Genomic DNA, 57671 nt, shown 5'->3' with positions numbered 1-57671 from the left:
ATGACAAACGTGATGGCATTGCGTAAACGTAAACTAGAGCAATTTGTGAAAGATAATGATATTAAACTAGGTTTTATGTCATTCTTCACAAAAGCAGTAGTAGCAGCATTGAAAAAATATCCATATGTAAATGCACAAATTCAAGGTGATGAAATTCACTTAAATAACTTCTTCGATATCGGTATTGCTGTATCGACAGAAGAAGGTCTAGTTGTGCCTGTAGTTCGTGATGCAAATAGCAAAAACTTTGCAGAAATTGAGAAAAATATTGCAGAGCTAGCTGGTAAAGCGCGCGATAAAAAACTAGGTCTAAATGATATGGCAGGTGGCTCATTCACTATCACAAATGGTGGTGTGTTCGGTTCACTTATGTCTACACCAATCATGAATGGTACACAAGCAGGAATTTTAGGTATGCACTCGATCGTTCAACGCCCAGTAGCAATTAACGGTGAAGTAGAAATCCGCCCAATGATGTATGTGGCTCTGTCTTATGACCACCGAATTATTGATGGGAAAGATTCTGTTGGTTTCTTAAAAACGGTGAAAGAACTAATTGAGAACCCAGAAGATTTATTATTAAACTCTTAATAGATAAAGGCTCTCTTGCTTAGGCAAGGGAGCTTTTTCGTATTTTTGTGGTAAAGTGATAGATAGGCTCTTTAAAGCTGGTTGATGAAGGGGATAGGATATGCATAAAATTCGTGAAAAATTTATATTTTATAATAATTTGTATGCCGATTACTAAGCTAATGAATGTGACCATTTTACGTAGCCAGTATGACAGTATATTTTTATTCCCAGCGTTTATTTTATTTATTATTGTTACGGTTATATATATGAATAGCAAAATAGAACAGCCACAAAAATAAATCTTATGCGCCATTGTCAGAAAAATGCTAAAATACGCTTGACGGATGCAGAATAATTATAGTAGTATCTATGTATCAATTAAATATATAAACCTCACTTTAGACATGGGTGAGGTAGAGGCGCGATATTTATTAGTTTATTGTTGAGTTACAAGCAAGCGAAGACGCAATGAAGAAGGAACTATCGCCGAAGTGTAAAAGGAGCTCGTACTTTTATGCTGGGTCTGTATTGAATAAGTACAGAACTGTCCTAGTGAATATTTTTCCAATTTTACTAGGTTGTGCTATCTCGGAAACATGGGAATATAAGTGAGGATTTGGGCAACTGTCGATAAAAGTAAGACCTAGGTTCATAGCTTAGGTCTTTTTTGGTACAGTTGTCTTATTTTTTTGGAGGCAGCGAGTTATTTTCTCGACTGTCTATACTTTTAAAAAAAGAAATTACGTAAAAGGAGTGTTTGACATGAAAAAATTATGGATGGTCATCACATTGATGCTAGTACTAGTATTAGCGGCGTGTGGGACAGGGGACAAAAAAAGTGGATCAGAGGATATTGGCCGTGATGAAGAAACAAGCGGTGGTGAATTCCGTGTTGGGATGGAAGCAGGCTATGCACCATTTAACTGGACACAGCAAGACGATGCGAATGGTGCAGTGAAAATCGCAGATAATGCTGAATATGCAGGTGGCTATGATGTACAAATGGCGAAAAAAATCGCTGAAGGCCTAGGTAAAGAATTAGTCATTGTGAAAATGGAGTGGGACGGCTTAGTGCCAGCACTACAATCTAACAAAATTGATGCGATTGTGGCAGGTATGTCACCTACAGAGGAACGTAAGCAAACAATTGACTTTACCGAAAATTACTACACTTCCGATTTTGTTATGGTTATTAAAAAAGGTAGTAAGTACGAAGAAGCAAAATCAATCCAGGATTTTGCAGGTGCAAAAGTGACATCTCAATTGAACACATCGAATTACACAGTCATTGATCAAATTAAAGGGGTAGAGAAGCAAACAGCAATGGATAGCTTCCCAGCAATGCGTGTAGCATTAGAGGCGGGTAAAATCGATGGTTATGTAGCAGAACGTCCAGAAGGTATTTCAGCACAGCAAGCGAATGATAAGTTTACATTTGTGTCATTTGAAGAAGGTTTTGATACAGACATTTCGAATACATCGATTGCAGTAGGTATGCGTAAAGGTGATGCCGATTTAGATAAAATCAACGAAATTTTAAAAGGCATTTCTGAAGACGAGCGTCAAAAAATAATGGAAGAAGCAATTTCACAACAACCAGCAGCACAATAAGGCTTAGAACGGGCTGTGATATACAGCCCGTACTAGCTATTAAAAAGGCATAAATGTCCCGTGTAAGCTCCAGCTATTGAGGAGCAGCCCGAGACGGAATGGATTTTGCAGCGAGAAAAGAGGGACAACATGAGTCTTGAATGGATTATTTCAATTGTTCAAAACAACTGGCAAATGTTTTTACGTGGTGCCTATTATACATTACTGATTTCTGTTATTGGTACAATTATTGGTGCATTAATAGGGTTTTTCATCGGAATTATGCATACGATTAAAATTCGTAAAAAGGGTATCAAATTTTATAGTTTGAAGCTCGTTAATTTTATTTTGACATGCTATGTGGAATTTTTCCGTGGTACACCAATGATTGTACAAGCAATGGTTATGTATTACGGTTTAGATATAGCATTTGGTATTGATATGCATTTTATTACGGCTGGAATTTTAGTCGTATCCTTAAATACAGGAGCATATATGGCTGAAATTGTGCGCGGTGGTATTGTATCCATTGATAGAGGGCAATATGAGGCAGCATCAGCGATTGGTATGAATCATTTACAAATTATGCTGAATGTTGTGTTACCACAGGTGGCACGTAATGTTTTACCTGCAACAGGCAATCAATTAATTATGAACATTAAAGATACAGCTGTACTGAATGTTATTAGTGTAACAGAGCTATTCTTCCAAACAAAATCGATAGCAGGTAATAACTTCCGCTATTTTGAATCATTTTTTGTGGCGTGTGTACTCTATTTCATTATGACATTTACAGCATCAAGAATTTTACTATATGTTGAAAAACGTTTAGATGGGCCAGATGCCTATCAAAAACAATCGAAAGAAACGTTATAGGGGGACGAACAAATGACAGTCATTAAAATCGAGCATTTAAGTAAATCATTTGGGCGTAACCAAGTGTTAAAGGATGTTAATTTTCAAGTAGAAAAAGGCGAGGTTGTCTGTTTAATCGGCTCATCTGGCTCAGGAAAATCTACCTTACTACGCTGTATTAATTTGTTAGAAATACCGAGCGGTGGGCAAATTATTTACCAAGGTGAAAATATTTTAGATGAAAAGCATAATATTCAAGAATATCGTACACATTTAGGAATGGTGTTCCAGCAATTTAATTTATTTAATAATCATAATGTCCTAACGAATTGTACGGTTGGCCAAATTAAAGTATTGAAGCGTTCAAAGGCAGAAGCAGAAAAGATTGCCTTAAACTACTTACAAATTGTTGGCATGGATCAATATGTTCATGCGAAGCCCCGTCAGCTTTCAGGTGGTCAAAAACAACGTGTAGCGATTGCGCGTGCGTTGTCGATGAATCCTGATGTGATGTTATTCGATGAACCGACTTCTGCATTAGATCCAGAGATGGTAGGAGAAGTGTTAAAAGTCATGCGTCGATTGGCAGACGAGGGGAATACGATGCTCATTGTGACACATGAAATGGAGTTTGCTAAAGAAGTAGCAGACCGTGTCGTATTTATGGACAAAGGTGTGATTGTAGAAGAGGGACCGCCTGCGCAGGTACTTGTCAATCCAAAGCACGAACGTACCAAGGAATTTTTAAAACGAACATTAAAATAAGTGAGCATATAAAAAGCTCACTTATTTTCTCGAATTCCACTCAGCATATAATACGAAGCAAATCGCAAATGCTACAGCAATGATGAAAAACCATTGTGGTAGACCGCCAAAGCTCATAAATAGAACACCTCACAATGAATGATATTTGTCCAAATATGGCATGAAGCTTAGAACCATTACTGAACGGTGATAAAATACTTTTTTCTCCACAAAGACTTGAGAATAGTATAAAATAAATAGTAGACGATAGCGTAATGCTAGTAAAGAGAGGTAGAGAAACAATGTTACATTTAAAATGGAAAGATGCGCCTACAATTCGTACAGTGACATGTAAGCATACAAATGCATCTAAATATTTAGTATCCAACGTTTTAACAGTCGGCAAAGAATATGAAGTGAAAAATGAAACAGAGGAATTCGTATTCATTATCGACAATACAGGTCTTATCGGTGGCTATTATAAAGACTACTTCGCTTAAAACAAAAGGATGGTTCAGTATGATGACTGAATCATCCTTTTTTTAGTAACTGCTGTTTTTCCTGCTCTGTTCGTTGATGCAATGTCGCAACATCTTGAATAGCCGCTTGTAATTCAAGCTGTGTGGCTTTAAAAGTTGCAACCTGTTGCTGGAAGGCGGGGTTCGTTAAGCGCTCATTTGCTTGTGAGAGCCGTTCCTCTAGCTGTGTATAGTGATGATCCATTTGCATAGAGAGCATCATAGCTAATTGGCTTTTCCATAAAGGAATCAATGTAACAATCGAAAATTGAATTTTCTCTGCCAATGTTTGATTGGCTTGCTGAATCATGCGAATTTGTGGTGCACTTTGCAGGGCAACTTGCTGTGAAATTTGCAGGTCATAAATACGCTGATCTAAACGCTCCAATTGTGCTACAAAATCATTTAATTGCTGAACGGCTAAAGCTTGCTGTGCTGTTTGGGCGTGTGTAATTTTCGCAGGAAGCTCTGCTTCAATTACTTGGTGCTTCTTCATTTGTCCTGCTGCAATCGCTGTCGCTAATTCCTCAAAGAAAGCATGATTTTGTGTATACAACTCCTCTAGAAATTCAATATCTTGAAGCAGTTGCAGTTGAGCACGTTCTAATTGCACACCGATACGCTCTACTTGAATACTTATGCGTTCAAATTCCGTCAATGTTTGCTTGATAGTGGGAGCCGTTTTTGAGCCAAACCATTTTTGCATCAATGTTTGTTTTTTAGGCTCTAATACGGTTGGATCTACACGATCAAGTGTCTGCATTAGAGAGTCCAGCATTTGTCCAATTTTCGTGACGTCTTTTTGTTTGACTTGCGCAAGCATACGATCCGCAAATTGAGAAAGCCCTCGCTGTGTATGTTGTCCTAATGTTAAAATCGAGTCAAAACTATCCATTTGTAACTGACCTGCATACACTAAAGCTTGACTTTGCGCAAAAGGCGATAGCGTGTTATAGGTCGCCATCGCCTCTGTTTTATCTGCTGTTAAATACATTTGTACAAGTGGGGAAACACCTTGCAATGTTTGCAATTGCCATCCATAATCATTCGTCGTCATTTATCCTCGCCTCGCCATTCTAATTGCTCTCTACGTCTATTATTGGAACGATTCGCAAATTCAATTTCCATTTGTAGATGGTCGATATCGTCAGCAAGCGCATCCTTTAAATCACCTTTAATCGTGTCATTTAAGTCTGTCAATGTATCACGTGTTTTAGACAAGGTTAATTGAATTTCAGCATCTTTGACAGGTTGTTTAGAGAGTAAAGAATATTTTTCTGTTAGTTCCACTGCAGAGGGAAGGTGGGCATAAAAAAATGACTCTACTTGATAAAATTTACGTGGCTCTGTTTTCACGATTTTCATAATATTTTTGGAGACACGTGTAATTTCTAGTAATTGTTTAAAGGCAGAAATCGAACGCACACGTAAATAATTTTGATTTAATGTTTGAAGTTGCTTATTAGCGGTTGTAAGCAATGCACTAATATGTTGATATTCTTCTTTTGTAATACCTGTAAGTTGCATAAATTTGCGCCTTTGTCTATATTTTAGCAGCGTTGTGCTCGCTGTATAGGTCCCAGCAAATAATAAACTACCAAGGAAGAGTCCTGGGTTGGTCGCAATGGCTGTAATGGAAACAGTCGTCAATGATAGTAAAAAGCTCGCAGTATGTCTAGAAAAAAAATGTCCAACAGTGAGCATGATTCTTCCTCCTTGTCTCAGTGTATCTATAGTTGTATTACGAAATATTCGACAAAAAGTTTCACAAAGTCTTATATAAAGTTTACAGCGAATTGCTCTTTTTCTCAATGAAAATACTTGTCGGTATAATGGTGAATCATCAAGTGAGATAGGCACATGTCAATGTTGTCATAAAAAAGAGCCAAACATTAAACAATGTCTGACTCCATGCGTACATAGCCTTTAAGATCATCGTATATTTCCAATGTAAAGGAATTAGAATCCGCTTGTAAGCTTACACCTTTTTGTACAAAGTGAAGGAATTCATCAATTGCTTTTTGAGGGCCTTCGACTTCTACTTCAATTTGTTCTTGTTGATTCAGCTTGCAATAGCCCTTTAACCCTAATTCCATCGCTTTTTGTTTGATGAAAAAACGATAGCCTGTGCCATAGACATCTCCAAAAAATTTAATCAATGCTCGTTTATACACGTCATATCCTCCTTCGTTAATGTCCAGCTCGCTCATTTTCTAAATAGGCAATTAAATGATTGATATGGTAGAGAACTTGCTCAGACGCTTGCTCGATATCTTTTAAATGTATCTCAGCTTGTTGAATATTTCCAGCTTTATAGGCTTCAACAGCGAGTTTAGCTGATTGATGTACATGTGCATGATGAATGTCTAAATCACGATAGTCCTGCAAATGTCCAAAGCGTTTGATAGATCGTTCAGATGTATACCATTTACCAAGACGGCAATCTTTATGGGAGGAAATGTCGTTCACTTCAATATGTTCAAGCTTCAAGAACATATTATAAATGCGCCATTTCCATAAAATATGGTCAGCTTTGGATAATTGCAATAGAGCAATAGATGATAACTGAATATTATTATTGGCAATAATATCATTGCGGAAGCGGTTCAATTCTTTTCCTAGCAAATGAATATCACTGGACGTATTTTGACTATAGCGGCGAATATCTTCCTGTAAATCTGCAATAGCTAGCATCCTTGCTGATACTTCATCGATAGCAGCTGCTTGTTCTTCAGAGATGGCTGCCGTATTTGTCACATCGACATTAATATCTTCAATAATTTGCACAATGACATTCAATAACGGCAGGGAGTCTTTTGCTTCTACAACTGCCTCTTTAATGATCGTTGTTGTATCTGTAATAGAGGTAGAGACATCATTGGAATAATGTTTTAAATGCTGCACATTTGCTGACACATCACTCAATGCAGATACTGTATTTTCAGCTAGCTTGCGAACTTCCTGTGCGACAACAGCAAAACCTTTACCATGCTCACCAGCACGTGCAGCTTCAATGGATGCATTTAATGCTAATAAATTGGTTTGGTCAGCTATTTGATTGATAAGTGTCACGACATTTTCGATATCATTGACACGTTTTTGTAATTCTGTAAAGGATGCGACAATTGTTGTAAACGTTTGCTCTGTTTTGAAAATATCAGCGAGTGCATGTTCAATGGCATTTTTCCCATTCACTGCATGAGCGACAGATTCCGTTGTTTTTTCTGAAATATGAGAAGCCATACGTGCCACTTCGTTAATAGAGGCAGCAATTTCCTCTGTTGCTGCGGTAGATGATTGAATTTCATCATTTTGTTTATCTAAGCTAAATACTAAGTCTTTCATATACATGATTTTTGCATTGGTATCCATTAAAGAAGAAATTTCACTCACAACGTTTTCAAGCACTCGCTCTGTTAATACTTCCACAAGCAATTCCTGATCTACATTGACAGCAGCTTGGAAGGATTTTAATAATTCAAATGCTTTTTGTGGCTTCAAGCCGAAATTATGTAAAATATAAGTTGTAATATAAAAGGCGAATTGATTGAAGATAACAATTAATTTGCCTGGTTCATAGTTATTTTTTCTGAATAAATTGAAAAATGTCACGACACGATCGACATATGTATCATCACGAGTAGCTAAGAAAAATTGTGTCAAGTACTCCTGAATATCTTCTTCACGAATAGCTAGCTGAGAAGAAGGGGATAGCTCCTGTAAGTATGTCTTAAAAATCGTATTCATAGAAGGAGTAATGTTCGTTAATTTATGGTATAGCGTTTGTAAATTTTGTTCATCTTGTGATCGAAAATGGTTAAATGCTAACGTTTGATGAAATCTACCTGTTGCTTGTAAATCAGTACCTCGCTGTAGTAGTTCATCAATTTCTGCCTTAGGGCGAATAGCTGAAAACATATCGTATACCTACCTCCAAAATAATGAATATCAAGAATATGATAGCATATTCCAAGTGCTTTTAATAGACATTTCAATGGTGTTTGTGAATAATGAAACTATCTTATGAGGATAGGAATGGTCATTTGTATACAATTGTTTATATGAAAGCAGATTATGAACCGTGGTGGCAATTTGAAGGGTGGCAGCAATGGATTCAAACAGAGGAAACCTTTGAGACGAAAGAACAATTTGAAGCAGTGTTGCAACAAAAGCTCCAACATTTTCGTTCAATCTATCAGCATGAAGCAGTAAAAGAGGACAAATATTGGGCATTTTGGTCTGATAATGAAATGTGTTACTGTGATTCCTGTGATGATGATGTACAAATTTATCACGGGATTATCGCCATGCAAACGACTGATTTGAAGGAATTTTAAAATAAATCAAAAAACATTTTTTCTTTATTTGACAAATTTATGAATGAGAGTTATACTGAATGTAACAATTTAATTGCTTCACCGGAAACATGAATTCACATATTACAAAAAGTGATCGCGTTAGTTCGGTACTCTTTGTAATATGTGAATTTTTTTCATTCGTTGAAGAAATTACATATTGTTTACTTTTATTTTTGGAGGTTTTCTTAAATGAAACAAGGTACAGTAAAATGGTTTAACTCAGAAAAAGGTTTTGGATTCATCGAAGTTGAAGGCGAAAACGATGTATTCGTACACTTCTCAGCTATCCAAGGCGAAGGTTTCAAAACTCTTGACGAAGGTCAAAAAGTTGAGTTCGAAGTTGTAGATGGCAACCGCGGACCACAAGCTGCTAACGTAACTAAACTTTAATTCTCGGTAATTAAAATTACTTTCGTTAAATTAAGGCGCCCTATACACATAGGGTGCCTTTTTTGTATGCACAGATGATTGTTGTTATTCGATTTTAGTTAAAGTGGATGTAACGACAAAAGCGTCTTCCTGCATTTCATATTCTGTACGTAATAAGCCGATATGTGGAGCAAAATATTTCCGTGTCGTTGTCGTATCTTCCTTGCGCACGACTAACAAGACATCTTGGGAGATTGTGTCACCAATGGTAAGTGTTTCAGTCGTGGAAACAATCGTCCAACCATGAAATTGCTGACCTGCTTGTAATGGTGACTGCAATACCGTTTCCAAAATAGGGAGGGAAGCAACTTGCTGTGCGGTTGGAATCGCTGGAGACTCTTCTACGACTTCTTGTAATACAAGCTCAATGGCTTTCTCTGTGATACGATAAACTTTTAATAACGTGACACCACCATTATCCTCTATTTGAGCAATATGCTGGGTGTCGATATAAGTGGTGTGCACCGTATAGCTAGCAAACTCATTGCCTTCTCCTTGGAAATAAGCTGTTGAGCCATCAGGTGGGAAAAGGGATAGCAATGTTGGTGTCACTGGCAAATCAGCTGTTATATCACTAGGCTGCTGGGTACAACCAATCAGTAAAAGAGGTAAGGATAGGATAAATAAGAGGTATCTCATCTTCAAAACTCCTTCCGCTGTTTTCTTTTATTATATACACAATATAGGAATGATACATTTATATCAAATAATAATATTATGTAAACTTAAATCAGAACTTGTAAATAGTTCACTTTTTTTTGTATGATAGAAAAGAAGTAAACATTGTAGGAGGTCTGTTCGATGTATCGACAAGTAGATGATTTTTTAAAAGAATGGTCACACGCTTCAAAAGGTACTTTGCAAGTATTACAAGCTGTAACAGATGAAAAGCTAGGACAAAGTATTGTAGAAGGACATAGTACACTTGGCTGGTTGGGCTGGCATTTAGTAGGCGCAATTGGTTATTTTGGCTATTTAGCAGGCTTGACTGTGCCAATGCTTGGTAAAGATGATCCGATTCCTGCAACAGCAGCAGAAATTGTCACTGCCTATGAAAATGCAACAGAGGCGATAAAAGAAGAAGTAGCTAAGCTAACAAATGAAGATATGCTAGTGGAAGTGAAAGGCCTGATGGGACCTACAGAACGTGGTGCCATATTGCGCATTTTCATTGACCATCAAACACACCATCGTGGACAAATGACCGTATTATTACGTCAAGCAGGCTTACCAGTGCCAGCTGTGATGGGCCCAACAAAAGAAATGCAATAATAACAAATGCTCTCCTGATAGTGTTAGGAGAGCATTTTATTTCATATAAAAGGTTGGTAATTGGTTATGAAAAAAATACTAATCTATCAGCTTGTAATGTTATTTATTTTAGTAGGATGTTCATCTGCTGTAAAGACAAACCCGACAGCTCGCTCTATTCTTGCTGATAATCCACAAGCTGATATTTTACAATACAAAGATGTCGTCTATCGTAATGTTACAGAGGAAGAGTGGCTAGATAGCTCGACCTACATAAAGGGCGAAAAGCTTGGAGAAATTGCTAAGAGGACAACTTCTACGCTATTCTTTAAAAATTGCTATGCCACAAAATTGAAGGCTGGCACGTCATTTTTCGCTACCAATAACAACTCTTTCTCTATGATTATCGTAGAAATCGGTGATAAACAGCTACTGTATCAGGCGCTTTTAGAAGGGTAAACACTATGTCAGCATGATAGCAAAGTCCGTATACTCGAAATTTTGTTATCATGCTGGTACTGTATAGCATCACTATTTTCTTGCTTGAATTAAAGTAAACCAATCCTTGCCATTAAATGTTCCAGACACTCTGTATATAGGTTGGTAGAAGCCTTTCGTGTCATACATATATGAAAGTTCTATAGCATCTACATTAATTTGGTCACCTTTTTTGATAATCAACTCATCTTCCTGTACAAGTGCATTATATTTGATTTGAGGAAATTCACCATTTTTTATTCGCTCATATACCTCAAAAGGAGAAAGGATATTCACTTCTCGTACCAATTGGTTTTGATGAAAATCATTCGCTAATGAATAAATTTGACCGTCTGGTTTAAGACCAAGACGTACTTCACCACTCCAATAATTCATATTGACATCGGGACGATCTAAAAGTTGCCATTCAAACAAGCCATTTTCCGATACAGTCAATTCAGCATCTTGAGGTAGTAGAGCAAGCTCTTCCATTAATGCCGTTGCCTCCTCCATCATTGGTTTGTTTGATGAAGCCTGCTCGGCTGTGTAATGATTCTCCGTTAATGACCATTGTCCCTCCGAACTAATAAATAGCGTATATTGATTTCCTGTTGGACTTTCTAAGAGAAGCTCACGATCATCACGAAAAGTTCGTGTACGTAGCTCTGATAAGCCTAATTTCTCTTGCAATAGAGCTTCAACATCGTCATTTTTTTTCATTTTTTTGTAAACAGGAGCTACTGTAGGTGATGGACTTAGTTCCAATGAAGTCGATACATCAACCTCTGACATATTGGATTTTGTATAGGCATTAATGGCTAGATGACCAAACTCTTGTTGAGCATAGACAATGTTCATACCGATAAAAATCAATCCCATTAAAAGTGGTATAGCAAGGTTGCCAATTAAACTTTTCACTTTCACTTTTTTATGATGGACAATGGAAGCACCAAGCATGTATAGTTGGTAGCCTATAATACCACCAAGTGAATTATTGATTAAATCATCCAGCTCAAAAATACCTGCTCCTGAAAGAGTCTGATACGTTTCGATGGCTAGCGTTGCGCTAAAAATAATAAGAAATGACCATTTAAAAGCCTTCCATTTTGCGTTAATAAAAGGTAAAAATAAACCTAATGGAATAAACATTGCGATATTAAAAAGGCAATTTTGCAGCTCACGTAAAGAATATTTTTTCCATGCGTCTATATAGCCACTGAATGGCTGAAGATTCATCTGCATATAATGCGAGGTGCCACGACCAATAACCGTTAGCTCAAGTACAAAAACAATATATCCAATGAAGATGGCACCAACAATGAGGCGCTTGATTTGATTTGAAGGCTGCTTTCTAGCATATAAGAAATAATAAAGTGTAATCAGTAAAAACTCTATACCTATAATGACGATAACTGGCAACATTAAAATTTGAATATTATTGAGAATTTCTGTAAAATCCAAGATGAGATACTCCTAACTATTTTAAAATAAATTACATGTAAAAGATTTTGAATAAATGTGTATGAGGCTCTTTGTCGACCTTTATCATTATAAATGGAATTTATTAATAATTAGACGGGATATTTATGAAGATTTCTTAAGAATTTGCATCTTTTTGAAATCGGGGTGTCTTTGCCCATGACATTGTTTGAATGAATGGTTATAGAGAGAAAATGGGATGGTGAAATCTTTATGAAAATAGTGATTGGAGCAGGGGAGACGAAGTTTGAGGGGTGGCTTAGTACCCAAGAAGAGGAACTGAATTTATTGTCTTTAGAAAGTTGGCATCAATTATCTGCGCCAGCATGTATAGATGCACTTTTAGCTGAACATGTATGGGAGCATTTAAGCCTTGAGGATGGAATAAAAGCTGCTAAGCATTGTTATCAATTTTTAAAACCAGGTGGATACATTCGTTGTGCGGTTCCTGATAAAAATTTTCGTCATGATGGCTATCAACAGATGGTTCAAGTTGGTGGCCCTGGACCAGCAGACCATCCAGCAGCCACACATAAAATCGTCTATGATGCAAAAACGTTTGTGTCTATATTTGAAATGGCTGGATTTGAGGTGACTTTGTTGGAGTATTGTGATGACAACGGAGATTTTCACTATACATACTGGAATGAAGCAGATGGAAAGATAGGCAGGTCATTGCGATTCGACACAAGAAATTCGATTCAGAAATTAGGAATGGTGTCCATTATTATAGATGCCAAAAAACCTTTATCTTGATTCGGCAAATGCTTTTTGTATCGAAAGCGGAGCGTCAGATACAGAAGAGCCCTTCCTCTACAGGGAGGGGATGAATGCCTATTTTTACTTCCATTCAGTGGGTGTCCAAACGCCTGTATCTGTTGCTGACGCTGCGCTTTCGCACAAAAAAGATTGCACTGCGCTTTCGATACAAATGTTTTCTGCGCGAAAGTGAAACGTCAGCAGCAAATAAAAAGACATTCACTGAATCAAGATAAAGCCCCGGCGGATGTTGTACCTGACGCTAACGCTTTCGGTACAGAAAAACATGTGCTGACGCTGCGTTTCACTCCGCTTTCGCACAGAAAAACCGTGTGTCATGGATTTTGAGGGCCTACACGATGTAGGTCAGTTAATGTTTTCTGTACGAAAGCGTAGTACAACGCAGCGACAGTAACAAGCCGTTGTCACAGGATGTGATGTTTTTAGGCTAACTTCCTTTATACGAGCGAACTCGGAAAAATCCAGACGCAATTACGCTGGGGCGTAATTGATTAATTAAAAATAACCATTCGGATGACTGAAGAATAAAAGGTTTGTTATGGAGTCATAGAAAAACGGCACCTCGTCAAATAGAGTGTGCCGTTTTATTTAGTAGAAGATTAGTTCAACCCTTGACTATCCTTCCACTCAAGGAATTCATCATATGTTAATTGCTTATCTAAAATGGAGCCGTCTTCACGGATTTCAATCACGCGGTTGGCAATTGTTTGGATAAATTGATGGTCATGAGATGTAAAAATCATTGCGCCTTTGAAGCGGATTAACCCTTCGTTCAAAGCTTGAATCGATTCAAGGTCAAGATGGTTCGTTGGTTCATCTAATAAAATAACATTGGCTGTTGCTAACATCATTTTTGATAACATACAACGTACCTTTTCGCCTCCTGACAACACAGAAGGGGATTTTTTCACTTCCTCACCAGAGAACAGCATACGACCTAGGAAGCCACGTAAGAAGCTTTCTGTTTCATCATCTGGTGAATATTGACGTAGCCATTCCACTAATGTTTTTTCAGAGCCTTGGAAGTATTTATCATGGTCATTTTCAAAGTAGCTTTGTGATGTTGTTACGCCCCATTTGAACGTACCCGCATCCGCTTCTTTTTCTTCCATTAAAATATCAAGAAGTGCTGTTTTTGCCATTGGGCTACCAAGCAAGATGATTTTGTCTTCTTTATTCATGGCAAAACGAATATCTTTAAATAGCGTTTCACCATCTTGTGTTGCTGTTAAACCGTCTACTGTTAATACGTCATTACCAATTTCACGACCAATTTGGAAATTGATGAATGGATATTTACGACTAGAAGGCTTAATATCATCTAATTCAATTTTATCTAGCATTTTTTTACGTGAAGTTGCTTGCTTCGATTTAGAAGCATTCGCAGAGAAACGTGCGATAAAGGCTTGTAGCTCTTTAATTTTCTCTTCTTTTTTCGAGTTTTGATCTTGTGCCATTTTTTGTGCTAGTTGAGAAGACTCATACCAAAAATCGTAGTTTCCTACATATAATTGGATTTTAGAGAAGTCTAAATCTGCAATATGTGTACATACTTTATTTAAGAAGTGACGGTCATGGGATACAACGATAACTGTATGTTCAAAGTTAATGAGGAATTCCTCTAACCATTGGATTGCCTTTAAGTCAAGGTGGTTGGTCGGTTCATCTAGTAATAGTACGTCTGGTTGACCAAATAAGGCTTGTGCCAATAATACTTTGACTTTATCAGAACCTTCTAAATCACCCATTAACATATAATGAAGATCATCGGAAATACCTAAACCATTTAATAATGTGGCAGCTTCAGAGTCTGCTTCCCAGCCGTTTAGCTCCGCAAATTCTCCTTCAAGCTCTGCTGCACGCATACCATCCTCATCAGAGAAATCTTCTTTTGCATAAATCGCATCTTTTTCTGTTTTCACATCATAAAGACGCTTATTGCCCATAATCACGGTATCTAATACAGTATGTTCATCGTATTCAAAGTGATTTTGTTTGAGGACAGATAAACGCTCGTCCTTGCCCATCGATACATGGCCTTCTTGTGGCTCAATATCCCCAGCTAAAATTTTTAAAAATGTAGATTTCCCCGCACCATTTGCACCAATTAAGCCGTAGCAGTTCCCTGGTGTGAATTTTATATTGACGTCTTCAAATAGTTTACGATCACCATAACGAAGACCTACGTTACTTACTTGAATCATGAACGTTCCTCCTTTTTTTCACAATGCTTTTAGTATAGCATGAAAGCTATTCTACAGTCTATAAAGGGAAGTTTCATCAGCAGTATTTTACAAGAACATACAGCAAAAAGTATTTTTATGCAAAACGCAAAATTTTATTACAAAAATCAGTAATAGATAGCTAGTCAGTATGTTCAAGTAATGGTACGCTAAAGTGACTAGGGTATTAGAAGGATAGAGGAATTTGTTGGGGGTGTACATAATGCGAAGGGGTATTCAGCAAAAAATGGTAATCTATTTTTCCGCAATACTATTAGTGACATGTTTAACGATTTCGTGGATGAGTTATCAGTCCTCCCGTCAATTAATTGAACAATCATTAAGTAGCATTGCGGAAACGATTGCCGAACAAGCGTTAATGAAAATTGATACAACAACATATGAACAAGAAGTATCAATGGATGAAGCAACAAGTAATACATCCTATTACTTTGCACTACGAGAAACATTAAATGAGTTTAGACAATCTACAGGTTTATCTTATCTGTACACGATGGCTAGGCAGGAAGTAGCAGATGGTTATAGCTATCATTATATGGTGGATGGTATGCCTGTTGGGGATGAAGATGAATCTTTATTGGGTGATGTCGAAGATAATCCAGATTTAGTGCCTGTGATGAAAGCGGCTTATCAAACAGGAGAAACACATTCTACCATGGCGGTCGATCCAGAATATGGTGCGCTCATTTCGGTTTTTGTACCAATGTTGTCCCAAAAAGGAGAGGTCATTGGTCTTGTAGGGGCTGATTTGGATGCAACCGATATTTATGAAAAGATGGCACAGCAAAAGCGAAACTTAGTGATTTTAATAGCAGTTGCTTTACTAGTGAGCTTTTTAATGGTGTACCGTTTATCGTCTCGTTTAGTCAAACCGTTAAAATTACTGGCTACACAAGTGCATCGTATTGGAGAAGGCGATTTATCAGTCCAAATTGACACGCGTTCAAAAGATGAAATTGGCACGATTATGCAGGCTGTGCAGTTGATGACTAATAATTTAAAGCTTGTCATTCGTAGTATGAATCAAAATGCATCACAGCTTTTAACGATGTCCAATCAACAGCTTCGTTATGCGGAGGAAATTAAACAGAGCAATGGTGTGATTGAGCAAACGATGGAGGAGCTGGCTTCAGGTTCAGTGGAGCAAACGATTTCTACGACAACGATGAATGAAACGATGGAGCATTTTGCCCATCAAATCCAGCAAACCGCTCAAAAGGGAGAAGTTTTAACAAAGGAATCCATGGCCATTATTGATTTAACAGAGACAGGTGTAGAGCAAATTACATCCTCGGAGCAGCAGATGCAAATTTTGCACGAAGAAGTTCGTCAATCGGTTGAACAGGTAGGCAAATTGGATAGGCAAACACGAGAAATTTCAAACTTTGTAACGAGTATTCAAGAAATTGCTGAGCAGACCAATTTATTGGCTTTAAATGCAGCTATTGAAGCGGCACGTGCAGGCGAACATGGCAAAGGCTTTGCTGTAGTAGCAGATGAGGTGCGTAAATTAGCAGATGAAGTTAAAACGACCGTTGTGAAAATTGCACAAATTGTGTCAAATATTCAACAAGAATCGACTATTGTTGTACATGCCTTACAGAAGAGTTACAAAGAGGCAGAAGAAGGAACGAAACGACTGCAATTGACAGGTGCTACATTTGGCGATATTTATAAAACCGTGGAGCATATGCAGCAGCAGACGCAAGGAATGGAGAAGGAATTACAGGACATGACTAACCATAGCAGTCATGTCCAGCATTCGATTGAAGCGGTGGTGGCAGTGACGGAGGAAGCACAGGCAGGTGTTGAAAATACATCTGCATTAGTGCACACATCTACGGCTTCCATTGGAGAGATTGTACATAATTCAGAGGAACTTGTCCAAATTGCCAATGAGTTACATGCACTAGTAGCGAAATTTACATTGGAAAAGGATTGACTTGATGTGAAACCTCCTGTAATATATGGAAAAAGTAAAATTCGATGAAAAAGAGAGTAATTTAGCAGGAAACTGACAAGCGAGTTAGGGATGGTGGGAGCCTAATACGGGGATGCTAAATGAAACGCACTTTGGAGAAGGTTCTTGAAATCGTTAGTAGAGAACATCGGGGCGTCACCTCGTTAACAATGGAAAGTGGTCATGTAAAATGGCAACTAGAGTGGTACCACGGGAAACTATGCTCTCGTCTCTTATTTAGAGGCGAGGGCTTTTTTTATTTCATTTTATGGAGGAGGATATACCATGCAAGCACAAATTATTCAAAGTATTGTCACCGCATTGGATAGACAATTAACAGAACAGGAAGTACAACAGCTAGTAGAAAAACCAAAAAATGTGGCTTTAGGAGATTTGGCATTTCCATGCTTCACATTAGCTAAAAAGCTGAAAAAATCACCTAATGTGATTGCAATAGAGCTACAAAAGAAACTGCAAGGTGATACGATACAAGAGAGTCAAGTCGTAGGCGGCTATGTGAATATTTTTTTCAATCAGTCGATGATGACTCAGCAAGTGCTACAGACTATTATGGCGGAGCAACATCAATATGGGGCAAAGTCAAAGACACAGGAGCGAGTTGTGATTGATTTTTCCTCGCCAAATATTGCAAAACCTTTTTCAATGGGGCATTTACGTTCTACGGTAATCGGCAATGCGCTTGCTAATATCGCTGAAAAAAACGGTTTAACGGCGGTACGTATCAATCATTTAGGCGATTGGGGGACTCAATTTGGTAAACTAATTGTTGCCTATCAGCGTTGGGGCAATCAACAAGCGATTGAAGCCTCGCCCATTGAAGAACTATTAAAAATTTATGTACGTTTCCATGAAGAAGCAGAGCAGGATGATGTGTTAAATGAAGAGGCCCGAGTAGCATTTAAAGCATTGGAGGACGGAGATGAGGAGGCACTTGCTTTATGGCAGTGGTTTAGAGAGGTCTCATTAGAGGAATTTCAAGCCATCTATCAATTACTAGGTATTCCATTTGATTCATTTGCGGGTGAGGCTTTTTACAACGATAAAATGGCTTCTGTTGTGCAAGAGCTGGAGGATAAGCATTTATTAGTCGAATCAGATGGGGCTTATGTGGTGGAGCTAGAGCAAATGCCACCATGTTTAATTAAAAAAACAGATGGCGCCACATTATATGCAACACGTGATTTAGCAGCTGCCTTCTACCGTAAGCAACAGTATCAACCACAAAAAATTTTTTATGTTGTTGGTAACGAGCAAACCCTTCATTTTCAGCAATTGTTTCAGGTTATTCACAAGATGGGCTATGATTGGGCACAACATTTACAACATATCCCATTCGGCATGATATTGAAGGATGGCAAGAAAATGTCCACACGTAAAGGGAAGGTTGTGTTGTTAGCTGATGTTTTACGAGAAGCGATTGCTACAGCGAAGCGCAATATTGAAGAAAAAAATCCAATGCTAGACAACCCAGATGAGGTAGCGAAACAAGTTGGTGTAGGCGCTGTTATATTCAATGATTTAAAGCATGACCGTCTACACGATATTGATTTTTCACTAGAGCAAATGATGAATTTTGAAGGGGAGACAGCGCCCTATATTCAATATACGTATGCACGTATTTCTTCTATTTTAAGAAAAGTCGCACCTGTATCAACACCTGCGACATTCGAAGTATTAGGGAGCCATGCATGGCCGATTATTTTATGGCTAGAGCAATTTCCAAAAACGGTTGGCTATGCCTATGAACAGGCAGATCCATCACAAATAGCGAAATATGCTTTACAATTGGCACGTTACTTTAATAAATACTATGCACAGCAAAAAATAGTTGCAGAAGATGCGTTATTCTCAACTAGAATTGCCCTTTGTCAATGTGTAGCCATTGTACTAGCAGAAGCATTAGCCCTATTAGGTATTGCAGCACCACAAGAAATGTAAAAGGTCAAAGGGCAGAACATCCATGTTTTTGCCCTTTTGTTTTGATTTAATACATAAGTTAGGAACAAAAATACAAGCAGACACGAAACCTCTCCTTACCGCCCAACGTAAATGAATACAATAGGGTATCTTATCCTATTTTTATCCACATAAAAATTTGATTTAATACAATTAAGCGAAAAGGAGGGCTATGGATGGCATTTGTGAAATTAACTTGCCCGAATTGTCATGGCAAGCTGAACTATAAAGAGGGGCAGACATTAAAGTGTCCTTACTGTGAAACGGAATTATTAATAAAGGAAAATAAAGTTTATTATATTAACCAAACAATTAATCATTATTATGGAGACGTGCCTAACCAACGTGCCTCCCATGCTAAACCTAATTTAAAGGCTTTATTCCTTCTTCCATTGATAATTGTGCTGGCATTGATGGTGTACTTTTTTTTTATGGATACAAAAACCAATACAGATGATAAAGTACAAATGGCGGTTCGTACAATGCCTGAAAGTAAGGCACTGCTTTTCTTCTTGAAGGATATTTTCAATAAAGGGGATGCATTGCCAACGGAAGAGGAAATGGCGACCATTCGTTATTTTTTTGCCCATAAATTAGAGGATCAGTGGCATTTTGAATATAGCTTTGATGACCCATTTTCAAATAAGCAGGTTGAAATAATCGACTATACCTTAATGGATAAGCTGTTGAATAAAGAAAGAATTGAGCAGAAGGATTTTGAAGCTTTTACAGGATTAACGAAGTTGAGGCTAGATGATGAATATGACATTCAGCAAAGTGAGCAATTAAGCTTTGCGCATGTAAAAGGCTTAAAAAGCTATTCAGGTGCTTTCAATGAATCATTTGCGAGAATTGTGGAGTTTATAGGAGACAAATCGAAAATCACGGAGCTTTCTGTACAAATTCGCAATAATAGTGAACTTGCTTTATTAGCAGACTTTCCAAATTTGCAGTCACTATATATAACCTATGTGGATGAATCCGTGACCGATTTTCACATACTGAATCAGCTAAAACTAACATCATTTGCTATCAATTATATAGATGATTTTCATTGGTTATCTGCGCTCACTAATTTACAATCCTTAAAAATCACGTATACAGATGCGACAGATTTTAGTGCATTATACGCATTAAGTCAGCTACGGGAGTTGACTGTAGTGCATGCAAAAAATTTAAAAACATTGGATTTTCTACAAAGCATGCCCAATTTACAACTGTTACATTTGAATTCTACGTCCATTCCTAATTTAGAGCCTATTCGTAATAAGCCATCTTTAACAAGGCTAATTTTAGAAAGTAATACTGAATTGAGTTCACTTGAAGCGGTAGGAAATCTAGCTTCATTAACGGAATTAAAAATAAGTGGCTATTATGAGGAGGATATACCAGTCATTGCTGCGCCCAATCTAAAGAAGGCAGATGTAAAAGATGTATTACTATCTAAACTACAAGCGCCTGCTTTACAAGATTTAACGATTGAGCTTACATCGAAATTTGATGTCACACAGTTAGTGAAATTTCCACAGCTAGAGCAGTTTTCGACATTTGGGAGTGAAGAATTAAGCAATATTAGCACCTTCAATAAAATGGCTAGCTTACATACATTAAAACTAAATGAGCCATACCTTTTAGAAGAGGCAAACGAACTATTTCATTTGCAATATGTGAAAGCATTAACTTGTGCTAGTTGTTCTTTTAGTCTTGTGGGAGAGAAACCATTTGTGAATCAGACATTAGAGCATTTAACATTCACTAAACCATCCTTTGAAATAAATCGTGGTGATTGGTTACATGATAGCAATAAATTAATGCCATATTTTCAGGAGATGACTGCATTGCGGTCCTTTACATTGCAAGACAGTGCATTGCAATCGCTCAATTTTATGGAAAAATGGCAACAGGTTGAGGTGCTACATTTAGAAAATAACGCAATTAGCAATATTGAGCCATTAGTGAAACTGGCGAATTTAAGAAAGCTATATATTACAGGAAATCCAGTGCAAAATAGAGCGATGTTGGATAAAGCGATATTCATTTACTAAGGTTGTCTTTTGGAGACAGCCTTTTTTACATAATAAGGGAAGCACAACATTTCGCTCATTTTTTGATTCTAACAAAATTCAGTTATATATGAATTAAGCGAGATAAAACGAAAAAATCTATAGAATGAAAGATTTTATCTCACATAATAATATTATGTAAACTTGAAAGGGTTTGCAATGTTGTATATGATGTGTATAGGGAATCAGGAGATACTACAATAAGAAAGTTTTGGTGAAGTTATGCGGAATAAAATGCTGTTGCTTGGCGGTATTGTGTTGCTTACCACAGGTTGTATGCCACAAGCTGTGACCGAATTTGTGCAACCGAAAAAAAATGAAACGAAAATCGAACAGGCTGTCGTAAAACAGAAAGAAAAAATTGTTCCTGAGGTAAAGGTTATTGGTGAACATGGTGCAGGAGCAGGCATTATCGTAAAACAAGATAAGGATACGCTCTATATTTTGACAAATGGAGCATTAGTCGCCACAAATACCGTTGCCTTTGTCAAATTGAATCAGCAGCAGCTTGTTGTAGCGGATATTCATTATATGTCTACAGCCCATAATATTGCTTTGCTAAAAGTGAATTATCCTGCAACAGTCAGTTTACCTGTTATGTATACAGGTCATTTGGACAAGCTTGCTGTCTATACAGATGGTTTTCCTTATACAATTGAAAAATATAATGATAGAGTAGCGGCTTATTATATCGATGCACAGCAACCAATACCATTAGGAAGTGCAGTATTAGAGGAAAAAACAGGAGCACTTGTTGGCATTTATTTTACACGTCAAGAAAAGAGTGAAACACAGCCATACATATTAGCGATTCAGCAAATTGTGCCATTGCTGGAAGAATGGATCAATGAGGGCATGGAACCCAAAGTCCGTTTAGTGCAATCTCAACGCTTATTACCTTATCTAGAAGAGGGTGATCAAGCGATTGTCCAGCAAGCAGTTGAGCAATATGGAACCAATATTTTTGCGTATCAGCGTGATGAAATTCAAGTGTTTTTAGATGCTTTTCATAAACAATTAAAAATAGCTGTAGATAGGCAGGATACGAGTACGATGACAGTGATGATTGGTACAGAAGTTCTTCAACAAAAAGTAGATGATATGGTCAAGTACTACGCATCCAAGAAAGCAAAAATCCGTTTTTCTCAAACAACCATTCAGCAAATTGAAGTCGTAGGACAAACCATAAAGGCACGTGTGAAAACAGCGTACATGCTGACAAATGCAGCAGGGCAAGAGGCAACAGCAAGTGCTACTACTTTGTATGAGATGCAGAAAAATAGCCAAGGCGATTACCAAATGACGAATTTGACCATAAAGGAGTGAGTGAATTGTTAGAGCAAGCAAGGCAAATGTTACAGCATCATTTTGGCTATGATACATTTCGACAAGGACAGGAACAAATTATTGAGCAAACATTATACGGTCAATCGAGTCTTTGTGTGATGCCAACGGGTGGTGGCAAATCCATTTGCTATCAAATTCCAGCATTAATGTTAGATGGTTTAACGATTGTCATTTCACCGCTTATTTCCTTAATGCAGGATCAAGTGGAGGCATTACGGACAGCGAATATTCCAGCTGCTTATATTAATAGTACGTTGTCAACACAGGAAGTAGAGGAGACGATGCAGCTAGCAAGTATGGGCTATTTGAAGCTCTTGTATATTGCACCAGAGCGATTGGAGAGCCCTTCCTTTTTACAAGTGTTATCTCATTTACCTGTGCCATTACTGGCGGTCGATGAAGCACATTGTATTTCACAGTGGGGACATGATTTTCGACCGAGCTATCGTGCTATTCAAAAACTATTTACATTATGGCCAAAGAAGCCGACTGTGCTAGCGTTAACTGCAACGGCAACACCAGCTGTATGTGATGATATTCGTACCCTTTTATCCATTGATGAGCAGGCAACAGTGATGACAGGCTTTGCACGTGAAAATTTAGCGTTCTCAGTCTTAATTGGAGAAAATAAGGAACGTTATATTAAACAGTATTTAGCGAAAAATCAGCAGGAGGCAGGTATTATCTATGCGGCAACACGCAAGGCAGTAGATGCGCTATATGATGTGCTTAGTCGGTCGGGTGAAGCTGTTGCGAAATATCATGCAGGCTTGTCCGAGGATATGCGAATGGCTGAGCAGGAGCGTTTTTTAAAGGATGAGGCGCGTGTGATGATTGCAACCAATGCCTTTGGAATGGGGATTGATAAAAGTAATGTGCGCTTTGTCATTCATTATCAAATGCCACGTAATATGGAGAGCTATTATCAGGAGGCAGGGCGAGCAGGACGAGATGGCTTGCCGAGCACCTGTATTTTGCTGTATGCGTCAGGCGATGTACAGACACAGCGCTTCTTAATTGAGCAAACACAGGATGAAACACGTATTACGCAGGAATTAAAGAAGCTACAAACGATGGTGGACTACTGTCATACCGAGGGATGTCTACAAAATGCCATTTTAATTTATTTTGCTGACCAAGCTGTGGAGCCTTGTGGACGTTGTAGTAACTGTAATGATGGACGAGCTGTAACAGATGTGACAGTCGATGCGCAAAAGGTGTTAGCGTGTGTCGTACGCATGGGGCAAAAATTTGGCAAAACGATGGTTGCTCAAGTATTAGTTGGCTCAAAAAATCAAAAAATCAATGATTTTGGCTTTGCGAAGCTATCAACGTATGGCATTTTAAAGGGGCAGTATTCGTCAAAAGATGTGTTGAGCTTTATGGAATTTTTAATTGCTGAAGGGGTGCTGGCTGTTCAGCATGGTACATTTCCGACGATTTATGTACCAGAGGAAGGAAAACAAGTCTTGCTCGGTAGGCGCATTGTCACACGGAAGGAAGCTATCGTTGTTCGACAAATTGCAGTGGATGATCCATTGTTTGAGCATTTGCGTGTACTGCGTAAACAAATTGCAGATGAGGAGCGTGTCCCGCCATTCGTTGTTTTTTCTGATAAGACATTACGAGAGTTATGTGAGAAAAAACCACAGATGCTTGAAGGTTTACGCCGTGTGAGTGGAATTGGTGATGTGAAATTTGAAAAATACGGTCAACGCTTTTTTGAGGCCATGCAGTCATTTCTAGTATAAATGTATTTGACAACAGTTGTAAAAAAATATAGGATAGTAAAAATAGTAATGTCAAGGATTAGAAGTAGTAGAATAGTAGATTCTTTCAGAGAGTTGCTGGCTGGTGTGAAGCAATAAGAAAGCTATTTGAACTCGTCTAGGAGATGTTGTGCAGAACGCTAGTATGCACAAACGGCAGCTACCGTTATAGCCTAAGGTGGGTTAGTTGATAACCAAGTAGAGTGGTACCGCGAAGCAAACTTCGTCTCTTTTTTGAGGCGAAGTTTTTTCTTTTGATTTTAGCAAAAGGGGGAATGGTGAATGAAGAGGTATAAGGTAGGTGTACTCGCTTTAATCAGTTCGGCTATTATCACGGCCATTAGCCAAGTATTTTATGCAAACCGTGTGCAGGGGATTCATCCTTTTTTATTTACAGGTATCAGCTTTTTTGTAACAAGTCTCTATTTTCAATGCTTTGCTTTTCGACAAAAGGTAGCGCCACGCTGGCGACAAACATGGCAGCCATTACTTAGCTTGAACCTTTCTTCTGTTGTCACCTTTATGGGCTTTTATTTTGCTTTAAAGTATATTGAACCAGCCATTGTTAGCTCACTCGAAATGGGCATTGGGCCATTATTTATTTTACTCATTACTTTGTATCAACGCACAGCTATTGCCAAAAGCCAGTGGTTTATAGCTGTGGGGACATTGTTTGCCTGTGGTGTATTAATTATGGCAGTAGTAGTGGGAGAATCGGGTGTTACGATGGAGCTTTCGACAGAGGTCGTAATAGGAATAATAGCGAGTATACTATGTGGTGCGGGCGCTGTCTGTTGTTCCATCTATTCTAAGCAATTGAATGAGCTTGGCTGGACAAGCTCGATGATTTTAGCTAAACGTTATATCGGTATTGTTTCACTTTCCTTTTTTCTCACATATGATCGCATTTTACCTTATTTGATGGATAATATTATGTGGATTTTATTGCTGACGCTATTTGGTGTCATGCTGCCAATGTATTTATTGCAAAAAGGAATTCAATACACCAATACTTTTTTGGTAATGATGTCTCTATGCTTTGTACCTGTCTTTACATTTGCTTTTCAATTGATAGATGCTCGTGTTCAATTTTCAACAGTGACATTTAGTGGTGTACTGTTATTATTTTGTCTAGGTGTTGCTAGTATATGGATTGAAAAGAAAGTGAACTAATGAAAAGATTCAAAAGGAGTGTTTCAACATGATAAAACGAAGGATGGCTCTGTCTATCTTTTGGCTACTGCTGTTAGTGGGATGTGGTGTTCATGAAGAACCGATGTCAATATCGTCGCTTACACGAGTAGATGTGACCGTCATGCAGCCAGATGGTAGTGATGGAGAAACGATTGTCTTAGCAGATCAAGAGACGGTTAACCAGTTACGCAGTCTATTTGCAGCGATTCAATGGGAGTACCAAGTAAAAGCTGAAATGGTAAGGAGAGAGGATGTTCAAGCAACACTATTTTTTGAACTAGACCCCAATATGCCAGAAAAATTAGCAATTTATCAAATTTGGTTTGAAGCGAACGGTATAGCAACGGTTATCCATGGGGCAGAAAATGGCTATGGTAGATTAACGAAAGAGCAGGCAAAGCAATTGCAAGCTATCGTATTTCATAATGAAGGAAAAGGACTGTAGGAAGTCAATTTCCAACAGTCCTTATTTTTCTATTTGTTCCCTATATATTCAGATTGAGGTCGGAAAATTGTATTATCCTGTAGCTGCTCAATCGCATGTGCTGTCCAGCCGATGATTCTAGCCATACTGAATGTTGGTGTAAATAATGCTGGTGGCATATCAATCGAACGCATAATGGCTGCTGCATAATATTCCACGTTTGTGTAGAGCTTACGACCAGGTTTATACTGCTCCAGTAATGTAGTGATTTCTTTTTCAGCGACTGTGGCTAAGTCTAACCATGCATCTTGACCATACATACTTGTGCATTTATCACGTAGTAAAATCGAACGTGGATCCTCTGTTTTATAAATTCGATGACCAAACCCCATAAGCTTTTCTTTTCTTTGAAGCTTTCCTTCGACTACTTGTTTGATATGTTCTTGTGTGCCGATTTCTTCAAGTAATGCAATCACTCCAGAAGGTGCTCCACCGTGCAAAGGACCTTTCATTGTCCCAATGGCAGAGGTGATAGCTGCTGTTAGATCTGATTCTGTCGAAATGGTGACACGTGCAGCAAACGTAGCCGCATTTAAGCCATGCTCCATCGTTAAGGTCAAATAGGTTTCAAGTGCCTCTACTTGTATTGACGTAGGTATTTTCCCAGTGAGCATCCATAAGTAATTCGCTATATGTGATAATTGTGGATTGGGGTTAATAGCAGCTACCCCTTGCTGCTTTCGATAATGTCTTGCAGCGATAACTGGCATAGCAGCGGTCAGTATAATCGCCTGTTCGTTCATCGATTTAGTTAAAAAATGTGTGTGGCAAAAGGCTGAAACTGCTGTACGTAAGGCATCCATAATGGATACATCCATTGGCAAAGCGTCAAGAACTGTCTGTACATGGGATGGTAAATCTCTACCTTTTCGTAATTCATTTTCCAAATACTTGAGGTTCTGTTCAGTAGGTAATTCCCCATGCCAAATAAAATAAGCAATTTCTTCAAATGAGTGAGCGGGAATTAGCTCATTTACTAAAACACCCCGATAGCGTAATTCACCAATCTCTCCGTCAACAGATGCAATGTGTGTTTGAACAGCTACAACATCCTTTAATCCTTTGCTAAACATGTGTATTCCTCCTTTTGTTTTAGTGTAGCAATCATTTATAATTATAGAAATTAACTATTTTATATTAAAATGATTACTATTTTTAATTATAAAGGAGCGATAGCATGGAATTTCAATGGTTGCAAACTTTTATTGTCGCAGCTGAAACGACTAATTTTCGTCAAGCCTCAGAGAAATTAATCATTTCTCAGCCAAGTGTCACGGTACATATTCGGTTATTAGAGGAATACCTTGGGACAAAGCTCTTTGATCGAGTGAATAATCGTGTGACATTGACCGATGCTGGTAAGCTTTTTTATCAAGAGGCCAAGCAGCTTGTAGATCAGATGGAAATGAGTGTGAAGCGGGTGCATGCCTTTTCACAAGGCTTTCATAAAAATTGGACAATTGCGATTTCTCCATTAATGGCAGAAACGATATTGCCGTATATCTTGCGAACATTTATGGAGAAGCATCCTGACGTGGAAATGACGATTCGAGTGGAGGAATCAGCGGATATCGAACAACTTGTTGAAAGTGGGGACGTGCATTTAGGTATTTCAGCAATCAATACGAAATTAAAAAATATAGAATCTATATGCATATATGAGGACCCTATTCTGTTTGTGATTCCACCTGATATATATGATGAAGAAAGTGGACCGCCTATTGATGTAATGGATGTCTTACAGAAAGAGTATATTTTTACACATCATCATCCGCTGTTTTGGACGGATTTATTAACGCAGCTCACCAAACATGTCAAGCATATACGCACAATGAAGGTGACACAGGCTCATATTGTTAAACGCTTTATTCAGGAGGGGCTTGGTGTCTCTTTTTTACCTTATTCAATTGTCAGACGTGAGTTATTAGAAGGGAGATTAATGCAACCCTATTTTGATCTTTTCCCACTTCCTACTACTTCGACATATATTATGGTGAAAAGGAAGGGTGCACTTGAGCAAGCGTTTATTGAGTTAATTTCTCAATACTATTTTGGATAGAGGGATTGGTTTAAAAAGATGCTTTAGTTAGTTTTCAATGTCCGCTTTTTTTGACCGACACTTATTAACAATCGTCATAGAAAATGGACTATCATGGTAGAAGGTCAGCGTTTCTTCAAATTTTTCTTTCAGCACAATATCATACTCAATGTTTGCACTAAATAAATACAACATATTGATACTGACTGTTGTATATAACGTTGGATCGATTACAGGTAAGGGCGCATTATTTGAGGCTGCTTATTTAAACGTGCTCCATCTAAATCAAAGAAAATGACTCCCTTGTAGTCCTTCATAAATTGAAATATAGTATCCATCGTATAGAATACTAAAGAAAACAGTACACCCGAATGACATTAAATCGTTCGGGTGCTGTAGCTATTTTTCCCAATGCTGTGCAATAAATTCATCGCGCCCTGATTTTTGGCGGTCTTCTTTATAATGCGTTTCCTCTTTTTTATAATAGTCTTGATGATAGTCCTCCGCAGGGTAGAACGTTTCTGCATCGCGAATCACTGTGACGATTGGTTTATCAAAGCGACCACTTTGGGCAAGCTGTTCTTTAGAAGCCTCTGCTATGCGTTTTTGTTCATCCGAATAGGTGAATATCGCTGTTGTATACGACTCACCACGGTCGTGAAACTGCCCATAAGCATCGGTTGGGTCGATTTGCATCCAATAAATATCAAGTAGCTTCTCATAGCTAAAGATGGCTGAATCGAATTCAATTTCGACCACCTCTAAATGACCAGATGTGCCTTTTTTCACGTCTTCATATGTTGGGTTGTCAAGATGTCCACCCATATAACCAGAAGTTACCTTATGTATGCCATCCCATTCGACAAAGGGTTTGACCATACACCAAAAACAACCGCCAGCAAATGCTGCTTTTTCTATCATTATAATCATCCTTTCTATGGTGATTAGTATAGCATTTAATTTAAGAGGATGAAACTTTCCGTCATAGTGAATCGTTACATTACTATATTAATGTTAGAGGAGTTTTTTGAATGAATGAGCAAGAATATACGAGACGTTCACAGCGTCCACCAAAACGTCGTCTACGCAAGGGGCGCATCTTTTTAACATTATTGTTTCTTTGTGTGGTCGTAGTAGTTGGCTATGGTATTACACAATATCGTAGCGGTTTAGCCCTAGCTGAGGATACGAAAGTAAAGCAGGAGGTGTTTACAGGTGATTCAGTACAAGGGGAGATTGAAAATTATTTAATTCTTGGTATTGATACACGTGGGGAAGAAAAATCCCGTACAGATACGATGATGGTGTTATCTTGGAATAAAGGAACAAATAACATGAAGCTTGTGTCTTTTATGCGAGATATTTATGCGGATATTCCAGGCTATCAATCGTATAAATTAAATACGGCCTATTATCTAGGGGGCGTACAGCTATTAAAGGATACGCTTCAGCAGATGTTTGGTCTGCCGATTCATCATTATGCCTTGATTGATTTTCAAAACTTTGAATCACTTGTTGATATTTTAGCACCAAATGGCGTTGAAATGGATGTAGAGAAGGATATGTCCGAGAAAATTGGTGTATCTTTGAAGCAGGGTGTACAGCAATTAAATGGACAAGAGTTATTAGGTTATGCGCGTTTCCGTCATGATGCAGAGGGTGATTTTGGACGAGTGGCACGTCAACAAAAGGTGATGGAGGCGTTGAAAGAGGAGCTACTGACACCTAAAAATTTGTTGAATTTACCGAAATTTGTGGGAGCAGCACAAGGCTATGTCACAACCGATTATTCGTCTTCAGAGGAAATGCAGCAAGTATTAAAGATGCTACTGAAGGGAAAAGTCACAATTGATAAAGCGACAATTCCGATTGAGGGGAGTTATGGCTTCCAAAACTTCCGACATGCAGGTTCATCCATTGTGATAGATGTTGAGCAAAATAAAGACTTTTTACGCACATTTTTAGGGATTCCGCTAGAGTAGATGAAAAAAATCTTGTAAGATGGAAATAGAGAGATTGGAGTGATGTTATGGATAAAGAAAGGCCAAAAGAGCTATCCAACTTTTTTTCCACGAAGTTTATACGATTTCTAGGCGGTAAAAATTTATTGTTTACACTCGTCATTTTATTATTGCTGGCATGTGTTATTTTTATGTTTGATAAAATCTCCTTTATTTTCACACCATTGCAAGTATTATTTGAGGTCGTGATTTTACCAGGCGTGCTGGCGATTATTGCCTATTATTTACTACGGCCATTATTAGGGCTATTAGAAAAATGGCGAATTAGACGAGCATGGGGAATTTTAATTTTGTATATCGCCGTTATTGGCATTATTACATTATTAGTGGTGCTGGTATATCCATTTTTACGTGATCAGTTCACCAATTTAGTACAGGAATTCCCAAATTATTTTATGGTGTTCACCGAAAAAACAGTGAATTTTTTCAATCATTTACATGTAGCCGAGTATTTAGAAAAGATTAATGTCAATGATGTGGTGAATAACTTTACAACAGAAACGATGACGACTGTAAAAAATACGGTATCCAATTTGGCACAAGGTGTCGCTTCAGGCATTACAGGTTTTGTTTCTACATTGACAGGTATTGTGTTATCACTTGTGACTGTGCCATTTATTTTGTTTTATTTATTAAAGGATGGCGAAAAATTACCACAGTTTATGCTGAAAATTTGCCCACCACGTGCCCGCAAAGAAATTCATGCGATTTTGCACGATATGGACAAGCAAATTAGCTCCTACATACAAGGCCAAATTTTAGTGGCTATGTGTATTGGTACAATGGTGACAATTGGCTTTTTAATTATCGGTATGAAATATGCCTTATTACTTGGCTTCTTAGCGATGATTACGAGCGTTGTGCCCTATTTAGGACCTGTTATTGCGATTACGCCAGCGGTCATTATTGCACTCGTGACATCGCCTTTAATGTTAGTAAAGCTGGCTGTAGTGTGGACGATTGTGCAGCTTGTGGAAGGAAAGTTTATCTCACCACAAATTATGGGGAAATCGCTGAGTATCCATCCCATTACCATTATTTTTGTACTTTTAACAGCGGGCTCGTTATTCGGTGTGCCAGGGGTGGTACTTGGTATTCCAGGCTATGCGATTTTAAAAGTGCTTGTCACACATTTATTTACATTGTTCAAACAACGTTATAATCATTATGAAGATGAAAATAAGCAAAAATATGATTTGTAAACGATAAAAAGGAGATGAGCCACTTTTTTGTGGGCATCTCCTTTCGTTTATGAGGACGTCACGTGTATTTGTGCTAAACGTTGAATGGCTTCTTTGAGCACCTCATTTGGCTGTACAAGCGCTAAACGCAAATAGCCTTGTCCAGCGGTACCGAATATCGTACCTGGTACAGTGACGATACCTATTTGTTCAATGAGCTGGAAAGCTAATTCGGTGCAGTCCATGTCATACGGATAACGTGCCCAAACAAACATGCCACCGTTTGATGGAGCGACCTCCCAGCCTAAATCGACTAAGCCATTCATTAATGTGTGATGACGCTCTGCAAAAACCTTTCGCAAATTAGCCGTTATTTCTTCTGCATGATCCAGAGCAACGATTGCAGCTTCTTGAATTGCTTCAAAAATGCCGAAATCTAAGTTAGATTTTAACTGTTTCAATATGGCAATCATTTCGGCATTGCCTGCGATGTAGGCGATGCGTGTCCCTGCTAAGCTAAAGCTTTTTGATAATGAGTTAATTTCTAAGCCAACCTCTTTTGCACCTGGAGCGGCTAAAAAGCTAATGGGTCCATCACCTGTAAAATAAAATTCAGAATAGGCGGCATCATGTAGCACGATAATATTATACTTTTTGGCAAAGGCAATTACTTTCTCAAAATAAGCAATTGAAGGCATCGCTGGGACAGGATTGCCAGGTAAATTTAAAATCATAAGCTTTGCTTTTTGAGCAATATCTTCAGGAACAGCATCGACATCAGGTAAATAGTTGTTATCAGCTGTTTGTGGCATGTAGTAGGGCGTTGCTCCGGCTAAATGAATACCTGCATCATACGCAACGTAGGCTGGATTTGTTGATAACACGATATCACCAGGATCGCAAAAGGCAATTGGTAAGTGAACTAAGCCCTCTTGTGAGCCGATTGTTTGAATGATTTCGGAAGCGGGATCTAAATCGACGTGGTTACGACGTTTATAATAACGGCTAACAGCTTCGTAAAAGCGCTGTGTACCTGTTAATGTATAGCCATAGGAGGAGGCTTGACTAGCTTTTGTAGCTAATTGCTCACGAATTTTAGCATGTGGGGGAAGGTCAGGGCTTCCTAAACTTAAATCGATTATCGATTTGCCGAGTAGTTGCTGCTGCTTTGCTGCATTTTTTAGGTCACCAAAAATAGCTTTTGTAAATAAAGACATTTTTTTAGATGGTTGAATAATCAAAATGTGCACTCCTTTTTAGTTAATAACAGAATGATAGTTTGTATTTTATCACACTAAAGCAATAAAAGGGTATTATTTTTTCGCAATTTTATGATAATTAAAGAGAAAGTTAGGATTGCAAAAAGAGAAAAGACATGAGAAACTTACACAAGAACATACATTCTTATTCTATATTTAAACTAGAAAGTGTAGCACTAATTATAACAGATTATCCGACATTATAGTTTATAAATTAAAACCTATTACTATGCACCCTGAATAACTATAAAACAAAACAACACACACATATCAATAAGGAGAAATTTTTATGGTGACATTACAAGAAGCATGGGATAGCTATATGCTCTTATTGCAATCTGTAAAGAAAAGCGCTGCGACCAAAAAGCAGTATAATCTAGATGGACAGCAATTTTTAGCCTATGCACATGAAAACAATTATATATACGTGGACAAACAGTTGCAGGCATTACTAATGCTCTATTGCGAACATATGAAAGAAACATACACAAATAGTAATACCTTTAATCATAAAATCGCATCGTTGCGTGGCTTTGTGGATTTTATCTTTTTTAGAGAGTGGCTGGAGCCTTTTGATTATGCCTTGATTTTGCAGCCAAAACCACGTCAAAAAGCGACTTTAAAATTGTTAACAAAGCAGCAGCTCATACAAATTGCCAATGTGTGGCCGATTTATTTTCAATATGCGAAAACAGTGGAGCATGCTTGGTTAGCAAGGCGCAATGGCTGTATTGTGCAAATGCTAATGGAGACAGGATGTAAGCCAGCCGAGCTGATAAGGATGAAATGGGGGCATATGAACGACTCTAGCATCTATATCGCAAATGCTAATGGTCGTCGGGAAGTCAAGCTGACCGCTGATTTTTTACAAATACTACAGGATTATAAAGAGGCAACAAGTCAGCTACATCAACAAGAGCTAGGGGAGTGGCTGTGGGTGAGCGAGGCAAATCAAACAAAGCCCATCTCAACAAAAACGGTAGAACGCATTTTTCAAACCATTTCAAAGGATATTCATGTAGATGTACGTGCCACTGATTTACGCTATACGGTGATACAAAAGGCTTTTCAAAGCGACAAAACCATCGAGCACATTCAGCAAGAAATGGGCTATGTGCGTAAATGGGTGGTAGCTGAAAGGCAGGAGCGTTTTGAATAAAAAAGTAACCATCTATTGATAGGCTGATAGATCAATGATAGACAGACACCATTGTGTTTTTTATAATGAAATGTATAGAGGAGATGAAGAACAATGCTATTAATTAACTTAATGCAAGCATATGAATTAAACAAGCTATCTACATTAGGCTATACAGAAGAAGAAATTCTAAAGGCATTACGTAAAGGGGATGTATCTAGTTGGCAGGAAAAGGCTGGAGAGGATGATTTTGCGGAAATCCAAGCACTTTTCCAAGAAAGCGAACAAAGTTTCTTGGATGCGTATAATGGGCATTATCGTATTAAATATGTCACATTACCAGGGCTTCGCAATTTACTGCGCCTTCGTTTTGGTTTAGAGGAAGGTAAGAATTTTCAAGTATTAGACACGGGTGTTCAGCATGTAACATGTGATGAAGAGACAGCACAGCAAATACAACAAATGCTGTCAACAAACTGGTCGTTCGTTAAACAAGCAGATGGTACATATAGTATCACAGTTGGTTGATTCCATATTATCCCTTGCGTGTTGTGAGGCGAATCCAGATGAGTGATAACCCATAAAAAATTTTTTCGAGAGCGCTGATAAAACTGATTTTCTAGCTATATAGAAAGTCAGTTTTTTTTATCACCAAAAACGAACATATGTTCATCGTAGTGAAAAAGGGCATTTTTTCTCCAAAAAAGTTCCCAAATTGATATTTGGGAGCATTTTTTATGCTAAAATAGAGAAAATAAGAGGTGATATGATGGAAAAAATGAAACAGCCAAAAATCATGCGAGATTTCCTTATCTACTTAACTACCATCAAAGGAAAATCACAGCGCACACGTAAAGAATATGAATACGATCTCACACTATTTTTTCGCTTCCATCTTGCCATACAGCAGGACAGAACAGTTGAACAAGTAATGGATATTTCAAGTATCACGATTGAGGATATTCAAGCTATTGTATTAGAGGACTTATATTTATTTATGGAATACTGCGAGGTGCAACGTGGTAATTCTGCGGCTGCAAGAGCACGCAAGGTGGCAACATTAAAGTCATTTTTCAAATATATAAAGGGTAAAAGGCGTTTAATTGAAGAAAACCCAGCAGATGAATTAGAAACGCCGAAAATTGGACGCAAACGACCGATTTATATGAATATGGAGGAGGCACAGCAATTTTTAACTGGCATTTCCTCAGCACGTAACTACTGTATAGCGATGTTTTTCTTAAATTTAGGTATCCGTGTCACAGAGCTGTGTGAGCTGAATCAATCCTCCATACAGGGACGCTATTTAACCATTGTGGGGAAAGGAAATAAGGAACGCACCGTTTATTTAAACGATAGTTGTCTACAGGCACTAAAGGCATATAAGGAAAGTAAGACAACCGTTTTTAAAGGAGCTGACGAGGAGCCATTATTTATTTCCCAAAAAGGTACACGTTTTACACGTCAAACAGTGGCGAAAATTATTAAGCAAATTAACCAACAATCAGGGCTACAAAAAGAGCGTTTAACACCACATAAGCTGCGCCATACATCCGCAACGATGATGTATAAAGCTGGTGCAGATATTCGTAGCCTACAGCATATTCTTGGACATTCCAGCGTTGCTACAACACAGATTTACACGCATATTGAAAACGAAGAGTTGCAACAAGTACTAGAAAATAATCCATTTAATCGGTTGCAAGAATAGTTAATTAAGTAGAAATGTGATGGGAAAGAAGTTTACATATTAAGTAATGAATAAATCTGGCACAGTATCAAAAGATGCAAAGAAAGCTCATTTTCAAGCTAATCAAGTATATTAGAGGAAGTAAAAGCTTGCGGCTATCGCAGGCTTTTTTGTTTACAACTACTTGACGAAATAAACTAACTGTTATATATTATATAAAAATAAAACAATCTGTTATAAAACAGCTTGATAAGGAGGAATGACTGATGTCAAAGTATCGTGAAGGCTATGAGTTTTATTGTGAAATGTGTGAGCGTTATGGATTAGAGCCAATTTCATTTCGATTTTATGTATTACAGCTATCCCAGCAGCAGCTTTTTGCTTACAATATGAGAGCCAAAGAAGTAGGTGTGTAAATGCTTGCCGCCACACAATTTTATTAACAAGCCCAGCCATTGAATTCATTGAAATGGACTGGGCTTTTTGTATGGTGCTACAATATAGTGAAAGGAGTGATAGACGATGAATTGGAAAAATGGTGCAGAGGGTAAACGATTTATCGCTTCTTTTAGCGGTGGCAAGGACAGTGTACTAGCACTCTATAAAGCGATGCAAGTAGGTGAGGCACTTGGCTTGCTTGTCATGCTGGAGGAGGAAGGCAAACGTTCTCGCTCCCATGGAATGCCACCAGTGCTGATTCACGCGCAAGCACAAGCGATTGGTTTGCCTGTCTATACAGCCGCTTCTAGCTGGGAAAATTATGAGGAAGTTTTTATTGGGCTTTTAGAGCAAGCAAAACAACAAGGTGCGGAAGTATTAGTGACAGGTGATTTAGATATGCCAGCGCACGGCTGTTGGCATGATGCAGTGACGAAAAAGGTTGATTTACAACTAGGGATGCCATTATGGGAAATGGACCACCTTGAGGCTGTTGAGGAATTTATAGCACTTGGCTTTACGACAATGCTTGTCACAGTTAATCTAGCACTCGGTATGCGGGAGGAGGATTTAGGTCGAATCCTCACGTATGATTATGTTAAAGAGCTTGAAGCACGTGGTATTGACCCATGTGGCGAGGGTGGAGAATTCCATACAACCGTGCTGGATGGACCACTTTTCAAACAGACGATTTCCGTTCGACAAGGTGAGATTGTAAGAGATGGTGATTATGCGTTTTTACCTCTAGAACTTATTTAAAAAGGACGTGTTAAATAATGAATGCAGAAATGGTTATGCAGGAGCTTGAAGCATTAGGCAAAGAACGAACGAAAAAAATCTATCTGTCCAATGGTGCACATGAGCCACTTTTCGGTGTAGCAACAGGAGCAATGAAGCCCATGGTGAAGAAAATTAAAATCAATCAAGCTTTGGCAGAGGAGCTTTATGCTACAGGAAATTATGACGCTATGTATTTTGCAGGCATTATTGCAGACCCAAAAGCAATGACATTAGCCGATTTTGATCGTTGGCTAGATGCAGCTTATTTTTATATGCTGTCCGACTATGTTGTTGCTGTGACATTAGCTGAAGCCGACATTGCACAAGAGGTAGCAGATACATGGATTGCCAGTGGAGATGAGCTTAGAATGTCAGCAGGCTGGAGCTGTTATTGCTGGCTTTTAGGGAATCGTCAAGACCATGAATTTTCAGAAAATAAAATGGCGGACATGCTGGAAATAGTGAAAAATACGATTCATGAGGCACCAGAGCGAACAAAGGCAGCGATGAATAATTTTCTCTATACAGTCGGGGTATCTTATTTGCCACTTCATGAAAAAGCACTCGAAACAGCAAAGACTATCGGACCAGTCGAAATGAAACGAGAGAAGAAAAAGCCTGGTGTACTATACGCCTATGAGAATATTCAAAAGGATATTGAAAAAGGGCGAATTGGTTTTAAACGTAAACATGTAAGATGTTAAAAGGAGCGTGTTTTATATGAAAAAAAGACGAACACTTGCTATAGTAACAATGGTAGCACTAAGTTTAGCAGCTTGTGGCAATAAAGAGGAACAATTAGATGTTTCAACAGCTACTGTCTCACTGGAAGAGGCAGTGGAAACGTTTCATCATACCTATAGCAATGCCAAGCTATCTTCTATTGAGTTAAGTGAAGAAAAGTCAAAGCTCATGTATAGTATCGATGGCTTTGATGAGACGAGCGAATATACAGTGCATATCAATGAATCGAATGAGGTTGCACATCAGGAAGAAGAAAAGCGTGAGCCAAATGAGCAATATCAAGAGCTTGTATTAGCTGATTATATAACGGTGAAGGATGCTTTAGCAAAGGCAGCACAAGCAACGGAAGTGAATGACTTAACGGCTACTGGTTGGAGCTTAGAAACAGAGAATGGTACAGTTGTCTATAGTGTGCAATTTGAAGATGCACAAAAAGAAGTGGAAGTGATGCTCGATGCCAAAACAGGTGAGCAGTTATTTGTAGAAACGGACAACTAAATTCATCATTGAAAATGCCTGCAACAACAGCTATAATAATTGTAATATATTTGAAGGGATGATGGATGGTACATGAGCAAATAATTCTATTTTACACGTAAAATGTATATGCATTTTCATTTAAAATAGGATTAGTCTGTCCATTTATCCCGTTTAATAGCTTGGTAAAACTGATTAAGGTTCACTTTATTAAGTAAATCTTTTATCAGGCTTATTTTATGACGACTTCTAATCCTTCTGAAGCTTTTTTCAGGAGGTTTTTTATTTGGCCATGCGTATACATAAATCATCTACACAATCAAATTGGAGGTAATGATTTATGTCGATTGAAATTCAACATGTCACTTTTGGTTTTGATACATTGGACAAGCCATTATTTGAAAACATTCATTTAACGATTGATTTCAGCACAAAGGAGAGAAATGTAGTAATTGTTGATGGTAGTACAGGATTTTCTAAGACCATACAGGGTGAGAAAATGATTAATGATTTTTTATCTACAATAAACAATATTGTTTACATATCTCTTGATAATCAAGAATGGAGATATGGATCATGTATAATTGCACTTTAAAAAAAGTCGGATTTCTTTACATACAGAATCCGACTTTTTTCAGTTTACGCTTTGATGCTATAAATGACTTCCTGTTCGCTATATAAAAATTCTTGCATGTTATAACTTATTCTAACCCCGAAAATTTAGCTAAGTCATCTCGGTTTCCGATTGTAATTAATAAATCTTCATTTTGTAATAATTCTTCTGGAGAGGGGGAAACAATGATTTCACTATTTCTAATAAGGGCAATAATACTTACATTGTATTTTGCTCGAATATTTAAATCTCTAAGGTTTTTGCCAACCATTTTTGTAGGAACCATAATTTCTTCAATATTATAATCCTTGGATAATTTGATATAATCCAGCACATTAGGAGAAAGCAATTGGTTAGCCACTCGTTCTCCCATATCTCTTTCGGGATAAATAATCCAATTTGTACCAATAGCTTCTAATACTTGCCCATGTCTCTTACTCATAGCTTTTGCAATAACTTTTTTAATACCAAGATTTTTTAGCAACATGACTGTTAGTATGCTTGCCTGAAGATCATCACCAATCGCAACAATCACACAATCAAAATTTTTAATCCCCAACGCAGTCAACGCTTTTTCTTCCGTAGAATCTGCAATTGCTCCATGCGTTACATAAGGCTCTGCATCTTCAACACTTTCTTCATTAATATCTATACCCAACACTTCTTGTCCTGCTTCATATAATCTTCTTGCTATACTTGTGCCAAATCTTCCTAAACCAATAACAGCATATTGTTTTATAGCCATTCTGTCTCCACTCCTACTTTACAAATTAACCAATCATGATGTTACCCTTTGGACGCTGGAAAGCTTCCTTTCTTCGCTTTTGTGAAATAGCAAATCCAAGGGTTAATGGTCCCAATCTTCCTATAAACATGGTAACAATGATAAATATGCGACCTATAGGTGAAAGCTCAGGCGTTAAGCCCATTGAAAGACCAACTGTTCCAAAAGCTGATGTTGCCTCGAATAAATACATGATAAAGGCATGACCATGCTCTGTAATACTAAGTAAAAAAGTAACCGTCACCACAATCATTAATCCACTCATGACAACTGTTAATGCTTTTAATATCGTTCCTACTACAATACGATGTCTAAATATCACTACATCTTCTTTTCCCTGTAGTTGTGAAAAGGCAGTTACCATTAAAACAGCGAAAGTAGAGAGCTTAATGCCACCAGCAGTTGAACCAGAGCCACCTCCGATAAACATAAGGAAAATCGTTAAAAATAAAGTTGCATGCGTCAAATCACCCATTGCTAACGTATTAGCTCCCGCTGTTCTTGGTGATACACTATGAAACAATGCACCGAGAATTTTTCCAACAGGAGAGAGAGGTCCTAATGTTTTGTCATTTCCATATTCAAATAAGAATATGAAAATGGCTGCGCCAACTACCAGAATAAGTGTGGTACTTAATACAATTTTTGCGTGAACAGATAGCCTTTTTATTTGACGATACTCATACAATTCATTAATAACAATAAAACCTAATCCACCTAATAAGATAAGTGTACAAACAGTCAATACAACTGTAGGGTCGTCAGCATACAATGTAAGACTTTTGAATTCGCCCATTATATCAAACCCTGCATTATTAAACATTGAAATAGCATGAAAAATACCATAATAAATAGCTTGTTTTACAGGCATATCAAAAGAGAAGCGAATAGCTAAAATAATAGCACCCATCGATTCTGTTAAAGCTGTAAAAATCAAGATACGCTTTACTAATATAGCTATATTTTCTGTCGAACTAGCATTGAATGCCTCTTTAAGTAACAACCTGTCTTTTAAAGAGATTTTTTTCCCTAACACTGTAAAGAAAAATGTGGCAAAGGTCATAAAACCTAATCCACCTAGTTGAATGAGTGTTAAAATCACTATCTCCCCAAATGTAGAAAAGGTATCTCCCGTATCTACAACAACAAGTCCTGTAACACACATAGCGGAAGTAGCTGTAAATAATGCATCTAAAAATGGTAGGCTCTCATCACTTTCTGTGGCAATAGGTAATGTCAATAAAAAGGTTCCTATTAGAATAAATGTAGCAAACCCTATAACCAAAATTTTGGATGGATTATGGCTTTTTTTAAGATTTTTCATAATGTTCTCCCTAGCATGAAGTAAAGTGCATTTACTCATATACATTGTCTCTGTTGATTTGATAATTTTCTCGACGATTTTCCCATTTCGCGTATTAAAAATAAAAAAACCACTAAAATAAGCATTGCTATTGTTAAGGAACAATAAGCAATACCAAAATTAGGTGGTCTTTAGGATGACCTCCTTCGCTTTTGTCGACGAAGTTAGCTGACGGGTAGGATGGCGAAAGAGTTATATCATCCCTTCTACAAATGCAGAATTAACCCCAAAATTTGGTTCCTCCGTTCTCGCGCTACTGCGGAGATTTGACATTTATTTTCTTAATTACCGAAGCTATTTTACTCTTCTTATTTTCATTTGTAAATATACTAAGTGCAAATATTTTATACGACATTCTAGAGGTTTGGTAATATTTTTATCAAATGATTACTATGCAGTAATGTTAGATTAGGCGAGAGAGATTTGACAATTAAATCATCTGGATAATGTGTTGCTGCTTGAATGGCTTGAATAAATAATTGGGCGGTATTGGCAATTGGTTCAACATTTGTTGATGGAGCTTCCATTGGTGGTGAGGATTGTTGTTTATCTAATAATCGTTTAAAAATCATGGAATGGTTGACCCCCTTCATTGCCAGCTTTGTTTTTAGAATAGACAGCAAGAAGGCGTTCTATACTATTTAGTTAAAACATTGTTAGGTATATTAAAAATAACTAGAGTGGTCATTTTATAAGGAGGTGGAGTTGTTATTGTTGGCTTTTAGGTAGTCGCAAAGACCATGAGTTTTCAGAAAGTAATCTGGCAACGATGTTGGACTTGGTACAAAATACGATACATGATGCACCTTCGCGTACAAAGACATCAATGAATAATTTCCTCTACACAGTTGGCATCTCCTATGTGCCGCTTCATGACAAAGCAACAGCAAAGGCAATTGGACCAGTTGAGATGGAACGAGCGAATAAAAAGCCAAGTATCCTCTATGCTTATGAAATGATTCAAAAGATGTGGAAAAAGGGCGAGTTGGTTTTAAACGTAAATATATACGATGTTAAAAAAGTAGCAGCTTACTAATTAATAAACATAAAAGACATTGCCATCCATCGCAATGTCTTTTTTCATGGTATGATAAAGTAAGGAAGGAGTTGATGGTTTGTGCAAGCAAAATGTCTACAATTTTATGAATTTGGCTCCCCACAAGAAGTGTTACAACTAGTGGAAACAACCATTCAGCCACCACAGCCCCATGAAATATTGGTGCGTATGTTGGCAAGACCGATTAACCCCTCTGATTTAATCCCAATCCGCGGGTCTTATGCCCATCGAATTGCTCTTCCAACCATTCCTGGCTATGAAGGAGTTGGAATTGTGGAGGCAGTGGGTGCGGCTGTTTCTTCTCATTTTATTGGGCAACGTGTACTGCCGTTAAGAGGCGAAGGGACATGGCAAGAATATGTGAAAGCACCAGCTAATTTAGCTATTTTACTTCCATCAACGATAGATGATTTGACAGCAGCTCAACTCTATATCAATCCTGTAACAGCATGGGTGATTTGTACGGAAGTATTAAAGCTGAAGCCAACTGATACATTAGTCGTCAATGCGTGTAGCTCTGCGATTGGGCGTATTTTTGCTCAATTAGCGAAAGTACTGGGTTTCCGTTTAATTGCTGTGACAAGAAATATTACATATACACAAGAACTACTAGCATTAGGGGCAGCGCATGTTATTACGGCTGATGATCATTTACGCCAAACCGTGCTAGCCATCACGAATGGACAAGGCGCAAATGCAGCGATTGATTCGATAGGCGGTCATGCGGGTACAGAGCTAGCATTTTCTGTGCGCCCATCTGGTCAATTTTTAACCATTGGTTTACTATCAGGTATCCAAGTCGATTGGGAAGCGATTGCCAATAAAGCACAGGTCAAAGCCAATTTATTTCATTTACGCCATTGGAATAGCAAGGTTTCTACCACACATTGGCAAGCGACTTTCCAGCAACTGATTGCAGTGCTACAGACGAACCAACTCACACTGATGCCACCAGCTCATCAGTATAAACTCACTGAAATCAAAGAAGCAGTTCAGATGGTAGAAACGATGCGAAGTGGCAAAGGGAAAGTATTTTTAACATCTTTTAACGAATGACGCCCCCCTTAGCGCTATAAATTGCTAACGGGGAATGTAACGTTTATCACAGTTCAATTTGCAAGCAAAGCCGAATAACCTGTTACAAACAAACTTCATTATTATTTAACGACTTTTCGCCAGAAGTCGTTCATATCAAGCGTAGCCAGTGGAAGCGTCAGTTTAGTCATTGCAGCGATTTTGTATGGCATTGGCTTCGGTTCTGCTCAACCAGCTATGCAAGCTGCCATCATACGTCTTGTCCCACCAAATCGTGTTGGGATGGCAAACGCTTCCTTTTCTACCGCAACAGACCTCGGTATCGGCTTAGGGGCAATGTTATTTGGCTGGATTTCGAACTATACTAGTTACCAACTATTATTTATCGTGAGTGCGCTATCTGTCGTGCTATCCTTTCTTTGTTTTCAGTTTTTGGTTAAGAAAATAATTGTTTGGTTTGAATGGTTAGTGCTTGATTATGAGAAGCTAGAATCATAACATCATCACAATGTTGTAAAGAAAAGCACATCTTCTTTATAACATTTTTTTGTATCGTCTTTAAGGTTTTCTCCGTACTATAATGACAGGGGGGAGACAATTGACAAAAAAGGTACTATTGTTCGGAGATATTGGCATTGATGATACGATTGCCTTAATTTATGCAAGGCTTCACCCAACAATCGAAATTGTTGGGTTAGTAGCAGATTACGGCAATGTCTCAAGAGAAGATGCTGTTGCTAATATTTATTATGTGATGAGGTTATTTGATTTTCCAAAGGGCATTCCGGTTATTTTAGGAGCTGAAGTACCTTTAACAGGAGAACAGCCTACTTATTATCCAGAAATTCATGGTGAACGGGGACTCGGGCCTATTATCCCAAATAAGGAGCATGAAGTGACGATTGAAAATTTTTTCGAAATCGTGAAAATTATTGAACGCTATAAGGATGAATTGATTATTGTCAATATTGGACGTCTTACCTCGTTAGCTACCATGTTTATCCTCTACAATGACTTAATGAAAAATATCAAGGAATATTATATTATGGGTGGAGCATTTTGGATGCCTGGTAATGTAACAAGCGTAGCAGAAGCCAATTTTTATGGTGACCCAATTGCCGTAAATATTGTTCTTACATATGCAAATAATGTTACTATTATTCCTTTAAATGCCACACAAAAGGCCATTGTTACACCCAGTATGGTTAACTATATTGATTCTTTTGGAAAAACCAAAATCTTAAAACCATTAATGGACTACTATACACGCTTTTATCAAGAACGTGACCCCTCTCTAGTCGGTAGCCCCGTTCATGATGTTCTCACACTGATGGCAACGCTTTATCCTGATATATTACTATTTAAATCCTATCCTGTCACCATTGTGGATATGTTGGAGGGACCCACAAGAGGGCAAAGTATTGCAGAAACAAGTCACTATGAAAAACAACAACCAGATGTGAAAACCCATCGAATCGCATTTGATATTTATTACGAAAAATTCTTCCGCTATTTCCTAACAACAATGACAGGTCATCCAATGTCTATTCAAACACACCATTTCGTAAAATCACAAAATCCACATGGATATTGACCTTCATATTTTTATACAGGCTATGCCATTTTTCCTTCGTTAACTCAGCATGTCTAACATGGCTTCGATATTCTTCCCCAAAACCAAAGACATCCGACTCTACCTTTTGGCTATGGGCGATAACTCTAGCTAATTCTTTCGTCAATTTATGCTGAATCGCCTTCTCCAATGCTTCTACACTTTTTCGATGGCTTTGGTCAAAGCTAGGTGACACCTCTAATACCCTTGCCTTAAGTTTGATTGTTAAGTCAAATTCAGGATTTTTCGCATCCACTAATGTCATAGTGCGTTTTGAACGAATGGCATCAAAGGCAACAGTCATTGTATCATCTGTTTTTTTTTGTAATATAGATGGAAGATCCTCTGACTGTAGCGTCGTTTCATATATACCTGATTTAAATGTATCTCGAATAACTTTCACATAAAAGCTATCAGGAGGTGGGAGGGTACTTACCATTTTGCCATCTTTAAACAAAGCGATACCACTTAATTTAATCAGTTCTTCTTCTTTTTCAATAATGGGCATGGCCATATCTCGTCCAACAGCATAATAATCACGTCCCACTTCATGCAGCATGCTCGAAATCATATATTCTTGTTGGATATTTTGTTCAAGCAGGCGATAAATATGCTGCCCAATATCCTCAATATTTTGATAATCATATTCTAATAAAGGGGCTACTTGATCCTTCACAATAGCCGTATAAACACCATTGTTGACACTGGCATTTTCTAAGCTAGCGTCAATATAGTAGTGAAGCCCTTCCTCTGCCAATGCTTCTCCAAATAAAATTACCCGCATTTGCCCAATCATGACTTTTTTAGATACCCTTCTATTGACTTCCATTCGATTACCTTTGCTTGTATTGTCCTCTGTGGTTATCACATCCACTTTACTTTGAAATTCAGGATTGACCTCACGAATTACGGCAGTCGTCTGCATCTTTTTTTCCTTCCCCACATCATAACCTATCAATGTTGTAAGCCCAATCCGCTCTAAAATATTGGTCTGTGCGCAGCCATATAACAGGAGTACCAACAATATCATACACCATAGCCATTTCTTCATTTTTTCATCATCACCTTCTTTCTCATGATAACGATAAGCCATAGCAAAATAGGGTATAGAAAGACGATATAAAAAGCTGCTCTTGATAATTTCGTGTCCATTCCATTAATTTGGAATCGTGTTTGAACCACCAGTGTGCCAAGAAAAATAAGGAGCGCAAATAGCCAAATAAATTTTGTGCTGCTAATGTTGATTAATCGAATCGTTCCACGATAAGCCGCCCATGCGTAAAGACAAAGATTTGGTATAATAATGAGCATCCAAAAACAAACAACTATAAATTCAAATCGCTCAATAAAAGGGAAGCTTATAAAACTAAATAAGGTCAATGTAGCCCATACCGTTCTTTGTATTTCTCCACCACTATAATACATTAGGGAAACGACCATTACTGCTACATAAATGGTGGTGGTAGCAAGTAGACTTAAATGTGCATATTTACTCACTTGTTTTTTATCTTGAACAAATGGGTAAATCACCATTAATATTTCAAAGCCAATAATCGTAAAGGTCATGGAGTGTGCACCCTTTAAAATCGAGCGAAAATCGGTTTCTAAAATGGGAAGTAAATTATTGACTGAGGCAAATTTTAATGGGAAACCTAGCATTAGCACAAGCCATAAGGATAAAATTACACTAAAAAAGGACACGCCCACCATCACACGAAGCCCAGCCGTGAAGGCATAAATAATAATAAGTAACAACGTCGATGCTAAAAACCATTCGCCTATATTTGGAAAAATCCATGCTTGAATTACCTCAATATAATTACGTAACACCGAAAAAAAAGCGATGAAACAGTAAAGCACATAGATCACATTGAACACATTACCAATCCATCGTCCAAAAATGTCTTGATGAATACCATAAAGGTCATTCGAGCCATACATTTCTAATGTTCTAATCATAAAAAAGGTCACAATATGTGTGGCTATACCTGCCAGTAGAACCGAAATCCAAGCATCTTGATGGGCATCTTGATAAATAATTCGCTGAAACCCTTGAACACCCACACCAATTTGAGCGCCGTGCATGACAAAAAACAGCAAATGTGCATTAAACATCTCTTTTGGAGGGATTTTCATTGATTTCACGTCCATTCAACTTTTTTTAGGTTTAATTGGCTCATCAGGGTTAAATTTATATTCATCGGTCGGTCTTGTGAACGTAGGTCGCTTGGCTGTTAATGGAATTGGCATCCGAATAATACTATCTCGCATATCCTTAAATCTTGGTGGATAAAAAGGAGATAAGTATGGTGCACCCAAGCTTGATTGACGTAGCAAATGAATCAGTAAAAAACAAAAAGCTAGCATAATGCCATAAAAGCCCCAATAACCAGCCAATAAAATAATTGGGAAACGAATGAGTCGTACAACATTGCCCATCATATAACTTGGAGACGTAAAGGAGGCAAGGGCGCTTAACGCAATAATAATTAACAAAATATTACTTGTAATTCCAGCCTGTACAGCCGCTGTTCCAATCACAATCCCGCCAACAATCCCAATTGTTTGCCCAATTTTGGTTGGCAATCGTGCTCCTGCTTCTCGTAGTAGTTCAATAATAATTTCCAGTAGCAATGCCTCAAATATAGGGGGAAATGGGACAAGTGCCCTCGATTCACTTAAAGGGACAATAAAGGCTTGTGGAATAACCTCATAGTGAAAAGTAAGGGCAGCCACATAAAAAGGTGTTAAGTAGACAGATAAAAAGAAAGCCGCTAGTCGCAGTAAACGTACAAACGTTGCAATGGGCCAACGTAAATTTTGATCCTCTTGACTTTGAAAGAATTCCGAAAAGGACTGGGGGCAAATAACCGCCATAGAGCTTCCATCGACAACTATGCCCACTTTGCCATCTAACAAGCCATCACAAAATCGGTCAGGTCTTTCCGTTAACAGCATTTGTGGAAAAACAGATAATGAATTATCATCAATCATCTCCGCTAAAACAGCACTATCAATTAACGCATCGATACGAAGATCAGTAAGACGTTGCTGCACCGTATTGACCATTTGCTCAGAGGCGATACCATGTATATAAATTAAACTGACAGCTGTATGGGTACGTCTACCAATCGTTATTTTTTTATGACAAAGATCAGGGCTAATGATATAACGGCGAATTAAAGAAATATTCGTTGCTAGACTTTCATTAAAGCCTACCTGTGTTCCAATCACTTGGGATTCATTTTCAGGTGTCGATAGCGCTCTTGTTTCACGAGTGATAATAGAAGCAAAAATCACTTTGGAATACCCTGCTACATGAATGAGTGCAGCGCCATGAACAAGTGCATCAATAGCTTCCGCAAGTATACTGCCATGTTGAATATCAGCAACAGATAATGTGTCGATGACTGCTTCAGGTGTAGTCGTAGTATTTACTTGTAATGGTGCGATAATATGATCGTTTAACGTTTGATTGTCCACTAAATGGTTAATATATAGCAATGTGAGTGTGGGCGAGAGAGATTTGACAATTAAATCGTCTGGATAATGTGTTGCTGCTTGAATGGCTTGAATAAATAATTGGGCGGTATTGGCAATTGGTTCAACATTTGTTGGTGGAGCTTCCATTGGTGGTGAGGATTGTTGTTTATCTAATAATCGTTTAAAAATCATGGAATGGTTGACTCCCTTCATTGCCAGCTTTGTTTTTAGAATAGACGGCAAGAGGACGTTCTATACTATTATTTTAGTTAAAGATGTTGACCACATTGGTACATTTTATAAAGAGGTGCATAGATGAAAGGTAACTTACTAGCAAGAATGACTTTCCTTTCTCAATTGCTGTTTCGCCTTTACTATTTGCAAATTTCTACTTGGCTACTCATATTAACATGTTTCACAATCAGTGTACCACTAGCTTTCACAGAATTGTGTCAAACGCAGCAAGAACGAGATATGAGGGCGCAAACAATGGTAAACCCTGCTATTACAGCTATTGTAAGCCCTACTAATTTAGGTCACTACACGATAGGCGTGATTGGTTTTAATAAACGGGCTATTGAAAATTAACCACTTGAAAATGGGGGAAAGATGGGTAAACTAATGGTAGAGAAGAATAAGGAGGGGAATTAGGTGAACATTATTGTGACAAGTCTTTTTGTCAACAATCAAGACAAAGCATTACAATTTTATACGGACGTATTGGGATTTGTGAAAAGAGAGGACGTGCCTATTGGGGAATTTCGCTGGATAACAGTCGTTTCGCCAAATAATCCGAATGGCACAGAATTGATACTTGAGCCTAATAACAATCCAATTGCACAAGAATATCAACAAAAACTAGTCGCTTCGGGTATTCCTGCGACGATGTTTGGTGTGGAAGATATTGAGCAGGAGTACAAGCGATTAGTAGATAAAGGCGTGACATTTACAATGAAGCCGACACAAGCAGGCCCTGTAATCATCGCTGTTTTTGAAGATACGTGTGGTAATCTTATTCAAATCACCCAAAGGTAACAAAAAAGAGTTGCCTAAAGAAAGCCAGGAATGTTGGTAAATCAACATTTCTGGCTTTTGAGTTAGGACTATTTCTTTTTAACCTTGATAGACGGTTTCGATTTAGGTGTTGTTGCCTTGGGTTTTTGAATTTTGGCAGCCAACTCATTAATACGTTTGATTTCAGCGTTTGCTACTGTTGTTAATTCTGCAATTTGTGTAGTATACGCTGTCACTTCTTCAGCTGTTAGAACATTTTTTCTGCTATATTGGTCAATACGTTTTGCTAATGCTTTTAATTGATTGATTTCGGCGTTTAATTTGCCTGTAAAGCTATTAAATTTGCCATACGCTTTTTCTACTGTAATTGCTGATGTATCTGCCGTAGCCGTATCTTTTGTTACTATGGCACTATCAGCTGTTGTTACACCGAAATAATCATTTGCTGCCACTGTAATCGCTGTAATGGCTACTTTTGAGCCTACAAGACGTTGTTCAACATCTACTTTCACTTTAGCTGTTTCTTGTGCTTCTTTTGTTAAGTGTTGTTTATCTTGTTTCGTTTCTGTTGTTATGGGCTTTTTATCCTCTTTAACTGAAGGTGCTTGCTTATTCGTTGATTCTGTCACTTCCGAAGTCGGTGTAGTTGCTTCCACTTCTTTAGCGGGCTTATTAACTTCTGTTTTAGGTTGCTTTGCACTTGGTGATTTGGCATCAACAAATGATACAGAACCAAATACAAGCGTTGTCGCCATCAGCACTGCAGTAACTCTAGCTAATTTTTTCATTGTCATGGTAAATCCTCCTTTAGATCTGCTTTTTAAAAAAGACATTTACTATTCTATCGGCTCATGTCGATTCATTATAATAGGTCAATAGAATGGAGTTAAGTAGTATATTTGATTCGAATAGAACAAAGCTAAGAAGAGGTGAATACATGATAGGTCGTTACGAACTCAACAAAAAATAATCACTCCATGAGCTGTTCTGCAAATTGGAGTGATTATTTTATTCTTAACACGCTAGCCATTTACAGGATGTAGGATACTAGCAAAGATGCAGAGGTTTGAGCACCTGCATCTTTGTTTATTTATATCCGTATTGATGGTGCTTTTCCACATGATGACGAATTTTCACTAAAAATTGATTCGCTGCAGGTGAGAGTACTTGATTTTTTTTCCAAATAATATCTAGATTTGCCTTTAATCCTGGATTTAAACGTTTGAAACAAAGTTCACTGTCACCAGATGTATTGATGAGTTTATCCAAACATAATGCATAGCCAAGAGCTTCTTCTACCATGTGCGCAGCATTATAAAGTAAATTATAAGTTCCTACAACATGTAAATCTGTCATATCTGCCCCAAACCAACCTGGCCACCCTGTTAGCTTCGTATCGACCATTGTTTGGCGTGAGATTAACAACGGTTTATCGATTAAATCCATTGGCTGAATAGAGGGTTTTTCTGCTAAAGGGCTATCTTTACGCATTAAAATTCCCCAAGTATCTGTAGCTGGTAATTGAATGTAATTATATTTCTGCTTATCTGCTGGTTCAATGATAATCCCAAAATCTAATAACCCACTGTCTAATTTAGCCTTAACATCATCTGCATCACCACTGTATAAATGAAACTGAATAGATGGACAATCTTTCAGTAAATCCTTCAGTGTCTTTGCAATAAACGACATCGCCTCTGTTTCGCCACCACCAATGTAGATTTCTCCACTAATCATTTCTGTCGGTTGATTAAGGTTAGCCTCCATTTTATCCATTAACATCACAATTTCTTTTGCCTTCGTTAAGAAAAATTGACCCTCTGTCGTTAAAGTGATTTTTCGGTTGCCTCTTATTAATAAAGGAGTTCCTAGCTTTTCCTCCAAGTCACTGATTTGCCTTGATAACGTTGGTTGTGATATATGTAAGGATTTGGCGGCTGCTGAAATATTTTGTTGATTCGCCACCGCAATAAAATAACGCAATAATCGAATTTCCATACGACTCACTCCTATGCTTTTTAGTTATATTAAGACATTTAATATAGGTATTTGATATTTGAATCATAGCATTTTATGATGTTGTTGCAAATAATAATTGATTTGCGAAGAACATCAATAACAAAAATATAGTAAAGGAAGTGTGAAACATGAGTTATAAAAAGTTAGCAGAAGAAATTATTCAACTGGTTGGTAGAGAAAAGAATATTAAAAATGGAGAAAAACTAGCATAGACGTCGAAAATAAAGAAATGGAATGATATTTTATGAAAAATTCTAAAAATTTGTTATTATTTATTCTAGCAGTTGGTGTGTTTGGTATTTTAAATACCGAATTCGGTGTTATCGGCATACTTCCTGATTTAGCAGCTTATTTTGATGTCAGTGTGTCAAAGGCAGGGTTATTGGTAAGTCTTTTTGCACTTGCCATTGCCATTGCTGGACCAACGATGCCATTACTATTTTCTCGTTTCAATCGAAAAAACGTGATGTTACTGGTATTGGCGATTTTCGTGATTGGCAACATTATTTCCATCTTTACAACGAATTTTACGGTAGCTTTAATCGCACGTGTCATACCCGCTTTCTTTCATCCTGTCTATGTATCGATGGCTTTATCTGTCGCCGCTGCATCTGTAAGCGTGAAAGAAGCACCAAAAGCCGTTTCAAAAGTATTTATTGGCGTTTCGGCAGGGATGGTTGTAGGTGTGCCAGTGGTCAGCTTTATTACACATAGTGTGTCATTACAAGTTGGCTTAGCCTTTTTTGCACTGGTCAATATCCTAACATTTATCGCCACATTGCTATTTATACCGTCTATGCCCGTACAAGAAAAGCTTTCTTATGGCGACCAGTTAAAGATTTTAACACAAGGCATTACATGGCTGTCTATTTTAGGCGTACTGTTCTTAAATGGGGCGGTATTTGGTGTCTATAGTTTTCTTGCTGAATATTTAGGCGTAGTTACACAGATGTCCGCTAACTTAATTAGCACGATGTTATTTGTTTATGGCTTGGCGAATATTGTAGGCAATGTGATTGCAGGGCGATTGCTGACAAATGCCCCCATCCGTTCAGTCACAATGATGCCAATTGTCTTAATGGCTATGTATCTAGTCTTTTACTTTGTAGCTGAATGGACGGTATCTACAGCGGTGATTATTTTAATTTGGGGCATACTTGGGGGAATTGTCGGTAATATCAATCAATATTGGGTGATGTCCGCTGCTCCGAAAGCGCCCGATTTTGCAAATGGCGTATTCCTATCATCTGTTAATTTAGGGACTACAATTGGCACAAGTATTGTAGGGATTGTGATTGCGCAATATGGCACAAAGTATATTTTATTCGTAGGCATGCTATTATTAGCGCTTGCCTTTGTCTGCATTGTACTACGAAATTCTATCTATAAAACAGCTACATGATAGCAATAACAAGGGGGGAAGCAAATTGGAAAAACTTTTAACATTATCCATCGCCACATTTTTGTTAACCGCTGGCTGTGCTGAAAATGTGCAGCCAACATTCTCTAAAAGCTCAGAACAAACACAGCCACAGCAATCTGCATCATCTGTTGAAAGTTTAGACATCCTAGCAGAAAACTTGAATGTCCCATGGTCTATCGTCAAACAGGGAGAGACGTTTTATTTAACAGAAAGATCGGGTAGCATCGCCAAAGTAGTAAATGGGAAAGTAGAACGACAACGTGTCATACTTGAAAAAGAGGTGTCTACAGCGTCTGAGGCAGGATTGCTTGGCTTTGTGCTGGCCCCTGATTTTTCCACATCGAACATGGCGTATGCCTATTATACGTATGAAGATAGTGAAGGACAATTTAATCGTATTGTTACACTCCAATTAGCAAACAATGTATGGCAAGAAAAAGCTTTGCTACTCGACCGCATTCCTAGTGGCACATATCATCATGGAGGCAGGTTAAAAATAGGACCAGATGGCAAACTATATGCTACAGCTGGGGATGCTTCACAGCGTGAGATAGCACAAAACCTACAATCATTAGGTGGTAAAATTTTAAGAATGAACCTTGATGGCTCTATACCAGACGATAATCCTTTCCCAAATTCTTACGTCTATAGCTACGGACACCGCAACCCTCAAGGCATCACTTGGTCACCTGATGGCACGATGTATGCAAGTGAGCATGGTAATAGTAGAAATGATGAAGTAAATATCATCGATGCTGGTCAAAATTACGGTTGGCCGTTTATTGAGGGCAAAGAGCAACGAGAAGGTCTGCTTGCACCTTTATTCACCTCTGGCAATCAACATACGTGGGCTCCATCTGGCATAGCCTATGCGAACAATAAATTATATGTGGCAGCACTCAGAGGCAATGCCGTTTTGGAATTTGATGTAGCAGCGAATACCTACCGAGAATTGGTCACGGATTTAGGTCGTATTCGCGATGTATTTATAGAAGACGGTTATTTATATTTTATTAGTAATAATTTAGATGGTCGAGGTACTGGACAGCAAAATGATGATAAATTATATCGATTGCCGCTTGTGAATGAGTAGAACATTGTGAACGTAATACAATCAAAAGAACGATTTCTCATCATCTGTGTGAGAAATCGTTCTTTTATGTATTACTTATGCGTTTTAAAAATAGAAATTGTTTTATTCAATTCTTCTGCTAATTGTGCCAATGACTGTGTTGTCGCTGCCGTTTCTTCACTTGCTGCGGCGACATCTACACTTGTTTCGGCAATACTTTCAATTGCCTGCATAATTTCCGCTGATTGAGCAGATTGTTGCGCACTTGCAGAGGCAATATTGTCAATCGCATTCATCACATCTGTTGATTGAGCAGATTGCTCGGCACTGGCTGAAGCAATTTCCATCGTCTTACTGTTTGCTTGTGTCATCATTTCGGTGATTTGCGTAAAGGCTTCTCCCGTACGTTTCGTTGATGCAACACCTTCATCCACTGCTATCACACTACGAGACGTATTTTCTTGAATACCAATAATAATCGAGGTAATTTCCTGTGTTGCACTGCTAGATTGCTCTGCCAGCTTACGAACCTCATCTGCCACAACAGCGAAGCCTTTGCCAGATTCACCCGCACGAGCCGCTTCAATAGCTGCGTTTAATGCCAGCAGGTTCGTTTGACTAGCAATATCGGCAATCACCTTGATAATATCGCCAATACGATTGGAATCCTTTTCGAGTAAGGACATATGCGTGCTAATCGCTTCCATTCCTTCAATAGAAGCTTGTACAACTTCCGTTCCATTCGTTGCTATGGTTGTTAGACTTTCACTTAATAGCGCTGTTTCATCTGCATTTTTGGCAACTGAATCAATCGCATGGTTCAATTCTTCAAACAATTCTTTCATTCTTTGCGCATCCTGTGCCTGACTATTCGCACCATCTACAATCTCTTTGAACAATTCTGTGATATTTTGAGAATGATTAGCTTGTGTAGACACATTGCTTGCGACTTCCTCTGTTGTAGTAGAAATTTCTTGGGCGGATGTAGCAACACTATCAGCAGAATAAAGGATATTATCTACGATTGTACGCAAATTGTTGACCATATTATTAATGGAACGAGCCAATTCACCAACTTCATCTTTCGTATCAATCGCAGTCGTTTCGGTTAAATCGCCATTAGACACTTTGCCAACTAATGTCGCTACTTCTTTTAGTGGATTCGAAATCAATCGAGCAATGACTATGCCTAGACCGATGTTAAATAGCACAGAAAGTACGATAACCGTGAGTGTAAATATTCTAGTAGAGTTATACAATTTTTCGGATTCCAAATGGGTTGTTTCAGCAAGGCTAATATTTAACGTAATCAGTTCCTTAATATAGCCTTGCACCGCATTGCCTACTTGATTAAACTCATCTGCAAGCTGTAGATAGCTTTCCTCATCATTTGCATAGGCATACTCAGTTGCTGTCTTGTACAGAGCTAAATATTTGTCCCATTCAGAACGGAGTTTATCTAGAATGGCTTGTTCTTCAGGAAGCATTATACTATTTTCATATGCTTCAATATGACTGTTGATATCTTTGGCCGCTTGTTGACTAATATCATAAAACGTATCCTTTTTGTCTTTCGTTTTTGCTACGAACATCATATCTCGAATTTGCACACGTAGTCGTTGATAATCCGTTTCTACTCTACCCAAATCGCTTATGGGTACAACACGCTCGTCATACATAAAGCCTAAATTCTCATTCATTGTACTTAAATTTACTAAGCTATAAATGCCGACCGCTGTTAAAATAATACTTGTTACAAGGAATGTCCCAATCAATTTAGTTGCTGTTTTAGCGTTTTTTAGCCATTTCATCAATATACACACCGCCTTTTTTAATATATATAACCCCAAAGTATGCGAAAGAAATCTAAATTTTTAGGTAATTAGTCATACATTACATACTCTAGTATACTAATTATATCTTCTACTAATCGAATAAAAAAGCACAGATTTATCAAAAGCTCGATAAAAGATGAATGCTATCTCCAAAGAAGAGCATGGTTTTTACAACCTCAGTCATGTCATACTGCCATCTTAAATTCCTATAGATTTTAGCGATGATTGAGTAAAAATTAAAAATATCGTAGAATGAACTATAAAATGATTGGATTTGCAGGTAGGGGTGACGTAACACAATGAATGGACGGCAAGTAGAATTATTAAAATTTCTTAGCAAACAGATCGACTGGACTAAAGGGAATGTTCTTGCAAATCACTTAGGCGTAAGTGTTAGGACCGTTCGTAACGATATCCAAATGATTAATACCCATTTTTCAAAGGAACAAAAGGAATTAATCACTTCTTCAAAGCAAAATGGCTACATGCTATCAGAAAAGCAATTCGCAAATATATTAATTCAACAGCAATACAGCTTAGTTCCTTCTAATGCTGATGAACGAATTACTTATATATTAAAAAAGCTGCTTTATTCGTCAGAAACCATCAATTTATTTGATGTTGCGGATGAGCTTTTTGTCAGTGAATCCACAATTGAAAAGGACATTCAACGGATTAAGCTCCAGTATCTTATTGACTTGGAGTTGGAACGACAGGATAATCAAGTACTGCTTTTGGGTAACGAAAAGAGTAAGCGCTCTCTTTTAGTAAGGGTGTTATTAAATGAAGCAAAGGGCAACATATTTGATACTGTGCTTTACTCCAAGTTTTTTAATAAAGTCAACCTACAAGATATTAAAGAGATTTTATTAAAAATTATTCATCCATATGAGATTCATTTAACAGATATGGCCATTATGAATATCGTTTTACATCTTGCCATTATTACCGATAAAACCATATTGAATGAGCATCCGATTTCCATTAGTGAATTTTCTGTTCAGTATGACGAAGAAGATTTTATGATGGCGAATGAAATTAGTGATGCTATTAGTCAATTGTATGATATAGCTTTTCCTCAGCCAGAAATTAACTATATGGCACTACTTATCGCTAGTAAGAAGACCCTTCACTATAAAAGCAGATTAAGAAATGAGATTGAAAAAAATACAAATATTTTTTACCTTAATTTAACAAAGCAATTACTTACCTCAATTTATGAGAAATTTCTAATTGACTTTCGCAAAGATGATGAGTTATTTGTTGGCTTGTGTATGCACATTAAAGAATTACACAATCGTGTCAATCGGGGAGGAACCCTTAGAAATCCAATTCTAGAGGAAACTAAAAAAACCTTTCCGTTAATTTATGAAATGGCAAAATTTGTAGGCAATCAATTTGGCAAATTAGTGAATCAGGAACTTTCTGAAGATGAATTTGGTTTAATTGCTCTGCATCTTTGTGCTTCGCTTGAACGCACAGCTAGTAATAATACGAATAAAAAAAAGGTTGCGATTATCTGTCCAACAGGATTTGCATCAAGTCAACTAATTAAGGCAAAGCTACAAAAATATGCTGATTATATTGAAGAAATTGGCTTCTTTTCTCTAAACGAGATGGAGCAACTTCCGCTATTTAAGCCAGACCTTGTTTTAACAACAATCGATATGGAGATCAATATACCTTGTCGTATATTACTTGTTTCACCCTTTATTACAGATAATCAGGAAAAACAACTTAGTGATTTCTTTTTAGATAAAAGTGAAAACATGAAAGAAAGTAAGAAATATTTCAAGGAATCACTCTTTTTTAATCATTTAGACTTTTCAACACCCGACCAAGTAATTGAATTTCTATGTAAGCAGCTATATAAGCAGCATTATGTACCGGTGGACTATGTGCATTACATAAAAAAGAGAGAGGCAATTTCACCGACATCGTTTGGCAATTTATTAGCACTTCCTCATCCTAGCGATAAGGTTGCTAGCCAAACAATCATATCAGTCGGTATTTTAGAAAAACCAATCCAATGGGGAATGCAGCAGGTACAGCTTATCTTACTTTTTGCGCTTGCTAATGATGGAAAAGAGCTGCATGATCATTTATTCCGTGATTTAATTAGCCTGTTAGAAAAACCAAGTAAGATGAAAAATATCATTCGTGCAAATTATTTCACGCAATTTTTGGAGGAGCTATCGAAATAACAATGCTTCCAAGCACTCGCAGCTATTTTGGCAGCGAGTGTTTTTTTGCCTAAAATTTCTGAATAATCACTTTCCTAAGGAGTGAGGAAAAACTTTATTTCTCAAAACAATCATAAAAATTTAAAGTAAACGTATGAAAGGGATTTCAAAGACAGGAGGCACTCTACATGAATACTGAAATTCAAACAGTATCGTTTGGTCTAATTCTTCATAGTGGGAATGCAAAAAGTATCGCAATGGAAGCCATTACGCACGCTAAAAAAGGGGAAATAAAAGTAGCTAGGGAAAAAATTAATCATG

57 protein-coding genes, 1 pseudogene, 2 riboswitches and 2 other annotated features (2 of these 62 only partly in view) are annotated in these 57671 nt (G+C 37.8%); of the genes and pseudogenes, 39 read left to right on the top strand and 19 right to left on the bottom strand.

Going from position 1 to position 57671, the window contains the following annotated elements; genetic code table 11:
- The 5 genes from odhB to OPF91_RS11410 all read left to right on the top strand — a co-directional run.
- A protein-coding gene (odhB, locus tag OPF91_RS11430) for a 2-oxoglutarate dehydrogenase complex dihydrolipoyllysine-residue succinyltransferase (RefSeq protein ID WP_264988875.1) crosses the window boundary here: on the top strand, window positions 1–591 show its end. It extends 654 nt beyond the left edge of the window; the window shows 591 of its 1245 coding nt (coding positions 655–1245); its start codon lies off the left edge, out of view; its stop codon occupies window positions 589–591.
- Between the two features lie 388 nt (window positions 592–979).
- Window positions 980–1167, top strand: a riboswitch (Lysine riboswitch).
- A 168-nt stretch (window positions 1168–1335) separates the two neighbouring features.
- Window positions 1336–2184: a transporter substrate-binding domain-containing protein gene (locus OPF91_RS11425; RefSeq protein ID WP_264988874.1), complete on the top strand. Its 849-nt coding sequence runs from the start codon at window positions 1336–1338 to the stop codon at window positions 2182–2184.
- A 129-nt stretch (window positions 2185–2313) separates the two neighbouring features.
- Entirely contained in the window at window positions 2314–3039 is a 726-nt protein-coding gene (locus OPF91_RS11420; protein ID WP_264988873.1) for an amino acid ABC transporter permease, read from the top strand.
- Between the two features lie 12 nt (window positions 3040–3051).
- Window positions 3052–3783, top strand: a complete 732-nt coding sequence (locus OPF91_RS11415; protein ID WP_264988872.1) for an amino acid ABC transporter ATP-binding protein — start codon at window positions 3052–3054, stop codon at window positions 3781–3783.
- 281 nt (window positions 3784–4064) lie between these two features.
- The gene (locus tag OPF91_RS11410; RefSeq protein ID WP_264988871.1) at window positions 4065–4262 is read left to right on the top strand and encodes a DUF6501 family protein; all 198 of its coding nucleotides are present in this window, start codon (window positions 4065–4067) and stop codon (window positions 4260–4262) included.
- Between the two features lie 31 nt (window positions 4263–4293).
- Here the strand turns inward: OPF91_RS11410 and OPF91_RS11405 are convergent, their stop codons facing one another.
- From OPF91_RS11405 to OPF91_RS11390, 4 genes are all read right to left on the bottom strand, one after another.
- Window positions 4294–5337 carry a toxic anion resistance protein gene (locus tag OPF91_RS11405; RefSeq protein WP_264988870.1) on the bottom strand — a complete coding sequence of 348 codons (1044 nt, stop codon included), beginning with the start codon at window positions 5335–5337 and terminating at the stop codon, window positions 4294–4296.
- On the bottom strand, window positions 5334–5984 hold the full coding sequence (locus OPF91_RS11400; protein WP_264988869.1) for a 5-bromo-4-chloroindolyl phosphate hydrolysis family protein: 651 nt from the start codon (window positions 5982–5984) through the stop codon (window positions 5334–5336). Before OPF91_RS11400 ends, OPF91_RS11405 begins: the two co-directional genes overlap by 4 nt.
- 188 nt (window positions 5985–6172) lie before the next feature.
- Complete coding sequence (locus OPF91_RS11395) at window positions 6173–6454, bottom strand: acylphosphatase (protein WP_264988868.1); 282 nt, start codon at window positions 6452–6454, stop codon at window positions 6173–6175.
- 16 nt (window positions 6455–6470) lie between these two features.
- Window positions 6471–8198: a methyl-accepting chemotaxis protein gene (locus OPF91_RS11390; protein ID WP_264988867.1), complete on the bottom strand. Its 1728-nt coding sequence runs from the start codon at window positions 8196–8198 to the stop codon at window positions 6471–6473.
- A 92-nt stretch (window positions 8199–8290) separates the two neighbouring features.
- On the opposite strand from OPF91_RS11390, the gene OPF91_RS11385 reads away from it, so the two are divergent.
- Both OPF91_RS11385 and OPF91_RS11380 read left to right on the top strand, forming a co-directional pair.
- Window positions 8291–8617, top strand: coding sequence for a DUF1033 family protein (locus OPF91_RS11385; protein WP_264988866.1), 327 nt, complete (start codon window positions 8291–8293; stop codon window positions 8615–8617).
- Window positions 8618–8827: 210 nt separating this feature from the next.
- Window positions 8828–9028, top strand: a complete 201-nt coding sequence (locus OPF91_RS11380; protein WP_004230088.1) for a cold-shock protein — start codon at window positions 8828–8830, stop codon at window positions 9026–9028.
- 84 nt (window positions 9029–9112) lie between these two features.
- On the opposite strand, the gene OPF91_RS11375 is transcribed toward OPF91_RS11380, so the two are convergent.
- Window positions 9113–9706: a hypothetical protein gene (locus OPF91_RS11375; RefSeq protein WP_264988865.1), complete on the bottom strand. Its 594-nt coding sequence runs from the start codon at window positions 9704–9706 to the stop codon at window positions 9113–9115.
- A gap of 162 nt (window positions 9707–9868) precedes the next feature.
- Here OPF91_RS11375 and OPF91_RS11370 point away from each other — a divergent pair, with 162 nt between their 5' ends.
- Window positions 9869–10339, top strand: coding sequence for a DinB family protein (locus tag OPF91_RS11370; RefSeq protein ID WP_264988864.1), 471 nt, complete (start codon window positions 9869–9871; stop codon window positions 10337–10339).
- Between the two features lie 66 nt (window positions 10340–10405).
- Entirely contained in the window at window positions 10406–10777 is a 372-nt protein-coding gene (locus OPF91_RS11365) for a hypothetical protein (protein WP_264988863.1), read from the top strand.
- Between the two features lie 72 nt (window positions 10778–10849).
- Here the strand turns inward: OPF91_RS11365 and OPF91_RS11360 are convergent, their stop codons facing one another.
- Window positions 10850–12256 carry a VanZ family protein gene (locus OPF91_RS11360; protein WP_264988862.1) on the bottom strand — a complete coding sequence of 469 codons (1407 nt, stop codon included), beginning with the start codon at window positions 12254–12256 and terminating at the stop codon, window positions 10850–10852.
- A gap of 231 nt (window positions 12257–12487) precedes the next feature.
- On the opposite strand from OPF91_RS11360, the gene OPF91_RS11355 reads away from it, so the two are divergent.
- Both OPF91_RS11355 and OPF91_RS11350 read left to right on the top strand, forming a co-directional pair.
- Entirely contained in the window at window positions 12488–13030 is a 543-nt protein-coding gene (locus tag OPF91_RS11355; RefSeq protein WP_264988861.1) for a class I SAM-dependent methyltransferase, read from the top strand.
- A 74-nt stretch (window positions 13031–13104) separates the two neighbouring features.
- Complete coding sequence (locus OPF91_RS11350; protein ID WP_264988860.1) at window positions 13105–13269, top strand: hypothetical protein; 165 nt, start codon at window positions 13105–13107, stop codon at window positions 13267–13269.
- Between the two features lie 384 nt (window positions 13270–13653).
- Here OPF91_RS11350 and OPF91_RS11345 read toward each other — a convergent pair whose 3' ends face one another.
- Window positions 13654–15258 carry an ABC-F family ATP-binding cassette domain-containing protein gene (locus tag OPF91_RS11345; protein WP_264988859.1) on the bottom strand — a complete coding sequence of 535 codons (1605 nt, stop codon included), beginning with the start codon at window positions 15256–15258 and terminating at the stop codon, window positions 13654–13656.
- 241 nt (window positions 15259–15499) lie between these two features.
- On the opposite strand from OPF91_RS11345, the gene OPF91_RS11340 reads away from it, so the two are divergent.
- The 7 genes from OPF91_RS11340 to OPF91_RS11310 all read left to right on the top strand — a co-directional run bounded on the left by OPF91_RS11340 (window position 15500) and on the right by OPF91_RS11310 (window position 26052).
- Window positions 15500–17239 (top strand): methyl-accepting chemotaxis protein, encoded by a 1740-nt coding sequence (locus tag OPF91_RS11340; RefSeq protein WP_264988858.1) that lies wholly within the window; start codon window positions 15500–15502, stop codon window positions 17237–17239.
- 35 nt (window positions 17240–17274) lie between these two features.
- Window positions 17275–17494, top strand: a binding site (T-box leader).
- A 48-nt stretch (window positions 17495–17542) separates the two neighbouring features.
- Window positions 17543–19216, top strand: coding sequence for an arginine--tRNA ligase (gene argS / locus OPF91_RS11335; protein ID WP_264988857.1), 1674 nt, complete (start codon window positions 17543–17545; stop codon window positions 19214–19216).
- Window positions 19217–19410: 194 nt separating this feature from the next.
- Window positions 19411–21279: a leucine-rich repeat domain-containing protein gene (locus OPF91_RS11330; RefSeq protein ID WP_264988856.1), complete on the top strand. Its 1869-nt coding sequence runs from the start codon at window positions 19411–19413 to the stop codon at window positions 21277–21279.
- Between the two features lie 240 nt (window positions 21280–21519).
- On the top strand, window positions 21520–22623 hold the full coding sequence (locus OPF91_RS11325) for a TcaA NTF2-like domain-containing protein (protein WP_264988855.1): 1104 nt from the start codon (window positions 21520–21522) through the stop codon (window positions 22621–22623).
- A gap of 26 nt (window positions 22624–22649) precedes the next feature.
- Window positions 22650–24395 (top strand): DNA helicase RecQ, encoded by a 1746-nt coding sequence (recQ, locus tag OPF91_RS11320; protein ID WP_264989151.1) that lies wholly within the window; start codon window positions 22650–22652, stop codon window positions 24393–24395.
- Window positions 24396–24440: 45 nt separating this feature from the next.
- Window positions 24441–24647, top strand: a binding site (T-box leader).
- 48 nt (window positions 24648–24695) lie between these two features.
- Window positions 24696–25586 carry an EamA family transporter gene (locus OPF91_RS11315; RefSeq protein ID WP_264988854.1) on the top strand — a complete coding sequence of 297 codons (891 nt, stop codon included), beginning with the start codon at window positions 24696–24698 and terminating at the stop codon, window positions 25584–25586.
- 28 nt (window positions 25587–25614) lie between these two features.
- Entirely contained in the window at window positions 25615–26052 is a 438-nt protein-coding gene (locus OPF91_RS11310) for a hypothetical protein (RefSeq protein ID WP_264988853.1), read from the top strand.
- Window positions 26053–26081: 29 nt separating this feature from the next.
- Here the strand turns inward: OPF91_RS11310 and OPF91_RS11305 are convergent, their stop codons facing one another.
- Window positions 26082–27164 carry a citrate synthase/methylcitrate synthase gene (locus tag OPF91_RS11305; RefSeq protein ID WP_264988852.1) on the bottom strand — a complete coding sequence of 361 codons (1083 nt, stop codon included), beginning with the start codon at window positions 27162–27164 and terminating at the stop codon, window positions 26082–26084.
- Window positions 27165–27268: 104 nt separating this feature from the next.
- Here OPF91_RS11305 and OPF91_RS11300 point away from each other — a divergent pair, with 104 nt between their 5' ends.
- Window positions 27269–28150 carry a LysR family transcriptional regulator gene (locus tag OPF91_RS11300; protein ID WP_264988851.1) on the top strand — a complete coding sequence of 294 codons (882 nt, stop codon included), beginning with the start codon at window positions 27269–27271 and terminating at the stop codon, window positions 28148–28150.
- A 378-nt stretch (window positions 28151–28528) separates the two neighbouring features.
- Here the strand turns inward: OPF91_RS11300 and msrA are convergent, their stop codons facing one another.
- Window positions 28529–29050 (bottom strand): peptide-methionine (S)-S-oxide reductase MsrA, encoded by a 522-nt coding sequence (gene msrA / locus OPF91_RS11295; protein WP_264988850.1) that lies wholly within the window; start codon window positions 29048–29050, stop codon window positions 28529–28531.
- A gap of 110 nt (window positions 29051–29160) precedes the next feature.
- Between msrA and OPF91_RS11290 the strand changes: the two genes are divergently transcribed.
- Together OPF91_RS11290 and OPF91_RS11285 are read left to right on the top strand one after the other, a co-directional pair.
- On the top strand, window positions 29161–30111 hold the full coding sequence (locus OPF91_RS11290; RefSeq protein ID WP_264988849.1) for an LCP family protein: 951 nt from the start codon (window positions 29161–29163) through the stop codon (window positions 30109–30111).
- A gap of 47 nt (window positions 30112–30158) precedes the next feature.
- Window positions 30159–31352, top strand: a complete 1194-nt coding sequence (locus tag OPF91_RS11285; protein WP_264988848.1) for an AI-2E family transporter — start codon at window positions 30159–30161, stop codon at window positions 31350–31352.
- Window positions 31353–31399: 47 nt separating this feature from the next.
- Here OPF91_RS11285 and OPF91_RS11280 read toward each other — a convergent pair whose 3' ends face one another.
- Complete coding sequence (locus OPF91_RS11280) at window positions 31400–32572, bottom strand: aminotransferase class I/II-fold pyridoxal phosphate-dependent enzyme (RefSeq protein WP_264988847.1); 1173 nt, start codon at window positions 32570–32572, stop codon at window positions 31400–31402.
- A gap of 307 nt (window positions 32573–32879) precedes the next feature.
- Between OPF91_RS11280 and OPF91_RS11275 the strand changes: the two genes are divergently transcribed.
- The 8 genes from OPF91_RS11275 (at window position 32880) to OPF91_RS11240 (ending at window position 38452) form a co-directional block, all read left to right on the top strand.
- Entirely contained in the window at window positions 32880–33749 is an 870-nt protein-coding gene (locus OPF91_RS11275; RefSeq protein WP_264988846.1) for a tyrosine-type recombinase/integrase, read from the top strand.
- Window positions 33750–33842: 93 nt separating this feature from the next.
- Window positions 33843–34256: a hypothetical protein gene (locus OPF91_RS11270; RefSeq protein WP_264988845.1), complete on the top strand. Its 414-nt coding sequence runs from the start codon at window positions 33843–33845 to the stop codon at window positions 34254–34256.
- Window positions 34257–34497: 241 nt separating this feature from the next.
- Window positions 34498–35439 carry a tyrosine recombinase XerC gene (locus OPF91_RS11265; protein ID WP_264988844.1) on the top strand — a complete coding sequence of 314 codons (942 nt, stop codon included), beginning with the start codon at window positions 34498–34500 and terminating at the stop codon, window positions 35437–35439.
- A gap of 245 nt (window positions 35440–35684) precedes the next feature.
- A complete protein-coding gene (locus OPF91_RS11260; RefSeq protein WP_264988843.1) occupies window positions 35685–35834 on the top strand; it encodes a transcriptional regulator in 150 nt (49 codons plus the stop codon).
- Window positions 35835–35940: 106 nt separating this feature from the next.
- Window positions 35941–36615, top strand: a complete 675-nt coding sequence (locus OPF91_RS11255) for a Dph6-related ATP pyrophosphatase (RefSeq protein WP_264988842.1) — start codon at window positions 35941–35943, stop codon at window positions 36613–36615.
- Window positions 36616–36632: 17 nt separating this feature from the next.
- The gene (locus tag OPF91_RS11250) at window positions 36633–37340 is read left to right on the top strand and encodes a DNA alkylation repair protein (protein ID WP_264988841.1); all 708 of its coding nucleotides are present in this window, start codon (window positions 36633–36635) and stop codon (window positions 37338–37340) included.
- A 16-nt stretch (window positions 37341–37356) separates the two neighbouring features.
- Complete coding sequence (locus OPF91_RS11245; protein ID WP_264988840.1) at window positions 37357–37878, top strand: PepSY domain-containing protein; 522 nt, start codon at window positions 37357–37359, stop codon at window positions 37876–37878.
- Between the two features lie 319 nt (window positions 37879–38197).
- Window positions 38198–38452: a hypothetical protein gene (locus tag OPF91_RS11240; RefSeq protein ID WP_264988839.1), complete on the top strand. Its 255-nt coding sequence runs from the start codon at window positions 38198–38200 to the stop codon at window positions 38450–38452.
- Window positions 38453–38558: 106 nt separating this feature from the next.
- Here OPF91_RS11240 and OPF91_RS11235 read toward each other — a convergent pair whose 3' ends face one another.
- The 3 genes from OPF91_RS11235 to OPF91_RS11225 form a co-directional block, all read right to left on the bottom strand.
- The gene (locus OPF91_RS11235) at window positions 38559–39215 is read right to left on the bottom strand and encodes a potassium channel family protein (protein WP_264988838.1); all 657 of its coding nucleotides are present in this window, start codon (window positions 39213–39215) and stop codon (window positions 38559–38561) included.
- Window positions 39216–39240: 25 nt separating this feature from the next.
- Window positions 39241–40578, bottom strand: coding sequence for a TrkH family potassium uptake protein (locus OPF91_RS11230; RefSeq protein WP_264988837.1), 1338 nt, complete (start codon window positions 40576–40578; stop codon window positions 39241–39243).
- 177 nt (window positions 40579–40755) lie between these two features.
- Window positions 40756–40899, bottom strand: a riboswitch (cyclic di-AMP (ydaO/yuaA leader).
- A gap of 74 nt (window positions 40900–40973) precedes the next feature.
- Window positions 40974–41189, bottom strand: coding sequence for a hypothetical protein (locus tag OPF91_RS11225; protein ID WP_264988836.1), 216 nt, complete (start codon window positions 41187–41189; stop codon window positions 40974–40976).
- Window positions 41190–41317: 128 nt separating this feature from the next.
- Between OPF91_RS11225 and OPF91_RS11220 the strand changes: the two are divergent.
- The 4 genes and pseudogenes from OPF91_RS11220 to OPF91_RS11205 form a co-directional block, all read left to right on the top strand.
- Window positions 41318–41634 (top strand): annotated as a pseudogene (locus tag OPF91_RS11220) (DNA alkylation repair protein); the annotation flags it as partial.
- A gap of 100 nt (window positions 41635–41734) precedes the next feature.
- Complete coding sequence (locus tag OPF91_RS11215) at window positions 41735–42730, top strand: zinc-dependent alcohol dehydrogenase family protein (protein ID WP_264988835.1); 996 nt, start codon at window positions 41735–41737, stop codon at window positions 42728–42730.
- Between the two features lie 132 nt (window positions 42731–42862).
- A complete protein-coding gene (locus tag OPF91_RS11210) occupies window positions 42863–43207 on the top strand; it encodes an MFS transporter (RefSeq protein ID WP_264989150.1) in 345 nt (114 codons plus the stop codon).
- A 100-nt stretch (window positions 43208–43307) separates the two neighbouring features.
- Entirely contained in the window at window positions 43308–44303 is a 996-nt protein-coding gene (locus tag OPF91_RS11205; RefSeq protein ID WP_264988834.1) for a nucleoside hydrolase, read from the top strand.
- Here the strand turns inward: OPF91_RS11205 and OPF91_RS11200 are convergent.
- The 3 genes from OPF91_RS11200 to OPF91_RS11190 are packed head-to-tail and all read right to left on the bottom strand — an operon-like array spanning window position 44254 to window position 47996.
- Entirely contained in the window at window positions 44254–45372 is a 1119-nt protein-coding gene (locus tag OPF91_RS11200; protein WP_264988833.1) for a Ger(x)C family spore germination protein, read from the bottom strand. The two genes, OPF91_RS11205 and OPF91_RS11200, sit on opposite strands and share 50 nt — an antisense overlap.
- Window positions 45369–46457, bottom strand: a complete 1089-nt coding sequence (locus tag OPF91_RS11195; RefSeq protein WP_264988832.1) for a GerAB/ArcD/ProY family transporter — start codon at window positions 46455–46457, stop codon at window positions 45369–45371. The genes OPF91_RS11200 and OPF91_RS11195 overlap by 4 nt, the downstream gene beginning before the upstream one ends.
- A gap of 15 nt (window positions 46458–46472) precedes the next feature.
- Window positions 46473–47996 carry a spore germination protein gene (locus OPF91_RS11190; RefSeq protein WP_264988831.1) on the bottom strand — a complete coding sequence of 508 codons (1524 nt, stop codon included), beginning with the start codon at window positions 47994–47996 and terminating at the stop codon, window positions 46473–46475.
- Window positions 47997–48119: 123 nt separating this feature from the next.
- Between OPF91_RS11190 and OPF91_RS11185 the strand changes: the two genes are divergently transcribed.
- Window positions 48120–48392: a hypothetical protein gene (locus OPF91_RS11185; RefSeq protein ID WP_264988830.1), complete on the top strand. Its 273-nt coding sequence runs from the start codon at window positions 48120–48122 to the stop codon at window positions 48390–48392.
- A 63-nt stretch (window positions 48393–48455) separates the two neighbouring features.
- Window positions 48456–48839: a VOC family protein gene (locus OPF91_RS11180; protein WP_264988829.1), complete on the top strand. Its 384-nt coding sequence runs from the start codon at window positions 48456–48458 to the stop codon at window positions 48837–48839.
- A gap of 68 nt (window positions 48840–48907) precedes the next feature.
- Here the strand turns inward: OPF91_RS11180 and OPF91_RS11175 are convergent, their stop codons facing one another.
- Both OPF91_RS11175 and OPF91_RS11170 read right to left on the bottom strand, forming a co-directional pair.
- The gene (locus OPF91_RS11175; protein ID WP_264988828.1) at window positions 48908–49612 is read right to left on the bottom strand and encodes a hypothetical protein; all 705 of its coding nucleotides are present in this window, start codon (window positions 49610–49612) and stop codon (window positions 48908–48910) included.
- A gap of 292 nt (window positions 49613–49904) precedes the next feature.
- On the bottom strand, window positions 49905–50816 hold the full coding sequence (locus tag OPF91_RS11170; RefSeq protein WP_264988827.1) for a LysR family transcriptional regulator: 912 nt from the start codon (window positions 50814–50816) through the stop codon (window positions 49905–49907).
- Window positions 50817–51081: 265 nt separating this feature from the next.
- Between OPF91_RS11170 and OPF91_RS11165 the strand changes: the two genes are divergently transcribed.
- Both OPF91_RS11165 and OPF91_RS11160 read left to right on the top strand, forming a co-directional pair.
- On the top strand, window positions 51082–52239 hold the full coding sequence (locus tag OPF91_RS11165; RefSeq protein WP_264988826.1) for an MFS transporter: 1158 nt from the start codon (window positions 51082–51084) through the stop codon (window positions 52237–52239).
- 25 nt (window positions 52240–52264) lie between these two features.
- Window positions 52265–53353 carry a PQQ-dependent sugar dehydrogenase gene (locus OPF91_RS11160; protein ID WP_264988825.1) on the top strand — a complete coding sequence of 363 codons (1089 nt, stop codon included), beginning with the start codon at window positions 52265–52267 and terminating at the stop codon, window positions 53351–53353.
- A 71-nt stretch (window positions 53354–53424) separates the two neighbouring features.
- On the opposite strand, the gene OPF91_RS11155 is transcribed toward OPF91_RS11160, so the two are convergent.
- A complete protein-coding gene (locus OPF91_RS11155) occupies window positions 53425–55143 on the bottom strand; it encodes a methyl-accepting chemotaxis protein (RefSeq protein WP_264989149.1) in 1719 nt (572 codons plus the stop codon).
- 323 nt (window positions 55144–55466) lie between these two features.
- Here OPF91_RS11155 and OPF91_RS11150 point away from each other — a divergent pair, with 323 nt between their 5' ends.
- Complete coding sequence (locus OPF91_RS11150) at window positions 55467–57371, top strand: BglG family transcription antiterminator (protein WP_264988824.1); 1905 nt, start codon at window positions 55467–55469, stop codon at window positions 57369–57371.
- A gap of 167 nt (window positions 57372–57538) precedes the next feature.
- Window positions 57539–57671, top strand: the 5' end (the start) of a protein-coding gene (locus OPF91_RS11145; protein WP_264988823.1) for a PTS lactose/cellobiose transporter subunit IIA. Its footprint extends 194 nt past the window's final position; 133 of the gene's 327 nt are visible here — the first part of the coding sequence; the start codon lies at window positions 57539–57541; its stop codon lies beyond the right edge, outside the window.

Source organism: Lysinibacillus piscis (assembly GCF_026012395.1).
Classification (GTDB): domain Bacteria; phylum Bacillota; class Bacilli; order Bacillales_A; family Planococcaceae; genus Lysinibacillus; species Lysinibacillus piscis.
The sequence above is the reverse complement of the archived record's forward strand: the minus strand, read 5'-3'. Positions and strand labels throughout refer to the sequence as shown.

What these genes read in the sequence shown, in the direction of transcription:
- OPF91_RS11425 (WP_264988874.1), top strand. Translation starts at nt 1,336, where the DNA reads ATGAAAAAATTATGGATGGTCATCACATTGATGCTAGTACTAGTATTA.
- OPF91_RS11420 (WP_264988873.1), top strand. Translation starts at nt 2,314, where the DNA reads ATGAGTCTTGAATGGATTATTTCAATTGTTCAAAACAACTGGCAAATG.
- OPF91_RS11415 (WP_264988872.1), top strand. Translation starts at nt 3,052, where the DNA reads ATGACAGTCATTAAAATCGAGCATTTAAGTAAATCATTTGGGCGTAAC.
- OPF91_RS11410 (WP_264988871.1), top strand. Translation starts at nt 4,065, where the DNA reads ATGTTACATTTAAAATGGAAAGATGCGCCTACAATTCGTACAGTGACA.
- OPF91_RS11405 (WP_264988870.1), bottom strand. Translation starts at nt 5,337, where the DNA reads ATGACGACGAATGATTATGGATGGCAATTGCAAACATTGCAAGGTGTT.
- OPF91_RS11400 (WP_264988869.1), bottom strand. Translation starts at nt 5,984, where the DNA reads ATGCTCACTGTTGGACATTTTTTTTCTAGACATACTGCGAGCTTTTTA.
- OPF91_RS11390 (WP_264988867.1), bottom strand. Translation starts at nt 8,198, where the DNA reads ATGTTTTCAGCTATTCGCCCTAAGGCAGAAATTGATGAACTACTACAG.
- OPF91_RS11385 (WP_264988866.1), top strand. Translation starts at nt 8,291, where the DNA reads ATGAAACTATCTTATGAGGATAGGAATGGTCATTTGTATACAATTGTT.
- OPF91_RS11380 (WP_004230088.1), top strand. Translation starts at nt 8,828, where the DNA reads ATGAAACAAGGTACAGTAAAATGGTTTAACTCAGAAAAAGGTTTTGGA.
- OPF91_RS11375 (WP_264988865.1), bottom strand. Translation starts at nt 9,706, where the DNA reads ATGAGATACCTCTTATTTATCCTATCCTTACCTCTTTTACTGATTGGT.
- OPF91_RS11370 (WP_264988864.1), top strand. Translation starts at nt 9,869, where the DNA reads ATGTATCGACAAGTAGATGATTTTTTAAAAGAATGGTCACACGCTTCA.
- OPF91_RS11365 (WP_264988863.1), top strand. Translation starts at nt 10,406, where the DNA reads ATGAAAAAAATACTAATCTATCAGCTTGTAATGTTATTTATTTTAGTA.
- OPF91_RS11355 (WP_264988861.1), top strand. Translation starts at nt 12,488, where the DNA reads ATGAAAATAGTGATTGGAGCAGGGGAGACGAAGTTTGAGGGGTGGCTT.
- OPF91_RS11350 (WP_264988860.1), top strand. Translation starts at nt 13,105, where the DNA reads ATGCCTATTTTTACTTCCATTCAGTGGGTGTCCAAACGCCTGTATCTG.
- OPF91_RS11345 (WP_264988859.1), bottom strand. Translation starts at nt 15,258, where the DNA reads ATGATTCAAGTAAGTAACGTAGGTCTTCGTTATGGTGATCGTAAACTA.
- OPF91_RS11340 (WP_264988858.1), top strand. Translation starts at nt 15,500, where the DNA reads ATGCGAAGGGGTATTCAGCAAAAAATGGTAATCTATTTTTCCGCAATA.
- argS (WP_264988857.1), top strand. Translation starts at nt 17,543, where the DNA reads ATGCAAGCACAAATTATTCAAAGTATTGTCACCGCATTGGATAGACAA.
- OPF91_RS11330 (WP_264988856.1), top strand. Translation starts at nt 19,411, where the DNA reads ATGGCATTTGTGAAATTAACTTGCCCGAATTGTCATGGCAAGCTGAAC.
- OPF91_RS11325 (WP_264988855.1), top strand. Translation starts at nt 21,520, where the DNA reads ATGCGGAATAAAATGCTGTTGCTTGGCGGTATTGTGTTGCTTACCACA.
- recQ (WP_264989151.1), top strand. Translation starts at nt 22,650, where the DNA reads ATGTTACAGCATCATTTTGGCTATGATACATTTCGACAAGGACAGGAA.
- OPF91_RS11315 (WP_264988854.1), top strand. Translation starts at nt 24,696, where the DNA reads ATGAAGAGGTATAAGGTAGGTGTACTCGCTTTAATCAGTTCGGCTATT.
- OPF91_RS11310 (WP_264988853.1), top strand. Translation starts at nt 25,615, where the DNA reads ATGATAAAACGAAGGATGGCTCTGTCTATCTTTTGGCTACTGCTGTTA.
- OPF91_RS11305 (WP_264988852.1), bottom strand. Translation starts at nt 27,164, where the DNA reads ATGTTTAGCAAAGGATTAAAGGATGTTGTAGCTGTTCAAACACACATT.
- OPF91_RS11300 (WP_264988851.1), top strand. Translation starts at nt 27,269, where the DNA reads ATGGAATTTCAATGGTTGCAAACTTTTATTGTCGCAGCTGAAACGACT.
- msrA (WP_264988850.1), bottom strand. Translation starts at nt 29,050, where the DNA reads ATGATAGAAAAAGCAGCATTTGCTGGCGGTTGTTTTTGGTGTATGGTC.
- OPF91_RS11290 (WP_264988849.1), top strand. Translation starts at nt 29,161, where the DNA reads ATGAATGAGCAAGAATATACGAGACGTTCACAGCGTCCACCAAAACGT.
- OPF91_RS11285 (WP_264988848.1), top strand. Translation starts at nt 30,159, where the DNA reads ATGGATAAAGAAAGGCCAAAAGAGCTATCCAACTTTTTTTCCACGAAG.
- OPF91_RS11275 (WP_264988846.1), top strand. Translation starts at nt 32,880, where the DNA reads ATGGTGACATTACAAGAAGCATGGGATAGCTATATGCTCTTATTGCAA.
- OPF91_RS11270 (WP_264988845.1), top strand. Translation starts at nt 33,843, where the DNA reads ATGCTATTAATTAACTTAATGCAAGCATATGAATTAAACAAGCTATCT.
- OPF91_RS11265 (WP_264988844.1), top strand. Translation starts at nt 34,498, where the DNA reads ATGGAAAAAATGAAACAGCCAAAAATCATGCGAGATTTCCTTATCTAC.
- OPF91_RS11260 (WP_264988843.1), top strand. Translation starts at nt 35,685, where the DNA reads ATGTCAAAGTATCGTGAAGGCTATGAGTTTTATTGTGAAATGTGTGAG.
- OPF91_RS11255 (WP_264988842.1), top strand. Translation starts at nt 35,941, where the DNA reads ATGAATTGGAAAAATGGTGCAGAGGGTAAACGATTTATCGCTTCTTTT.
- OPF91_RS11250 (WP_264988841.1), top strand. Translation starts at nt 36,633, where the DNA reads ATGAATGCAGAAATGGTTATGCAGGAGCTTGAAGCATTAGGCAAAGAA.
- OPF91_RS11245 (WP_264988840.1), top strand. Translation starts at nt 37,357, where the DNA reads ATGAAAAAAAGACGAACACTTGCTATAGTAACAATGGTAGCACTAAGT.
- OPF91_RS11240 (WP_264988839.1), top strand. Translation starts at nt 38,198, where the DNA reads ATGTCGATTGAAATTCAACATGTCACTTTTGGTTTTGATACATTGGAC.
- OPF91_RS11235 (WP_264988838.1), bottom strand. Translation starts at nt 39,215, where the DNA reads ATGGCTATAAAACAATATGCTGTTATTGGTTTAGGAAGATTTGGCACA.
- OPF91_RS11230 (WP_264988837.1), bottom strand. Translation starts at nt 40,578, where the DNA reads ATGAAAAATCTTAAAAAAAGCCATAATCCATCCAAAATTTTGGTTATA.
- OPF91_RS11225 (WP_264988836.1), bottom strand. Translation starts at nt 41,189, where the DNA reads ATGATTTTTAAACGATTATTAGATAAACAACAATCCTCACCACCAATG.
- OPF91_RS11200 (WP_264988833.1), bottom strand. Translation starts at nt 45,372, where the DNA reads ATGAAGAAATGGCTATGGTGTATGATATTGTTGGTACTCCTGTTATAT.
- OPF91_RS11195 (WP_264988832.1), bottom strand. Translation starts at nt 46,457, where the DNA reads ATGAAAATCCCTCCAAAAGAGATGTTTAATGCACATTTGCTGTTTTTT.
- OPF91_RS11190 (WP_264988831.1), bottom strand. Translation starts at nt 47,996, where the DNA reads ATGATTTTTAAACGATTATTAGATAAACAACAATCCTCACCACCAATG.
- OPF91_RS11185 (WP_264988830.1), top strand. Translation starts at nt 48,120, where the DNA reads ATGAAAGGTAACTTACTAGCAAGAATGACTTTCCTTTCTCAATTGCTG.
- OPF91_RS11175 (WP_264988828.1), bottom strand. Translation starts at nt 49,612, where the DNA reads ATGACAATGAAAAAATTAGCTAGAGTTACTGCAGTGCTGATGGCGACA.
- OPF91_RS11170 (WP_264988827.1), bottom strand. Translation starts at nt 50,816, where the DNA reads ATGGAAATTCGATTATTGCGTTATTTTATTGCGGTGGCGAATCAACAA.
- OPF91_RS11165 (WP_264988826.1), top strand. Translation starts at nt 51,082, where the DNA reads ATGAAAAATTCTAAAAATTTGTTATTATTTATTCTAGCAGTTGGTGTG.
- OPF91_RS11155 (WP_264989149.1), bottom strand. Translation starts at nt 55,143, where the DNA reads ATGAAATGGCTAAAAAACGCTAAAACAGCAACTAAATTGATTGGGACA.
- OPF91_RS11150 (WP_264988824.1), top strand. Translation starts at nt 55,467, where the DNA reads ATGAATGGACGGCAAGTAGAATTATTAAAATTTCTTAGCAAACAGATC.